A 56,952-nucleotide genomic window follows, 5' to 3' on the forward strand; every position below is an offset into this window, starting at 1 on the left:
TCAGAAAGACCAAAGCGGCGATCACCCAATTGAACTGTGTTCCGAAGGAGAGCGGATAGTGGTTCGACAGCATGAAGAAGATGACGGGCAGCGTCAGGTAGTTGTTGTGCAGCGAACGCTGCTTGGCGATCTGGCCGTATTTGGGATCGGGTGTGCGGCCGGCGATGAGATCGGCAACGACGATCTTCTGGTTGGGGATGATGATCATGAAGACGTTGGCCGACATGATCGTCGCGGTGAAGGCGCCGAGATGCAGGAAGGCGGCGCGGCCGGTGAAAAGTTGCGTATAGCCCCAAGCCATCAAGACGAGCACGGCATAGAGCACCGCCATCAGCCCCCAGGTGTTGCGCCCAAGCGGGGACTTGCAGAGCAGGTCATAGACCAGCCAGCCGAAAGCCAGGGACGCCAGCGAGATCGCGATGGCGACCGGCGGCGTGATGTCGAGCACATGCCGGTCAATGAGGAAGAGGTCGGCACCGCCGTAATAGACGATGCAGAGCATGAGAAAGCCGGAGATCCAGGTGAAATAGCTTTCGTATTTGAACCAGGTCAGGTGCTCCGGCATTTGCGCGGGCGCCACCAGATATTTCTGGATATGATAGAAGCCGCCGCCATGGACCTGCCATTCCTCGCCATAGGCGCCGGGCGGCAGGTGCGGCCGTTTCACCAGGCCGAGATCGAGCGCGATGAAATAAAAGGACGATCCGATCCAGGCGATCGCGGTGATGACATGGAACCAGCGTGCCGCGAAGGCCAGCCATTCCCATGCTATGGCATATTCATACATCGAATTCCCCTAACTTCCTCCGACTCGCGACATTGCGGAAATTTTGACGGGGAGGGAAGAGGAGATTGAAGAACCGCACAGGACGCCAATTTGGGCAACGGTGGTGAACCCGGGGAGGAATGGCATAATTACCGCGCTTTACAGCGATCAACTCATCGCCGAAAACGCGCCGATGGACCGGCGGCTTGCCGCGCTCATTCTGTCGCGCGGCATCCGCATCGGCTATATCGCCTCCGCTCCGGAGCCGCAGCGCGAGTTCTTCGATGAAAAACGGCAGTATTATCTCAACTATGGGCTTTCTCTCGATCCCTTCGTCGATCTCGACGCGCTTGCCGGCGACGACCAGATCGGCCGGCTGTTTTCCTGTAACGCCATTCATCTGACCGGCGGCCACACCGGCGATTTCCTGAGACGGCTGCGCCAGAGCGGCATGCTGGAGAGGCTGCGCGCATGGGCGCTGGATGACGGCATTCTCGTCGGTACCAGCGCCGGGGCGATTTTGATGACGCCGACGATCGCAGCCGACGCGCTGTTTTCCGGCGGTTCGCCGGAGGCTGTGCGGGATGGCGCGGCTCTCGATCTGGTGCCTTTCGAGTTCTTTCCGCATCTGAACGATGATCCCGGCTATCTCCCCGCGCTGCTGCGCTACAGTGAGACTATGGCAAATCCCATTGTCGCGTGCCGGGACGGCGAAGGACTGATCGTCGGCAACGGGCTCGTCGAAGTCTTCGGCGCGCCGCTGATGATTTCCGGAGGTTTTGTCGAAGCTGCCGATCGTCGCCGCATCGTCGATATGCTGTCCCGTGCCTAAAAGCTGCCGAGAAGGCTGTGCATTATCTCCGGCTTATACTCGGCCTGCTATTACAGCAGGTCTTGAAACCATGACGATTCGGTTACAGTTATGTTTAAGGCCGCCGGAATGAAATAAGAACAGTGGATCAGCGGCGGCGCATTCATCGACGGAGAAGATGCCATGCGCAGCATTCTGACGTGTGTGATGATTGCATTTGCGTCGGTGGCGACGGCTCACGACGCACCCTCGGGGTGGAGTTATGACCCCTATTGTTGCAACGGCGACAGCCATAATGGCGACTGCCAGATGATCCCTTCGAAGAGCGTGGCGGTGACGCCGGGCGGATATCGTGTGACGCTAATGCCGGGCGACCACCGGCTGGTCACGCATGCACATGTCTTCCTGCTGCCGATGACGAAGGCGATGCAATCCGGCGACAACGACTATCATCTCTGTCTGTTTCCGAACGAGGATACGCCGCGCTGTTTTTATGCGCCGGAGATGGGGTTTTGACACGCATATCACAATAGTGGACCCGGCTGATGAACCGGGTCCAATCCATGATGAACTAATGACCGGCCGCCTGCATCTCTTCGAGGATCCAGTTGCGGAAGGCTTTGATCTTCGGCACGTTGCGACGGTTTTCCGGATAGACGAGCCAGTAAGCCTTACCGTCGCTGCGGGTCAGTTCGAAAGGCTGATAGAGCCGGCCGAGAGCGATCTCGGCCGCATAGAAGGCCGGATGGAGAATCGCTACGCCGTGGCCGGCGATTGCCGCATCGGCTTCGACAGCCTGTGAGCCAAGTTGGTTGCGCGGGCGCCGGTCGAGATCCGTCGCGGTGACGCCGGCGGCTTCGAACCATTGTTTCCACCAAACGTCGCCGGCATCGAAGAGATCGAACTTCAAGAGATCGCGCGGTTCCTTGATGCCGCCTGCCGACTCCGCCAATTTCGGGCTCAGCATCGGGGTGAACTCCAGCCCCATCAGCCGGTGCAGCGCCAGCCCCGGCCAGTTGCCGTCGCCCCAGCGAATGCCGACATCGATCTGTTCGCGGGCGAAATCGATGATATCGGAACTCGCCTGAAAGCGCACCGCGATCGCCGGATGCTTCAAATGGAAGGAGCCGAGGCGTGGCGCAAGCCATTTCGAGGCAAACGTATGGGTGGAACTGATGGCCAGGGTACCGTCGACGCTATCGCGGGCCGTCGCCATCGCGTCATGCAGCATGGCGAAGGCTTCAGTCACCTTCGGCGCCAGCCGTTCGCCGGTCTCGGTCAAGGCGATCTGGCGGGGACGGCGCAGGAAGAGCGGCTCGCCGACATTCTCTTCCAAGAGCTTGATCTGGTAGCTGACCGCCGTCTGCGTCATGCCGAGTTCGTCACCCGCCTTGGTGAAGCTCCCCAGCCGAGCCGCGGCCTCGAAGACGCGCAACGCATTCAGTGGAAACTGTTTCGAGAGTTTCATGGATAAGTTCTCTTGATGCAGGCAGACGGTCGTTCGATTGGAATTGCAGCATTTTTACCGGCAAACTGCAACTCATACCATTAATCTGACGAGGTGATGTCATGGATTGCTTTGCTATCGACGAGAAGCGCTCGCAGCCGAGCATTGGTGTGTTCAAGCGTCTTGCCGCACTGCTGGTCGGCCGCTTCTGCCGGCTGCCCCGCCTCGATCTCGACGCTGCGCCTGATCGCGTCAAGCGCGATCTTGGTTTTCTCGATGGACGCGATCCGTTTTACGAGGACGCCTGCAAGCGATAGGCCGCCAGCGCCGTCAGGATTTCGGCGGCGGTCATTGCGGCGATCACTTCGGGGCGTTTGTCCCTGACCGCCGAGCCGCCGATCGGCAGCGTCAATCGCTCCATCGAGCCCCGTTCGCCGCCTTCGCGGGAAAGCCAGCTTGCCAAGGTGGCTCGTTTGGTCGCCGAACCGATCATGCCGATATAGGCGAGATCTTCTCTTGCCAGTGCTTCACGGGCGATGAGGAAGTCCAGCGCGTGGTCGTGCGTCAGGATGACGGCTGCGCCGCCAGCGGGAATATCCTTCACCAGGGCCTCCGGCATCGGCACCAGCCGGGTCTTCGTCGGCGCCGGCAGGTTGGCAAGCTCTTCCTGCCTGGTTTCGACGACGGTGACCGACAGCGGCAGCGGCGCAAGAGCCACCGCCAGCGCGCGGCCGACATGGCCGGCGCCGAAGAGAAGCACCTCGGGCAGGCGCTCGATCTCGCCGGCAAGTCTGGCTTCGAGCTGGTCTTTCAACGTCGGCGTCAGTTGGCGGAACCGTAACTGTGTACGCCCACCGCAGCACTGTCCGATCTCAGGGCCGAGCGGGATGTCCATAGTGGGTGCGCCGCCGGTTCCCGCCAGCATTTGCCGGGCATTCGCGATTGCCATGAATTCGAACTGGCCGCCGCCGATCGTGCCCCAGAGCGCGGTCGGCGAGACGAGCATGAAGGTGCCGGTTTCACGCGGGGTGGAGCCCTGGGTGCCTGTTATGTCGACAAGGATGTTGTAGGGGTGGGCGGTGAGGAAGGTGGGGAGGTCGGTCATGGGATAGCCCCGTGACCTATGGAGTATGTCGCGAAGGCCCCCTCATCCGACCCTTCGGGCCACCTTCTCCCCGCTGGGGAGAAGAGGGAGAATGCCGCGCTCATGTTGATCCCATCTAGGCTTTTACATGTAGTTTCTGCAGGTTCAGCGGTTTGCTTGAGCGGGGCGCGAACGTCTTGTTCCCTCTTCTCCCCAGCGGGGAGAAGGTGGCCCGAAGGGTCGGATGAGGGGGCTTGGTTCAAGCGCATTACGTTCTCAAATTCTCCGTACGAATGATCGCAGGATAGAAGCGAAGGATATCATCGCGCCGGAATATTCGCCTTTCAAGTGCGGCTAGGATCGTCTCGAGGACTGCTCTTCGCTCCCGGGTTATTTCATGATTCCAAAATCGGAGGATTGAATATCCAGCCTGGTTTAGCCACAAAGTCCGAGTAATGTCGGACATATTGTCGGCGTGTTGAAATCCATCGATTTCGATTATCAGTCGCTCTTCGCGGCATAGAAAGTCGGCAATGTAGGTCCCCAGTGGGGCTTGTCGCGTAAACTTATAGCCATTTAGCTGTCGATTTCGCAGGTCGCCCCAAAGCCGATATTCCTCTTCAGTTTCGGTTTGGCGTAATTTGCGAGCTTGCCGAGTTTTACCGGGACGTCTTTTCCTGATGTCTTCGGGATCTGACATTTTTCGCCGCCATCCTACACCCGCTTCATCCGCTCCACTGCCATCAGCACCCGTTCCGGCGTCGCAGGCGCATCGAGCCTCGGGCAGACCTTGTAATCCGCCACGCTGGCGACGGCCATCGACAGCGCTTCCAACACCGAGATCGCCAGCATGAAGGGCGGTTCGCCGACGGCCTTGGAGCGGCCGATGGTGGCTTCCGCGTTCTCCGACCATTCGGCAAGGCGGACGTTGAAAATTTTCGGGCGGTCGGAGGCGAGCGGGATCTTGTAGGTCGAGGGCGCATGGGTGCGCAGGCGTCCCTTGTCGTCCCACCAGAGCTCCTCCGTCGTCAGCCAGCCCATGCCCTGCACGAAGGCGCCCTCGACTTGGCCGAGGTCGATTGCCGGGTTCAGCGAGCGGCCGACATCGTGCAGGATGTCGGTGCGATCGATCAGATATTCGCCGGTCAGCGTGTCGATCGAAACCTCGGTGCAGGCGGCGCCGTAGGCGAAATAATAGAAGGGCGTGCCGCGGCCGGCCTTGCGGTCCCAGTGGATCTTCGGCGTCTTGTAGAAGCCGGCGGCGGAAAGCTGGACGCGGGCAAAATAGGCCTGCTTGATGAAATCGGGGAAGGGGATTTCGCTGTCACCGACGCGCACGCGGTTGGGCAGAAAGACGACGTCGGAGGGCGCCACATCCCATTTCTCGGCGGCAAAAGCCACCAGACGTTCCTTGATCTGGCGGGCGGCATCGAAGGCGGCCATGCCGTTCAGATCCGAGCCGGACGAGGCAGCTGTGGCCGAGGTGTTCGGCACCTTGGCTGTCGTCGTCGCGGTGATCTTCACCCTTGAGATATCGACCTGGAAGCTGTCGGCCAGCACCTGCGCGACCTTGGTATAAAGACCTTGGCCCATTTCGGTGCCGCCATGGTTCAGGTGGATCGAGCCGTCCTGATAGACGTGGACGAGCGCGCCGGCTTGGTTGAAGGCGGTCATGGTGAAGGAGATGCCGAACTTCACCGGCGTCAGGGCAATGCCCTTCCTGATATAGCGGCTGTCGCGGTTGAAGCCGATGATGGCGTTGCGCCGCGCCCGGTAATCTGACGTATCCTCCAGCTCGTCGACGACGCGGGCGATGATATTGTCCTCGACCTCCTGATGGTAGGGGGTCAGCGTGCGCCCGGAGCCCGGCTGGCCGTAGAAATTCAGCTTGCGGATGTCGAGCGGATCCTTGCCGACTGCGTAAGCGATCTCCTCGATGATCCGCTCGGCGCCGAGCATGCCCTGCGGCCCGCCGAAGCCGCGGAAGGCGGTGTTCGAGACCGTGTGGGTTTTCAGCGGCTTCGACTGGAGGTGCACATGCGGATAGAAATAGCTGGAATCGGCATGGAAGAGGGCGCGATCGGTCACCGGTCCCGACAGATCCGAGGAGAAGCCGCAGCGCGCCGCATAAGTGGCGTCGACCGCATGGATGCGGCCTTCGGCATCGAAACCCACTTCGTAATCGACCAGGAAATCATGACGCTTGCCGGTGGCGCTCATATCCTCGTCGCGGTCCGGACGGAATTTAATCGTACGCCCGAGCTTCTTGGCGGCGATCGCCGCAAGGGCTGCGAACTGGTTACCCTGCGTTTCCTTGCCGCCGAAGCCGCCGCCCATGCGGCGCACGTTGACGGTGACTGCGTTCGACGGGATATCGAGCACATGGCCGACAATATGCTGGATCTCGCTCGGATGCTGCGTCGACGACCAGACGGTGACCTCATCGTCCTCGCCGGGAATGGCCACGGCGATATGGCCTTCGAGATAGAAATGCTCCTGGCCGCCGATGCGCATCTGCCCCTTCAGCCGCATGCCGGCATTCGGCATTTCCGTTTCCGGCTCGCCGCGCTGCAGCGTCATCGGGGTGATCACCAGCGGGCCGCCATTGGCAAGCGCGCCGTCGATATCGTGCCAGTGCGTCAGGTCGCGATAGTCGATCTTCGCCAGCCGCGCGGCGCGCCGCGCCGCGTCGCGCGTTTCGGCGATGACGGCAAAGATCGGCTGGCCGTGGAATTGAACCAAGGTTTCGGCAAGCAGCGGCTCGTCATGGCTGCCATTGGAACTGGTGTCGTTGACGCCGGGCACGTCCTTGCCGGTGAAAACCCAAACGACGCCGGGATAGGCGGCGACAGCGGAAAGATCGATACTGATGATTTCGGCATGCGCCCGGTCGGAAAGGCCGAGCGCGCCGTGCAGGAGGCCGGCGGGTTCGGGAATATCGTCGATATAATCGGCGCTTCCGGTGACATGTTTGTGTGCTGAGTCATGGCGCAGGGAGCCGTGCATCGGGCCGGAGATGACGACTTTTCGGTCTTCGAAGGTGGACTTGTCCATTAGCGGTGTCCTCCATGGGAAGCCCTGATTTGACGGCGGCCCCTCATCCGGCTGCCGCCACCTTCTCCCCGCTTGCGGGGAGAAGGGACATGCCGCGCCGTCTCCGTTGCTCGCCACCTCTCGCAGGGCACGTCCCCTCTCCCCGCAGGCGGGGAGAGGGTTAGGGTGAGGGGCAAAGTGGTGCCTGCGGGAGGCCGGCTTGCGAAACAATCCATCACGCCACCTCCTCGAACCGCTTCAGCTCCGCCGGCGCGCCAACAGTCTCAAGATAGAAGCGCGTCAGCAGGTTCTTCGCCGTCAGCTGCCGGTATTCCGCTGTGGCGCGCCAGTCGGTCAGCGGCTGGAAGTCGGCGTCGAAGGCGGGGCGGGCGGCGTCGATCGTCGCTTCCATCCATGATTTGCCGATCAGCGCGGCTTCGACAGCTTGAGCGCGTTTGGGTGTTGCCGCCATGCCGCCGAAGGCAATGCGAATGTCGGTGACCACGTCGGTTGCATCGAGCGTCAGCAGGAAGGCGCCGAGCACGGCGGTGATGTCTTCGTCGCGCCGCTTGGTGATCTTGTAGGCGGCAAAACGGCTGGTGGGCTTGGGATAGGGCACGAACACGCTCTCGACGAATTCGCCGCGCCTGCGATCCTGCTTGCCATAGGCGATGAAGAAGTCTTCGAGCGGCATCTTGCGCCGGCCTTCCAGGGAGCGCAGCGTCAGCATCGCGCTGAGCGCGATCAGCGGCGGCGGGCTGTCGCCGATCGGCGAGCCGTTGGCGATGTTGCCGCCGATCGTGCCCATGTTGCGAACCTGTTCGCCGCCAATGCGGTCGATCAGGCGTCCGAGCGCCGGAATTTTCCGGGCAATCGCTTCGAAAGCCTTGGTATAGCTGACGCCGGCGCCAATGGTGACGCCGTCTTCGCTTTCCGTGACCGATTGCAATTCGCTCAGATGATTGATGAAAACGACCGGGCTCAATCGGCGCATCTGCTTCGTCACCCAGAGGCCGACATCGGTCGCGCCGGCAACGATAGTCGCGTCGGGTTCCTGCGAGAGGACTTCCGCCAGAGCCTGAACAGACCCCGGGACGATCAGCTGGTCTTCGCCATCGGCGATCCGGATGGTGCCGCTCGCCTGCAGGGCCCAGAGCCGCGCGACGATTTCTGAGCGCGTCCGTTGCAGCGGATCGAAGAGCGCGCTCGGCCGCGTCAGGCTCACCTGCTCGGCGGCCTTGACGATCGGCTCATAGCCGGTGCAGCGACAGAGATTGCCCTGCAGCGCCTTTTCGATCTCGCGGCGGCCGGGATTTTCCTTGGTCAGCCAGAGGCCATAGAGCGACATGACGAAGCCCGGGGTGCAGAAACCGCATTGCGAGCCATGGCAATCGACCAGCGCCTGCTGCACCGGATGCAGCACGGCGTCGCGCCCGGCAAGGTGCTCGACCGTCACCACATGGGTGGCATGCAGCGAACCGATGAAACGGATGCAGGCGTTGACGGATTCATAGGCAAGCTTGCCGTCGGCCAGCCGTCCGACGAGCACGGTACAGGCGCCGCAATCGCCTTCGGCGCATCCTTCCTTGGTGCCTGTCAGGCGCCGCTTCAACCGGAGAAAGTCGAGAAGCGTCTCGGTCGGCCCGACATCGGTGAGCGCGATGTCCTCGCCGTTCAGGATGAAGCGGATGCTGTCGTTCATGATATTCCCGGTTGTTTTTTCCAAATGGTTAAGCCGCCGTCCAGCCACCGTCAATCGAGATGTGCGTTCCGGTCACCTGGCGGGCAGCGTCGCTGGCGAGGTAGAGCGACAATGCGCCGATCTCTTCGGCCTTGACGAATTCCCGCGTCGGCTGCGCCTTGAGGATGACCTCGCTCTTTACCTGTTCCTCGGTCATGCCGCGTGCCTTGGCAGTATCGGGTATCTGTTTTTCGACCAGCGGCGTCAGCACGTAGCCGGGGCAGATGGCGTTGACCGTCACGCCGAATTCGGCAAGTTCCAGCGCCGCTGTCTTCGTCAGACCTAATATACCATGTTTGGCGGCCACATAGGCGGATTTGAAGGGGGAGGCGACGAGCCCGTGCGCGGAGGCAATATTGATGATGCGGCCGTGCTTCTTGGCCTTCATCAGCGGGATCGCCGCGCGCATGGTATGAAAGGAGCTCGACAGATTGATCGCGATGATCTGATCCCATTTTTCGATCGGAAAATCCTCGATCTTCTCGACATGCTGGATGCCGGCATTGTTGACCAGAACATCGACGGTGCCGAAGTTCTTTGCCGCCGTTTCGATCAGGTCGGCGACCTCGGCGGGCTTCGTCATGTCGGCCGGATGGTAGATCGCCCGGCCTTTCGACACCGATTCAAGCCGTTCGACGATCGCCTTGATTTCATCGGCATTTCCGAAACCGTTGATGACGATGTTGTCGCCCGCTTCGGCGAAGGCGGTGGCGATCGCAAGACCGATGCCGCTGGTGGAACCGGTGACGACGACTGATCTGCTCATGTTTTTCTCCCTGGAAGCGGATGCTGCGTTGCAGCGTCGGCGGCGAGGTTATGCCCAAAGCCGGCGGGCTGGCAATTCCGCTTTATTCGCTTTTCTCATCCGTATCCGTGTCCTATTGATTTGCAACGATAATGATGTGTTTGAGGAGGGATTTGATGAGTGGATATGTTCTGGCGATCGATCAGGGAACGACGTCGACGCGGGCGATCGTCTTCGATCGCGATATGCATGTCGCCGGCAAGGGCCAGAAGGAATTCACCCAGATCTATCCGCGTTCTGGCTGGGTGGAGCACGATCCCGAGGAGATCTGGGATTCGGTTGTGTCCACGGTCAACATGGCGTTGCGCGATGCCGGGATTACGGCGAGGGATGTTGCGGCACTCGGCATCACCAATCAGCGCGAGACGGTGGTCGTCTGGGAGCGCGAGACGGGCCGGCCGATCCAGAATGCCATCGTCTGGCAGGACCGGCGCACCGCGAGCTATTGCGATAATCTGAAGCGGCAGGATCTCGAGCGGCTGTTCACCAAGAAGACCGGCCTGCTCCTCGATCCCTATTTTTCCGGAACGAAGCTTTCCTGGATGCTGGCCAACGTGAAGGGTGCGCGGGCGCGTGCCGCCAGGGGCGATCTCTGCTTCGGGACGATCGACACCTTCCTGATCTGGCGGCTGACAGGCGGCAAGAGCTTCGTCACCGACGCCACCAATGCCTCGCGCACGCTGATGTACAATATCGCCGAAAATAGCTGGGACGAGGACCTGCTCGATATTCTGAGGGTGCCGGCCGCCATGCTGCCGGAAGTCAAGGATTGCGCCGCCGATTTCGGGACGGTCGACGCCAGTATCTTTGGCGCTGCGATCCCGATTCTCGGGGTCGCCGGCGACCAGCAGGCGGCGACCATCGGTCAGGCCTGCTTTGCGCCGGGCATGCTGAAATCGACCTATGGCACTGGCTGTTTCGCGCTGCTCAACACGGGCGCCGATATGGTCCGCTCGAAAAATCGGCTGTTGACCACCATCGCCTATCGCCTGAACGGGGAGACGACCTACGCGCTCGAGGGATCGATCTTCATCGCCGGTGCAGCGGTGCAATGGCTGCGGGACGGACTCGGGATCATCGGCAGCGCCGCCGAGAGCAACATGCTTGCCGAAAAGGCTGATCCCACGCAGGAGGTCTATCTCGTGCCCGCCTTTACCGGGCTGGGCGCGCCGCATTGGGACGCCAAGGCGCGCGGTGCCATCTTCGGGCTGACACGCAATACCGGCCCGGCGGAATTTTCCCGCGCCGCGCTCGAGGCCGTCTGCTACCAGACTCGTGACCTGCTCGACGCCATGCAGAAGGATTGGAAGAACAGCGGCGATGACACGGTGCTGCGAGTCGATGGCGGCATGGTCGCCTCCGACTGGACGATGCAGCGCCTCGCCGACCTGCTTGATGCTCCGGTCGACCGCCCGGTCATTCTCGAGACGACGGCGCTCGGTGCCGCCTGGCTCGCCGGCAGCCGGGCTGGGGTCTGGCCGGACAGGGACGGCTTTTCGGCGATGTGGAAACGCGACCGGCGGTTCGAGCCCCATATGGACGAGAAGGTGCGGACGACCAAGCTCAAGGGCTGGAAGAGTGCGGTCCGGCGGACGCTGAGCGAGGGGTGAGGCGCGATCAGAACCGCATCATAACGCCTGGTGTCCCCACGGGCTGCTTGGCTGTTCGGGCGCCTTTCTTTTGATAATTTTTTAATGCGACCTGTCGGCTAAGCGGTTACTCCTTCGTCATTCGGAAAGAGGAGTGACCCGATGCTTTATGCAATCCTTTGTTACGCCCATGAGGAAACCGTCTTCGCCTGGAGCCAGGAGGAGGAGGCTGCCGTCATGGAGAAACTTTACGCCGTGCAGGAGCCGCTGGCGAAAGCCGGCAAGCTCGGTCCCGTCGGCCGGCTGATGCCGACGACGGCTGCGACTACGGTGCGCAAAGGCAAGGACGAGCCCTTGGTCATCGACGGGCCTTTTGCGGAAACGAAGGAGGCGCTTCTCGGCTTCTATGTGGTTGACTTGGAAACCCTCGACGAGGCCGTCGCCTTCTCGAAGCAGCTTTCATCCGTCAATCCCGGTTCCACCTCATATGAAATTCGGCCTTTCTACGTCTTCAGGCCGGGAGATGCTGCATCATGACCGATATTGCCTGGATCGACCTCGCTCTTGCCTCGGCCCGTCCGAAGGCGCTTGGCGCGCTGCTGCGCTATTTCCGTGATCTCGATACCGCGGAAGAGGCGTTCCAGGAGGCATGCCTGAGGGCGATCCGGACATGGCCGGAGAAGGGACCGCCGCGCGATCCGACGGCCTGGCTCATCTTCGTCGGCCGCAACAGCGGCATCGACGCGGTGCGCAAGCGATCGAAGCTCCAGGCGCTGCCGGATGAGGACGTCATTTCCGATACCGAGGATGCCGAAAGCGATATCGCCGAGCGGCTGGACGATTCCAATTATCGCGACGATATCCTGCGGCTTCTTTTTATCTGCTGCCATCCGGATCTGCCGGCCACCCAGCAGATCGCGCTGGCGCTGCGCATCGTGTCCGGCCTTTCCGTGCAGCAGATCGCGCGCGCTTTCCTGGTCTCCGAAAGCGCCATGGAGCAGCGCATCACCCGGGCAAAGGCGCGTGTCGCAAAAGCCGGCGTGCCGTTCGAAACGCCGAGCCCTGATGAGAGGGGCCAGCGACTTTCGATCGTCAGTACGATGATTTACCTGATCTTCAACGAGGGTTACAGCCAGGCCGACCCGAGACATGAAGCGGCCGCCTTCAGCGACGAGGCGATCCGGCTGGCACGGCTGATGCTGCACATTTTCCCCGCCGAACCGGAGCTGATGGGGCTGCTTGCGCTCATGCTCCTGCAGATTTCGCGCCGGCCGGCGCGCTTCAGCGCCGAGGGCGAAATCGTGCTGCTCGAAGATCAGAACCGCTTGCTTTGGAACCAGCCCTTCATTAACGAGGCGCTCGCGCTGCTCGACAAGGCGTTGCGGCACCGCCGGCCGGGGCCCTTCCAGCTTCAGGCGGCCATCGCCGCGATCCATTCGCGGGCAAAACGCGCCGAAGATACCGACTGGGTGGAGATCGATCTGCTCTATCGCGCGCTGGAGCGTATTCAGCCGTCCCCCGTCGTAACGCTCAATCGCGCGGTCGTTGTTTCCAAGCTGCAGGGGCCGCAGGACGCGCTCGATCTCATTGATCCCCTAGGCGAGAAGCTCGGCGGCTATTTCTACTATCACGGCCTGCGGGGCGGGCTACTGAAGCAGCTCGGCTTGACCTGCCAGGCGCGCGAAGCCTTCGATCGCGCCATCGCGCTTGCTCATTCGGCGGCCGAGGCCGCCCATATCCGCCGGCAGATCGACAAGATGCAGGAAGAGGCTGCGCAACCGATCGCAGAATGATCAAAGAAAAATCGCCACGCTGTCGGAATGGCGAAGTTTGACACGTCCTTGTAACAGCCTGAGACGAACCAGGTTTAATCGAATGGAGAGATGTTGAGATGACCGCCAGCACCCAACATGAGCTTGTCCTTATCCGCGAATTCGAAGCCCCGCGTGATAAGATCTACAAGGCGTGGACCGATTCCGAGCTGCTGAAGCAGTGGTTCGTACCGCGCCCCTGGGGCGTGGCGGAAGCGACGCTTGATGTCCGCCCCGGCGGCTCCAACGTCATTGTCATGCAGGATCCCGAGGGCAATCGGTATCCGAACCGCGGCGTCTATCTCGAACTCGTCGAGAATGAGAAGATCGTCTTTACCGACGCCTATAGCAGCGCCTGGGTGCCTGCCGAAAAACCTTTCTTCACCGGCGTCATCCTGCTCGAAGATCTCGGCAATGGCCGCACGAAGTATACGGCCAAGGCGCTGCACTGGCGCGCCGAGGACAAGGAAGCGCACGAGAAGATGGGCTTCCACGACGGATGGGGAAAGGCCGCGGACCAGCTGGCGGAATTGCTGGCGAAGATGTGAGCGGCGAGGGGGCGTGGCGGAGGCCGCGCCGTCCTCATGCTTCACGTGCCATGTGAGGCAGCTTGGAGGATGATTCCGTTGAGGCTTGGAAGTCGTTGAATTCAGATTCGAATTGGGGTTCTGGCGGACCGGTGTTGCTGTCAAGACGGACGCCGCATCACTATCGAAACTCTCGAACATTCCGTTCCAGACTTTGTATTTGCGTTGCCGCTCGCCGGTCCTTATCTCCAGGTTGAATTTAATGGGATGCGGACAATGGAACTCGGCCTTTATACATTCGCAGACGTCAATCCTAATCCCTCGCGCAGCAAGGGAGCGGAAGGAGCCGAGCGGCTGAAGCATCTGATCGAGGAGATCGAGCTTGCCGATCAGGTCGGCCTCGACGTCTTTGGGCTCGGCGAGCATCACCGGCCGGATTATGCGGCCTCCGCTCCTGCGGTGGCGTTGGCGGCGGCTGCCGTCAAGACCAGGAACATCCGGCTGACGAGCGCCGTCACCGTGCTTTCCTCCGACGACCCGGTGCGGGTCTTCCAGCAGTTTGCGACGCTCGACCTGATTTCGGGCGGCCGGGCCGAGATCATGGCGGGGCGGGGCTCTTTCATCGAGTCCTTCCCGCTGTTTGGCTACAATCTCGAGGATTACGACCAGCTTTTCGAAGAGAAGCTCGATCTGCTGCTGGCGCTGCGCGACAGCGAGACGGTGGAATGGGAGGGCGAGCTTCGCGCGCCGATCCGTGGTCGCGGCGTCTATCCCAGGCCATTGCAGGATCCGCTGCAACTGTGGGTCGCGGTCGGCGGCACGCCGCAGTCCGTGGCGCGCGCCGGTGCGCTCGGCCTGCCGGTGGCGCTGGCGATCATCGGCGGCGAACCGCGCCGTTTCGCGCCGCTTTTCGATCTCTACCGTGAGGCGGCGCGCCGGGCAGGGCAGGACCAAACGAAGCTGAAGACCAGCATCAACGTCCACGGCTTTATCGCCGATACGACCGAGGCGGCGGCCGACCAGTTTTACGGGCCGCAGGCCGAGGTGATGAACCGCATCGGCCGCGAGCGCGGCTGGGGGCCGACAAGCCGGGCGCAATTCGACCTGTCGCGCGGGCCGAACGGCGCGCTCTTCGTCGGCGATCCGGAGGCAGTTGCCGAAAAGATTATCGCCCAACATGCGCTGTTCAGGAACGACCGCTTCCTGCTGCAGATGGCAATTGGCCTGATGCCGCATGCTGAGATCATGCGCGGCATCGAGCTCTATGGGACGAAAGTCGCGCCGACCGTCAGAAAGGCATTGACTGAAAGGAACGAAGGGGCGAAAGCCACCGCTTGAGGCGGCCGCGCCGCGCCCGCAAGGCCGGAAGAGACGAATGGTTATCGCAAACGACGATGAGCTGACAAAGCTCAAGGAGATCGGCCGGATCTGCGCCAACGCCATCCAGGTGATGGCGGCAGCGATGGAACCGGGCATGACGACGCTGGAGCTCGACCGGATCGGACGCAAGGTGCTTGAGGATTCCGGGGCGCGCTCGGCGCCGGAGTTCTGCTACCAGTTTCCCGGTGCCACCTGCATCAGCGTCAACGAGGAAATCGCCCACGGCATTCCCGGGCCACGTGTCATCCAGGCCGGCGACCTGATCAATATCGACGTCTCCGCTGAAAAGGACGGCTTCTTCGCCGATACCGGTGCTTCCTTCGCAGTGCCGCCGGTCAAGCCGAAGATCGAACGGCTCTGCCGCGACGGCCGGCGGGCGCTCTGGGTCGGGCTCAACCAGGTCAAATCGGGTGAGCCGCTGGCCAAGATCGGTACCGCCGTCGGCGCTTTCGCCCAGAAGAACCGCTATACGCTGGTTGCCAATCTGGCGAGCCACGGCGTCGGCCGTTCGTTGCACGAGGAGCCGGCCGAGCTCTCGACCTGGCCGGACCCTTCGGAAAAGCGCGTCATGACGGACGGTCTCGTCTTTACCGTCGAGCCGTTCCTTTCGCTCGGCGCCACATGGGCCGATGGCGGCGACGATGCATGGACGCTTTATGCCGATCCCAAGGCGCCGACCGTGCAATATGAACACACGGTGGTTGCGACGCGGAACGGACCGGTGATTTTGACCTTGCCGGATGGGCGGGCGTAGGGTTTCATCGTCAGCGCACCGGCCTCGTCCTTCGAGGCCCCTACGGGGCGCCTCAGATGAGGCTCTCTTGGATGCTGTTCGAATACTCCTGCGTCCGCGGTTATAAGCGCGACATCCTCCAAAGCCCCTCATGCTGAGGTGCGCAGCCCACAGGTCGAAGCCTCGAAGCACGCCGCAACGCCGCTCCCCTTGCATCATCGAACTCGGAGCGCTCGCCTCATCCGCCGACTTTCGCAGAATTGATCGATCGATCAGAAATACTCGTTTGTGGCGATCGTGCTGCGGCGCGATAAGCGGTGCATGCTTTCCCGTCCCCCTCGCTCCCCGCCGGATCTCGTCTCTACCGCCGCTGCCGGCGCCGTCGCCATGGCGGCGGCAATGGGCTTCGGGCGTTTCTCTTACACTCCGATCCTGCCTGGCATGATGAGCGGTGTGCCGCTTTCTGCGGCGGATGCCGGATTTATCGCTTCGGCCAATTTCGTCGGCTATCTCGTCGGCGCCGTGCTGGCGGCCTATGGTTGGGCGGCGGGGCGCGAACGGCTGGTGGCGCTCTTGGCACTGCTTGCCAACGCGATCCTGCTCGCCGCCATGGCGGCCACCGATTCCGTCGCGATCTTTGGGGTCATCCGGTTCCTGGCCGGCCTTGCCAGCGCCTTCGCAATGGTTTTCACCTCGTCGATCGTGCTCAGCCACGGGACTGCTGCCGGCAATGACCATGTGCAGGCGGCGCATTTCGGCGGGCCGGGCGCGGGCATCGCGCTTTCGTCGGTCATGGTGCTGCTGATCGGTCTTGGCTTTCACGACGAGCCGGGCGGCTGGCGCGCCGATTGGATCGGCGGGGCGCTCTATTGTACGGCAAGTCTCGCCATTGTCTGGTGGCTCTTGCCCATGGCGACGGCGCAATCGCTGCGGACGGGCAAGGAACCGGCGCTCAACTGGAGCCGGCCGATGGTGCTTGTCACGCTCTCCTACGGCCTGTTCGGCTTCGGCTACGTGATCACGGCGACCTTCCTCGTCACCATCGCACGCATGGCGGCGACGGGGGCTTTCGTCGAATTTCTCTGCTGGTTCATTGCCGGTGTGACGGCGGCGGTGGCGCTGTTTGCCTGGAAGCCGTTGGTCAGGCCGCTCGGCCTCGGCGGCGTCTATGTCGCGGCGCTCCTCATCGAGGCGGTCGGTGTGCTCGCCACCGTAGCGCTGCCGCCCTCGGTTGCGCCGCTGATCGGCGGGGCGTTATTCGGGGCGACGTTCCTTGCGATCACAGCCTACGGACTGCAGATCGGCCGGAAGCTTTCGCCCAAGAGCCCGCGGAGGATCCTGGCGATGATGACGGCGGCCTTCGGCCTCGGCCAGATCGTCGGGCCAATCGTTGCGGGCTGGATCGCCGAACGCTCAGGCAGTTTCACCGTGCCGACGGTGATCGCTGCCGGCGCCCTTCTGGTCTGCGCCGCGCTCGTCATGCCGGTGATGAAGGAAATCCCTTAAGTGGTTACAAGTGCGTAACAATGGCTTGAGTCCATTGCCGCTTTCTTCGAACTGCCTTAATTTCCGGGCAATCAGCATCTGCTGATGCTCCCGAGATTCCCGTTCAGGAAAGTACCGCAGTGTTCCTATCATTTTTCCCGAAGCCAAAAGCTTTCTTTATATCGGCCGCACTCTGGTGTTTGGCCGCAGTTCTTCTCTGGTACTTTGGTGGCGAGCAAGCTGGTGCAGCGATCGGACTGCCGCCTCTTCCCGAAGGACAGGAGGCACCTATCGGTGTGTCTGTCTTTTGGACGGCGCCTTTCCTCTGGTTCTATATCTACTATTTAATTGTCGTTGGTTTGTTCACGGCCTTCTGGTTCTGGTATAGTCCGCATCCTTGGCAGTCTTGGTCAGTTCTCGGTGCCTCGCTGATCATTTTCACCACCTACTTTGGTGTACAGGTCAGTGTTGCTGTAAACGCTTGGTATGGGCCTTTCTATAATTTGGTCCAGCAAGCGCTAGAGAAGGTAGGTTCAGTTCCCGCTTCACGATTTTATGCGGAACTGCTGATATTCGCCAGTATAGCGTTCGTTGCGGTTGCGATTCGAGTTTTTACCTCGTTCTTCGTAAGCCATTGGGTATTTCGTTGGCGGACAGCGATGAACGACTACTATGTCGCTAACTGGCCCAAGCTGCGGCATGTGGAAGGTGCGTCTCAGCGCGTGCAGGACGATACGATGCGATTTGCACAAACGATTGAGGGTTTGGGCGTCAGCTTTGTCGACTCCATCATGACGTTGATCGCCTTTTTGCCGGTACTTTTTCGGCTGGGCGCAAATATTACGGAATTGCCGCTGATCGGCCCCATCCCGCATGCGCTTGTCTGGGCCGCAATCTTCTGGTCGTTGTTCGGAACAGTCTTTCTGGCGATTGTCGGTATCAAGCTGCCTGGGCTGCAATTCCTCAATCAGCGCGTGGAAGCCCACTACCGCAAGGAACTGGTCTATGGCGAGGATCATGCAGATCGCGCGGATCCGTTAACGTTGGCTGAATTATTTACGAATGTCCGACGGAATTATTTCCGTATCTATTTCCACTATACATACTTCAATGTCGCGCGTCTTTTCTATTCTCAGGCTGATAATATATTCAGTTTTATCGTTCTCATTCCATCGATTGTGGCAGGTAAGCTGACGCTGGGATTGATGACGCAGATCACGAATGTCTTCGATCAGGTTCGCGGATCTTTTCAATATCTCGTGAGTTCCTGGACGACTATTATCGAGCTGTTGTCCATCTACAAACGTCTTAGGACTTTCGAGGCGGCGATCGACGATGAACCGCTACCTGCGATCGATCGGCACTATCTGGAGAGGGAAGCCGGCGTCGTACATGTCGATGGTTGACTGGTGAGGTTGGGCGGATGAGGCGGACTGCGCAGCACCATCCTCATTGTCAAAAGGCCCGTCAGAGCCCCGACGTCTGCTGCAGCTTGCCGCGCGCCTCGATCATCGGGATCGCTTCGGAATAGCTGACGCAGGCGACATCGGCCCGGTGGCAGACGTCGCTAACCAGGCGGTCGAGCGCGCGCCAGTAGGCGCCGCCGTTCATTTCCACGAAATGGAAGCCGAGCTGGAGGGGGATGCGGTTGCCGTTGTACTGGCGGTCGAAGGCCTGGGAGAAGGCGGCATAGGAGCGATCCTCGAATTCCTTCGAATCGGCCCTGTCTTCCTCGCCCTTGGAGTGCCGCACGAACAGATTGTAGTCCATGCCGATGATCGGCTTTTCGCTAGGGCCCTCGGGGATCAGCGGCAGGCCGAAGCGGATGATGCCGTCTTCTTCGACCGGCATGGCCGGGCCTTTGGTGACGAGGCTTGCATCATAGGAGAAGCCGGCCTTCTTTTCGGCGGCGATCATGTCGGCGCCCGCCGTTGCCGCGAGATAGGGGGCGCGAAAGCCCTTGATGCCGTGATCGACAAGGTCCGGCCAGCCGGCAGGTTCCTCGAGGCCGACGCTCTTCCAGGCATTATTCAGCGTCGCGTGGAAAGTGGCATATTCAGCCGACCAATCGGCCTCGCTCCAGAGGCGGCCGTCGAAATGGCCGCAGGCGTGGCTCGATATGTCGTGGCCTTCGAGATGGGCATGCCAGATGTTGCCGAGCCGTTCGCGGATCTCGTCGTCGCTCTGGGCGAAGCCGACATTCGATTTTCCGCGTTTCTGGTGCGGCGCCTGATAGGCCTTCTTCGCCGTCTCGTTCATCAGGAAGGTGCAGGAGAGGAAATAGGTGAAGTGGGCCCCGTTCCTGGCGGCCATCTCCCGGCTTTTCAGCCAGAGCGCATTGTCGTGGGCGCCGTCGAAGGAGATGAGGACGAGCTGTTTCGGCCGGTCAGCCGCCTCGGCGATTGCCGGGAGGAGGAACGAAGCAGTCAGGCAGGTGGAGAGGAGAAGACGGGACATGGACACCGCGACAATTTGATCGCGGTTTCCCTCCTATAGAATTGCGGCGAAGCTGCGGTCTCAACTGGTATTTTTTCCCGTCAGCCGCTAAGCCATGACAAACTGCACGGAAGGGACCGCAATGGCACTGCTTATCATCGGCATCATACTTTTTCTCGGCGTGCATCTGGTGCGGGTCGTGGCTCCCGGCTTTCGCCAGTCGATGATCGCAAGCCTCGGCGAGAAAGGGTGGCGGGCCGCCTATTCGATCGCCAGTCTCGCCACGCTGATCCTGTTGATCTACGGGTTCGGACAGGCGCGCGCGGTGACCGGCATGCTTTACAACCCGCCGGTCTGGATGGCGCATATCACGATCACGCTGATGCTGGTCGCGATGATCTGTCTGGTCGCCTCGCTGCTGCCGGCCGGGCATATTGCCACCAAGACGAAACATCCGATGGTTCTGTCGGTAAAGATCTGGGCGCTGGCGCATCTGCTCGCCAATGGCGACACGTCTTCGGTGCTGCTGTTTGCCGCTTTTCTCGCCTGGGGCGTCATCCTGCGCATCTCGCTGAAGCGGCGCGAGCGGGCGGGCGAGATCACGCTGCGCCCCTTCGTCTCGGCGAAATACGATCTCTATGCCGTCGTCATCGGTATCGTTGCCTGGGGGCTGATCATCTGGAAGCTGCACGAATGGTTGATCGGCGTTTCGCCGCTGGTGATGTAACGAATCTTTCATATCCCCCTTACAACCGCGGCAAAATGGGGTAGAAGGCCCGGCAATGTGCGCAGCGCACAGCCTATGGGTATTTCCGCGGCCGGAGACGAGAATGGCATTCAACGACGACAGCTTCATCCGTGAAGTCAATGAGGAATTGCGGTCCGACCAGATGAAGGGCGCCTGGCGCCGGTTCGGCCGCTATATCATCGTCGCCGCCATCCTGATCGTCGTCGGCACCGCCGGCAAGGTTCTCTACGACTACTGGGATGATACCCGCTCCTCGGGCGCCGGCGACCAGTTCCTGGCGGCGATGAAGCTGGCCGACGAGAACAAGAACGATGAAGCGCTGGCCGCGCTCGACAAGCTGGAGAAGGAAGGCCATGGCGCCTATCCGGTGCTGGCGCGCATGCGGGCCGCGACCGTCCAGGCCCAAAAGGGCGACGTCGCCGCGGCGATCGCCGCCTTCAACGAAATCGGCAAAGACAACGGCGTTCCCGCTGCCGTGCGCGATGCCGCCAGAATGCGTGCGGGCTGGCTGCTGATCGAGAACGGCTCCTATGAGCAGGTTTCGGCCGCGATCGAGGAAATGGCCGTGCCGGGCAACGCCTTCCGCCATTCGGCGCGCGAGGCACTCGGTCTGGCCGCCTACAAGGCCGGCAACATGGCGCAGGCGCGGCAGTGGTTCCAGTCGATTATCGATGACGCCGAAAGCCCGCGTCCTGTTGCCAATCGCGCCCAGATGATGCTTGATCTCATTACCGCATCCGGCAAGGCGCCCGCCGCGCAGGGCTGAGTTTTAAGGAAAAAGAATGAGTTTCACGGTCGCCATCGTCGGTCGTCCGAATGTCGGCAAGTCGACGCTTTTCAACCGCCTGGTGGGCAAGAAGCTTGCGCTCGTCGACGATACACCCGGCGTGACCCGCGACCGCCGGCCGGGTGATGCGCGGCTGATGGGTCTGACCTTTACGATTATCGATACGGCCGGTCTGGAAGAAGCCGACGAGGAAAGTCTGCAGGGCCGGATGCGCGCCCAGACGGAAGCGGCGATCGATGAGGCCGATCTTTCCCTTTTCGTCGTCGATGCCAAGAACGGGCTGACGCCTGTCGATACCGCTCTTGCCGAAATGCTGCGCCGGCGCGGCAAGCCGGTGGTGCTCGTCGCCAACAAATCCGAAGCGCGCGGCTCCGACAGCGGCTTCTACGACGCCTATACGCTGGGGCTTGGCGAGCCGACGCCGATTTCGGCCGAACACGGGCAGGGAATGATCGACCTGCGCGACGCGATCGTCGCCGCGATCGGAAAGGATCGCGCCTATGCCAAGGAGGATGTCGCGGTTACCGATGTCGACATTCCGCCGAGCGAAAACGAGGCCGACGGCGAGGACGAAGAGCCGATCTATGACGACACCAAGCCGCTCAGGGTGGCGATCGTCGGCCGGCCGAATGCAGGCAAGTCGACGCTGATCAACCGTTTTCTCGGCGAGGACCGGCTGTTGACCGGGCCCGAGGCCGGCATCACCCGCGACTCCATCTCGGTCGAATGGGATTGGCGCGGCCGCACCATCAAGATGTTCGACACCGCAGGCATGCGCCGCAAGGCACGGGTAACCGAAAAGCTGGAGAAACTTTCGGTCGCCGATGCTCTGCGCGCCATCCGTTTCGCCGAGACCGTGGTCATCGTCTTCGATGCGACGATCCCCTTCGAGAAGCAGGACCTGCAGATCGTCGACCTCGTGTTGCGCGAGGGGCGCGCCGCCGTCCTCGCCTTCAACAAATGGGACATGATCGAGGACCGGCAGGCGGTGCTTGCCGACCTGCGTGAAAAGACCGACCGGCTGCTGCCGCAGGCGCGCGGCATTCGCGCCGTGCCGATCTCCGGCCAGACCGGCTGGGGGCTCGACAAGCTGATGCAGTCGATCATCGATACCGACAGGGTCTGGAACAAACGCATCTCGACGGCACGGCTTAACCGCTGGCTGGAAACGCAGCAGATCCAGCATCCGCCACCGGCCGTGTCCGGCCGGCGCATCAAGCTGAAATACATGACCCAGGTCAAGGCCCGCCCGCCGGCCTTCATGATCTCCTGCACTCGTTCCGACGCGCTGCCGGAATCCTATACGCGCTATCTGATCAACGGGCTGCGCGCCGATTTCGACATGCCGAGTGTGCCGATCCGGATTCATTTCCGTTCGGCTGAGAATCCGTTCGAGTCGAAGAAGAAGCGGACGTAAGGGGCGGGGCGCTGGGTTGGCGCCTTCATATTCGCTTGTGTCGTGCTTCGGGGTGCCCCGGAACGAGGTGGTGCGGTTAGCCGTGAGTCCCGCTCTTATTCAACGCCTCGCGCAGCGCCACGATCTCAGCCTGCAGCCGAGTGAGATTCGCCGCATCGCGGCCGCTCGCTTCCACGATACAGCCCGGAATGCCGATCGCTTTTTCCTTCAGGCGACTGCCTTCCTCGCTCAAGCGAATGACGACGACGCGTTCGTCCTCGCTGCTGCGTTCGCGCCTGATATAACCGGCGCTTTCCAGGCGTTTGAGCAGCGGCGTCAGCGTGCTCGATTCCAGGAAGAGCTTTTCGCCCAGGCCTCCGACCGTTTGGCCGTCCTGTTCCCATAGTGCGACCATGGCCAGATATTGCGGATAGGTGAGGCCGAGCGTGTCGAGAAGCGGCTTGTAGACGCGGTTCAGCGCGTGGCTCGCCGTATAGACGGCAAAGCAGATCAAATCGTCGAGCTTCATCGGATCCTGCATGGGGCAATCTCCAAAACCGGTCGACATATATCGCGCGATAAATAATCGGAAGCGATTTTTATGCATGGCTGGCATGCCGAGATTTAAATCGGGCGATAAATAATCGTGTGCGATATAAGGCGTGTTCAGAACGAACATCGAAGAACCGAGAGGACAGGACAATGTCGACCATCAAGACCGCAGTTTCCGCAGCAGCACTCCTGGCAGCTTCCGCCGTCGGCGCGCTTGCCGATCCGGTGCTCGAGCCGACAACGCAGAAGTTCATCGATAGCCTGGCGGGCGGCAAGCCGATCTACACGCTGTCGCCTGCCGATGCCCGCAATGTGCTGGCGGGTGCGCAAAAGGGCGATGTCAAGAAGCTGGCCGCCAAGGAAGAAGACAAGGTCATCAAATCAGGCCCGACCGGCAGCATCAAGCTGCGGATTGTCCGCCCCGAGAATGCCAAGGGCACGCTGCCGGTCATTCTCTACTTCCATGGCGGTGGCTGGGTACTCGGCGATGCGGATACGCATGACCGGCTGGTGCGCGAGATCGCCAATGGCGCCAATGCCGCCGTCGTCTTCGTCGACTACGACCGCTCGCCGGAGGCGCGCTATCCGGTGGCCATCGAGCAGGCCTATGCCGCGAGCAAATATGTCGCCGAGCATGCCAAAGAGTTCAACGTCGACGCCAACAGGCTGGCGGTCGCAGGCGACAGCGTCGGCGGCAACATGGCGGCCGTGGTGACGCTGCTTGCCAAGGAGCGTGGCGGTCCTGCCATTGACCAGCAGGTGCTGTTCTACCCCGTCACCGACGCCAATTTCGACAACGGTTCCTATAATGAGTTCGCTAATGGCCCGTGGCTGACGAAGGAAGCGATGAAGTGGTTCTGGAACGCCTACCTGCCCGATGAGGCCAAGCGCAAGGAGCCGACGGCTTCGCCGCTGCAGGCATCGCTCGAACAGCTCAACGGCCTGCCGCCGGCTCTCATCATCACCGATGAAAACGACGTGCTGCGCGACGAAGGCGAAGCCTATGGCCGCAAGCTCAGCCAAGCCGGCGTCAAAGTCACCTCGATCCGCTATAACGGTACGATCCACGACTTCGTGCTGCTGAATGCGATTACCGAAACGCCGGCGGTCCGCAGTGCGATCAAGGTCGCGAACGACACGCTTCGCAGCGCTTTGCATAAGTAAGGGCGATTAGAACTCTTTCACGCAATTCCCTAGGAAAGTCGCTTCGCGCATTTTCCCGGCAAAACCGCTTCACACTTTTGCTGGAATTGCTTTAGTCCGAGGACGGCAAAGGCCCGGCGGCTTCGCCGGGCTTTCTGCTTCTCGGAAGCGACTTGGCGAATTGCCAGGCCTTCTTCCATTTCGGCGTGATGACGCCGTTGGCGGCGCGGATATTGTTGATGAATTGCAACGTTGCTGCCTCCCAGGAGTATTGCATGGCCAGGGCACGCGCCTTCTCGCGCGAGGCCGAGAGGGCGGCGAGACAGGCGACGCGCAGATCCGCATCGAGCGCCCCAACCTCACTATCCTCGCCGATAATATCCAGCGGGCCGGTGACCGGGTAGGCCGCAACAGGCACTCCCGACGCCAGCGCTTCGAGGATCGTGTTGCCGAAGGTGTCGGTGAGCGACGGGAAGACGAAGACGTCGGCCTGGGCATAGATTTTCGCCAGATCCTCGCCGAATTTCACGCCGGTAAAGTGCACATCCGGATAGCGCTGCTCCAGTTCGACGCGCGCCGGGCCATCGCCAACGACAACCTTCGAGCCGGGCAAGTCGAGATCGAGAAAGGCCGGCAAGTTCTTTTCCAGCGCCACACGGCCAACCGTCATGAAGATCGGACGCGGCAGGCCGAAAGGCTCCGCTTCGAGCGGCATGGGATGAAATTGCGTCGCGTCGATACCGCGGGTCCAGGGCATCAAGTTCTTGATGCCGCGGGCCGACAGATCGCGGGCAAGGCTCGGCGTCGCGACCATGCAGCCGGCGCCGCCATTGTGGAACCAACGCACGAAGGCATAGAGCCAGCTCTGCGGGATCGGCAGCCGGGCGGAAACATATTCGGGAAAGCGGGTGTGATAGCTGGTGGAGAATGGCATGCGCTTGCGCAGGCACCAGCGGCGGGCTGTCAGCCCCAGCGGACCTTCGGTGGCGATGTGCACATAGGTGGGATTATGCTTTTCGATCTCGCGCGCGACACGGCGGTAACCGGTGATCGACAGGCGGATCTCGGGATAGGTCGGGCAGGGGATGCTGTTGAAGCGCTCGGGCGTCACCATCGAAACCTCAACGCCCATCTTCGCCAATTCGCGATTGGTGTTCTCGATCGAACGCACGACGCCATTGACCTGCGGATGCCAGGCGTCGGTGACGATCACCAGCCGTTCCGGCAGATTACCGGCGGAAGCAGCTTTGGCCCAGCTCTCGCCGCTATAAGTGTTTGCCGGACGTTGCAGCATGTCGTGATTTCCATCCGCGTTGCGATGATCTGGCAACGCTCTACCCCTTAGCGGGGTTCCGGAATGGCGATTCCCGCCTCTTTATTTTGAGGCATGAGCATGATGGAAATATTACAGCGCTGTATGAACAGTTACAGCGGCTTAACGCCGTGAAGCCGGCAATTATGTCGGGAGGAAGAGAGCCTCGGAGGCACAAAAGGAGACGGCGCCGGCGGGGAGGCCGGCGCCGCTTGGGAGGTTAGGCTGCAGCGGAAGCCGAACCGGAGAGCGGAACTTCCGAGATCGTCTTCAGTACCTGGGAAGCGATCTGGTAGGGGCAGCCCTGCGAGTTCGGGCGGCGATCTTCCAGATAGCCCTTGTAGTCGTTCTTGATGAAGGAGTGCGGTACGCGGATCGAGGCGCCACGGTCTGCAACGCCGTAGGAGAACTTGTTCCACGGAGCCGTTTCGTGCTTGCCGGTCAGGCGCTTGTCGTTGTCAGGGCCGTAGACGTTGATGTGGTCCATCAGGTTCTTTTCGAACTGGGCCATCAGCGCCTCGAAATAGGCCTTGCCGCCGACTTCGCGCATGTACTTGGTCGAGAAGTTGCAATGCATGCCCGAACCGTTCCAGTCGGTGTCGCCGAGCGGCTTGCAATGATACTCGATGTCGATGCCGTATTTTTCGGTCAGGCGCTGCAGGAGGTAGCGCGCCATCCAGATCTGGTCGGCTGCCTTCTTGGAGCCCTTGCCGAAGATCTGGAATTCCCACTGGCCCTTGGCCACTTCGGCATTGATGCCTTCGTGGTTGATGCCGGCCGCCAGGCAAAGGTCGAGATGCTCTTCGACGATTTCGCGGGCGACCGAGCCGACGTTCGAATAGCCGACGCCGGTGTAGTAGGGGCCCTGCGGAGCCGGATAACCGGACTCGGGGAAGCCAAGCGGACGGCCGTTTTCGTAGAAGAAGTATTCCTGCTCGAAGCCGAACCAGGCATCTTCATCGTCGAGGATGGTCGCGCGAGCATTGCTCGGATGCGGCGTGACGCCGTCGGGCATCATGACTTCGCACATGACCAGAACGCCGTTCGTACGGGCCGGGTCGGGATAGATGGCGACGGGCTTCAGCACGCAATCGGAGCTGCGGCCTTCGGCCTGCATGGTCGACGAACCGTCGAAGCCCCAGAGCGGAAGCTGTTCCAGCGTCGGGAATGCGTCGAATTCCTTGATCTGCGTCTTGCCACGCAGGTTCGGTACCGGAGTGTACCCATCGAGCCAAATATACTCGAGCTTATATTTTGTCATCGTGACTCTCTCAATGCTACGTAGGTGCGCAAATCCGGAGGCGATCTCGGCGCGTGAGCGCATCCGACCGCCAGGGGATGAAGCTCTTGAAGCATGTGGCGTGCCAGTTTGATTGCCGGCGAAAGAAAAATCGAGAATCAGCCGGCCGGCACGTGTTTTTCTCCATCGAGCAACCACCCTGACCGGGTACGCGAACACCGTATCCTGCTGAGAAAGCATATTTTCCGCTTCGGAACCCGATGAAAATTTCAGCGTTAGTGTGAAGTGATGAAGTGTTGAACAAATAGGCGGACGCTTTCGGCGTAGACAGCATAACGATCAGCCATAGTCGCAGTTGTGCTTATATTTTATGCAATTTGCATAAACTATGTGCAGCGTGCTATGGTGACGGTCGTCAATGTCGATGCGCCGAACTGAATGGAGGCGATCTCATGCCCACCGGTTTCCATCGTGAATCCGCAACGATCTACCAGTTTCCCGTCAAGCCGACGCGGGCCGCCAGCCGGTTCGAACGCACCCGGCGGATGGAGCGCGAAGCAGCCGACGTCTGCGACGCGGCGCTCGACAGCTGCTGGTATCATGACGAGGCGGTTCGCGACTCCGATCGGCCGACGAAATCCTGATTGCTTAATTCCACGCGGGGTTAACGCCGATACGGCGGGGAGCGCGCCCGCGCATGGCGTTCGCATGTTTGTCGTCATGCGCGGGCTTAACGCCCGCTTAATCCAAGCTTTTCCTTGGCGACCAAGGCGCCATGCTCACTGACGACGCGGGCTGCGACGCCTGCGGCGAAGCGCGCGGCGACAGCCGCATCCTGCGTTTCCAGATAGCGTGCAAGGAAGGCGCCGTTAAAGCTGTCGCCGGCGCTGGTGGTATCGACCACTGTCTCCACCTTTTCGGCCGGAACAAAGCTCTGGTTGCCGGCGAAATTCAAATGGATGCCGTCCGCACCGTTCTTGACGACGACATCGGTGGCGCCCAGGGCGCGATAGCGTTGAATCGTCGCCTCGATGGAATCGTCGCCGAAATGCGCAGCTTCGTCGTCGAAGCTCGGCATGACGAGCACCGAAGAGCGGGCGCCTTCGCTGATCGTGGCATGCATGACATCGTAGCTCGACCAGAGTCGGGGACGGATGTTCGGGTCGAAGACCACGAGCTTGCCGGCCGCCTTGGCGCGGCGGATTTCGGCGAGCAGTGTCGTGGCATCCTCTTGCGGAAGAATGGCAAGGGTGATGCCGGAGAAATAGACGAGGTCGGCGCTTTCCACCGCTTCGCGCAGGCGATCGGGATCGGCAGCGAGGCTGCGGGCGGCCGAGCTGTCGCGCCAGTAACTGAAGGAGCGCTCGCCGTTCTTCAGGCTGATCATATAGAGGCCGGGCGTCCTGCCCTTGATGCGCCGGATCAGGCTTGTGCCGATACCTGCCTTGTCGATGAAGGCGACCATCTCGTCCGACATGGTGTCGTCACCGAGCGCGGTGAAATAATCGACCGACCAGTCGGGGCCAAGGCAGGCGCGGGCATACCAGGCGGTGTTGAAGGTATCGCCGGCAAAGCCCTTGCGCAGCAGTCCGTCACCGGCCTGCGAGAGCTCCACCATGCATTCACCTATCGATAGAAACCGTCTTCCGCTCACCTTGTCCTCCCGGCATGAGCGTCGCTGATCCAACAGGCCGCTCTGTCGCTTTGAATTGACGCTTCATCCGCTGATACGCGGAGCCGGGCGGAGTGACAAGCATTGATGTTGCGGGCGCCGGTATTGCTCGAAATGAAAAGCCCGCCTTCGCGGACAAGGCGAAGGCGGGCTTCGGCGAAGGTTGATTATTCGTGGATGGTGTAGCTGCCGAGCTCGCAAAGGTCCTGCGTGTCTTCGGTCGTGTCGAGGTTCGAATTTTCGTCGAACTCGAAGCGCATGTCGTATTTGCAGACGGTGCGGCCATCGGCGATGGTGATGTTCACGGTCTCGCCCGGATTGAGGACGTCCTCGCCGAAGACGTCTTCTTCCCAGCTATTGACGCCGGTCGGCGAGCTGTAGAAGCGTGTCAGGACGGAATTCGTTCCATTGGTGAGCTGGAACTTCAGATCTTCGGCACGCGACGGCGCGGCTGAGGCGGCGATGATCGCGGCGGCAAGCGCGATCAATCCAGAGACTTTCGATTTCATGTATGCGTTCCCCTCGCCCATGATTGGGCGGAGAAAGGGATAGCAGATCCGCATCTAAATCTTTGTTATCGGAGACTATAGATTCCAAAATAAGTCTGTTTTCGGAACACTTCACCCCAAAGATGGAGGGCGCAATATTCTGAAATCAGTGGAGGCCGAATGCGGCTTTGGGGGGGCTTAAAGCTCACCGGCCCTCCTTCGTCATGCTCGGCCTTGTGCTGCCTTGTGCCGAGCATCTGCCTCCGTCGATAGGGCAGCAGATCCTCGGCACAAGGCCGAGGATGACCTATTTGGGAGCGAGATCTGTCATCAAGCCGAAGGCCGCCTCACGCAGCCATCGTGTCATTCACGGCCTGTCCATGTGATAGCAGGCCGCCCTCTGGCCGGGGCGAACCTCCTCGATCGGCGGCATTTCGGTGCGGCAGATGTCGGTCGCCTTCCAGCAGCGCGGCGAGAAGACGCAGCCTTTCGGCGGGTTGAGCGGCGAGGGCGGATCGCCCTGCAAGCGGATGCGGGTGCGCAGGCGCGCGAGCTTCGGATCGGGGATCGGCGCGGCCGAAAAGAGCGCCTGCGTATAGGGATGGGCCGGATGGTCGAAAACGGTGGCGCAGTCGCCTGCCTCCACAACCCGGCCGAGATAGAGCACCAGCACATCGTCGGAGATCAGCCGCACAACCGAGAGGTCGTGGCTGATGAAGATCAGCGTCAGGCCGAACTCCTTGCGCAGCTTGCGCAGAAGCGTGATCACCTGGCCCTGGATCGAGACGTCGAGAGCCGAAACCGGCTCGTCGCAGACGATGAGCTTCGGCTTGGTGACGACGGCGCGCGCAATGCCGATGCGCTGCGCCTGGCCGCCGGAAAATTCATGCGGATAGCGATTGATCATTTCCGGAACAAGACCAACGGCACCCATGATCTCGCGGACCCGCTCGGTGCGCTCGGTCTTCGAAAGCTTCGGCTCGAAGACGGTAAGCGGCTCGGCGATGATGTCGCCGACAGTCATGCGCGGGTCGAGCGAGGCGATCGGATCCTGGAAGATGATCTGCATGTCGCGGCGCGCGGCGCGCATTTCCTCTTCACTGAGGTCGAGGAGATTGCGGCCCTGCCAGAGGATGCGACCCTTCTGCGATTTCAACAACCGCAGGATCGAGCGGCCGAGGGTCGACTTGCCGCAGCCGGATTCGCCGACGATACCGAGGGTGCGGCCTTCGGCGAGATCGAAGCTGACATTGTTGACGGCGGTGAGGAAGACCGGCGGCTTGAACAAGCCTTTTGCCGGCAGTTCGAATTGGGTCGTCAGATTTTCGACCCTCAGCAGCGATCGCTCAGCCATGGTTCAGCAACTCCTCACGACGCGGGAACGGATGGTAACAGGCGGCGCAGTGGCGCGGCGCCAGTGTTTCGAGCGGCGGCGGACGGTCGATGCAATCGTTCTGGACCTGCGAACAGCGCGGCGAGAAATTGCAGCCTTTCGGCAGGTGCTGCAGGTTCGGCGGCCGGCCGGGAATGACGACGAGGTCATCGACATCCTGGTCCGGCCGCGGGATCGAGGCATGCAACGCCGCCGTATAGGGATGGGCCGGATTGTCGAAGAGTTCGTCGACGGGGGCCTCTTCGACGATGCGGCCGGCGTACATGACGGCGACGCGGTCGGCGAGGCCCGCAACCACGCCGAGATCGTGGGTGATCATCACCAGTGCCGTGTTCATCTCGGCCGTCAGGTCGTTGAAGAGATCGAGGATCTGCGCCTGAATGGTGACGTCGAGCGCCGTCGTCGGTTCGTCGGCGATCAGAAGCTTCGGCTTGGTCAGCAGCGCCATGGCAATGACGATGCGCTGGCGCATGCCGCCGGAAAGTTCGTGCGGATAGAGGTGGAACCGCCGGGTCGGATCCGGAATACCGACACGTTTCAGCATGTCGAGGGCAGCGTCCGATGCCGCGCGAGCCGTCAGGCCGCGATGAACCTCGAGCTGCTCGGTCAGCTGCCGGGAAATCCTCAGCGACGGGTTCAAGGCGGTCATCGGATCCTGGAAGACCATGGCCATGTCCTTGCCGCGAATCTGATCGAGCTCGCGCGGTTTTAGCGACAGCACGTCCTTGCCTTCGAGCAGCGCCTGGCCAGTCGTGGCGCCGTTCTTGGCCAGCAGACCCATGATGCCGAGGAAAGTCTGACTCTTGCCCGAGCCGGACTCGCCGACGATCGCGACGCGCTCGCCGCGCCGGACGGTAAGGTTCATATTCGAGACCGCCTTCACCTCGCCGTCAGGCGTTGCGAAGGTGATCGAGTAGTCGTTGAGTTCGAGCAGGATGTCTTTTTGCGTTTCTAGGGGCATTCTTAACGATCCTTCGGGTCGAACGCATCGCGCAGGCCGTCGCCGATGAAGAGCAGGCTGAGCAGCAGGGCCACAAGGAAGCTGGCCGGGAAGATCAGCAGCCAGGGCATGCTTTCCATGGCGTCGGTTCCCTCGGCGATCAGCGTGCCGAGCGACGTCAGTGGTTCCTGCACGCCGAAGCCGAGATAGGACAGGAAGCTCTCGGTGGCGATGATTTCAGGCACGGTCAGCGCCGCGAAAATGACCACCGGACCGACGAGGTTCGGAATGATGTGCTTGACGATGATCTTGAACGGCCGCTGCCCGGAGGCGCGGGCCGCCTCGATGAATTCGCGATGCTTGATCGACAGTGTCTGGCCGCGCACGATGCGGGCCATAGTCAGCCATTCCAGCGCGCCGATCGCGGCAAAGAGCAGGTAGACGTTGCGGCCGAAGATCACCATCAGCAGGATGACGAAGAGGATATAGGGAAGCGCGTACATGATATCGACGAAGCGCATCATGATCGCATCCAGCCTGCCGCCGATATAGCCCGAGATCGCGCCGTAAAGCACGCCGATGACGACCGAGACGACGGTTGCCGTCAGTGCGACGGCAAGCGAGACGCGGGTGCCGTAGAGGACGCGGGCAAGAAGGTCGCGGCCGTTCGGGTCGGTGCCGAAATAATGGCCGGTCTCGATCGACGGCGGGATGCGAAAGGCGGCCCAGTCCGGATCCTCATAATTGAAGGGTATGAACCAGGGACCGAGGAAGGCGGCGAGGATCAGCAGCGCCAGGACGGCGATCGACAGGACGGCCGCCTTGTTGCGTCCTAGCCGGCGCAGTGCATCCTTGGTGAGCGAGCGGCCTTCGGGCGCCAGGCCCTCTGCCTGCAATAGCTCCTCGGCGAGCAGCTCGCGTTTCGCGGGGTTGAGGATCATCGGTTTCTCACTTTCGGATCGAGCCAGGCATAGGCGATGTCGACGAGAAGGTTCAGGAACACGATCAGCACCATGTAGAAGATAACGGTGCCGAGAACCATGCCGTAGTCGCGGTTCAAGGCTGCGTTGACGAAATAGCGGCCGATGCCGGGCAATCCGAAGATGCTTTCGACAACCAGCGAGCCGGTGAGAAGGTAGCTCGCGGCCGGACCCAGATAGGAAACGACGGGCATCATTGCCGGTTTCAGCGCATGACGCATTACGGTCAGGCGCGGGCCGATGCCCTTGGCCTTGGCGGTGCGGATGAAGTTCTGATTCATCACCTCGATCATCGAGCCACGGGTGATGCGCGAGATGCGGCCGGCATGCGGCAAGGCCAGGACGACGATCGGCAGGATCAGGTATTTGATCGAGCCGTCACCCCAGCCGCCGACCGGAAACCAGGCGAGGTGGATGCCGAAAATCAATTGCAGGATCGGCGCGATCAGGAAGTTCGGCAGCACGACGCCGACCAGGATGAGGGCGCCGAGAATGTAGTCCGGCGCCTTGTTCTGGTAGAGTGCTCCAAGACAGCCGACGGCCACGCCGAGGATGATGGCGATCAGGAAGGCGGCCGTACCGATTGTGAAGGTGTAGGGCAGACCGATCATGATCTGCTGGGCGACGGTGAAATCCTCGCTGGCGAAGGAGGGGCCGAGATCGCCCCGCAGCAAGTCTCCGACATAGAGCAGATACTGTTGGATCAGCGGCTTATCCAGGTTGTAGTGGGCCGCAAGGTTCTTGAGGATCACCGGCGGCAATGGCCTTTCGCCATCGAACGGACCGCCGGGGGCAAGGCGCAAAACAAAAAACGAGGCTGTCACGGCGATCCACATGACGGGGATCGTCGACAGCAGGCGGCGGAGAGCGTATTTGATCATGGTCGTGGGCCGGTCCTTCCCGCGAGCGGCGGGAAGGACCGTTTTCCCTTACTCTTTCATGGACAGCCAGCGCGTGCGGTGGATGTCCTGGATGTTGTCGACGAAGCCTTCGATCTTCGGTGAGACGACATTCTTCGAGACATAATAATAGATCGGCAGGGCGGCGGATTCATCAAGCGCCAGCTGCTCGGCCTTCTTGAAGATTTCGGCGCGCTTCTTCAGATCGGTTTCGGCGTTGCCGTCCTTGATCATCTTGTCATAATCGGGATTGGACCAGCGGCCGTAATTCATCTGCACGCCTGTTACCAGCAGGTTCAGGAAATTGTCCGGATCGTTGTAATCAGCAAGCCAGCCGGCACGGCCGATTTCGACCTGACCGCGCTGCATCTGGTCGTAGTGGACCTTCGTTTCGGCATTGACGAGCTCGACATCGACGCCAAGCGGCTTCCACATGGATGCGATCGCAACGGCGATGCGCTTGTGGTTGTCGTTGGTGTTGTAGCTCAGGACGGCGTGAAGCGGCTTGTCCGGACCGAAGCCCGCCTCAGTGAGCAGCTTCTTGGCCTCGGCGACCTTGTCCTTATAGGGCAGGTCCTTCCAGCTGACATAGGCCGGCTCGCCATAGTTCGCAGTGCCCGGCGGTACCCAGGAATAGGCCGGCAGTTCGCCGGTGCCGAGGATCTGTGGTCCGATCACTTCGCGGTTGATCGCCATCGATAGTGCCTGGCGGACGCGCTTGTCGCTGAAGGGCGGCTTCTGCGAGTTGACGACATAATAATAGAGGCCGGAGAAGGGGGCGACATGCGCCTGGCCCGGCAGGTTCTTCTTCATCCACTCGTACTGATCGGTCGGGAAATCGGTGAGGATATCGAATTCGCCGGCGCGGTAACGCTTCAGCGCGGCTTCCTGATCCTCGAGCACGAAGAACTTGGCGCCGTCGATCTTCAGGTCCTTGGTGCCGTACCACTGATCGTTCTTGACTGTCGTCACGTGCGAGCCGGGAACCCACTCGACCGGCTTATAGGGGCCGTTGGTGACGATGTTGCCGATCTTGACCCAGTCCTGACCCTTGGCCTCGACGACGTGTTTGGGCAGCGGATAGGCGGTGTAATGCATCAGCGCATTGAGGAAATAGGGGGTGGGGTTTTCGAGGGTGATTTCAAGCGTCTTGTCGTCGATCGCCTTGACGCCGAGCTGGTTGAGGTCGGTGATTTCACCCTTGTTGATCTTTTCGGCGTTCTTGATGGTGAACTGCAGATAGGCATAATCGGCGGCGTTCTTCGGGTCGAGGAGGCGCTGGAAGGCGAAGACGAAGTCTCCTGCCGTGACCGGCTGGCCATCGGACCACTTGATGCCATCGCGAAGCTTGAAGGTGTAGACCTTGCCATCGGGCGAAATCGTCCAGCTTTCGGCTTGGCCGGGGACGGGATTGTCCTTGGCATCCTCGGTGACGAGGCCTTCGAAGATGTCGCCGGCGATGCGATTCTCCCAGTCGCCTGAAAGTTTCTGCGGATCGAGTGACTGCGGGTCGCCGCCATTGTGAATGTTGAGCGTCGCCGCTTGAGCCGAAAACGCCAGCAATGTGCCAAGCATTGCGGAGGCGAGAAATTTTTTCGCGAAATGGTTCATCGTGGGTCCACCTTCCTAGGCTTTGCGCCTTTATTAGACATTTGTTCCCGGGTTTGACCTCTTACGTGCAGGTCAGTGCGCACCTTATCGCAAAGGCTTTGCGTTGCAACCCCAAATCCGGAGGCTGGAAAAGGGTTGTGGACAAGCCTATATACGTCTCCCCCTTGTCGGATCGCGACGACACATCGCGACAGTTCCATCACCTCCAGAACGGCCCCACATGTTGTCTTTTGTTTCGTCCGCTTTAGTGTTGCGGGCGCAAACGAAGCAGGAGATGTGGCCGATGGCATTGCAGGCAGGCGGGAATGCGGATTGGTGGCGTGGCGCGGTGATCTATCAGGTCTATCCGCGCTCGTTTCAAGACACCAACAGCGATGGCCTCGGCGACCTCAAGGGAATCACCCGCCGGCTGCCGCATATCGCCAGTCTCGGTGTCGATGCGATCTGGCTCTCGCCCTTCTTCAAGTCGCCGATGGCCGATATGGGCTATGACGTCTCCGATTATTGCGATGTCGACCCGATCTTCGGGACGCTCGCCGACTTCGACGAGATGATGGCCGAGGCGCACCGGCTCGGCATCAAGGTCGTCATCGACCAGGTGATCTCGCACACATCCGACCGGCATCCCTGGTTCGTCGAGAGCCGGTCGAGCCGGACCAATCCCAAGGCGGATTGGTATGTCTGGGCCGATCCGAAGCCGGATGGGACGGCGCCGAACAACTGGTTGTCGATCTTCGGCGGGCCCGGCTGGGAGTGGGACGGCGTGCGCCGGCAATATTACCAGCACAATTTCCTCACCTCGCAGCCGGACCTCAACTTCCATAGCGAGGCCGTGCAGGATGCGGTACTGGAAACAGTGAAATTCTGGCTCGACCGCGGTGTCGACGGCTTTCGTCTGGATACAGTCAACTATTATTTCTGCGACAAACAGCTCAGAAGCAATCCGCCGCACGAGCCCGATGAGGATGACGCCGGTCTCGATGCGCCCGACACCAACCCCTACGGCATGCAGAACCACCTCTACGACAAGACGCAGCCGGAGAATATCGAATTCCTCAAGCGCTTCCGGTCGCTGCTCGACCGCTACGAGGATCGCACCACCGTCGGCGAAGTCGGCGACGGCGCGCGATCGCTGAAGACGGTGGCCGCCTATACGAGCGGCGACGACAAGCTGCATATGTGCTACACGTTCGACTTGCTGGGGCCGGACTTCACCGCCGACCATATCCGCGGCTGCGTCGATGCTTTCCAGAAGTCGGTGACCGATGGCTGGGTCTGCTGGGCCTTTTCCAACCATGACGTCATGCGCCATGTCAGCCGTTTTGCGCTGACGGAGGAAGAGCGGCCTGTCATCGCCAAGCTGGCGATTTCCGTGCTTTCGGCGCTGCGCGGCTCGATCTGCCTCTATCAGGGTGAGGAGCTCGGCCTGCCGGAGGCGGAGCTTGCATTCGAGGATCTGCGCGACCCCTACGGCATCCGCTTCTGGCCGGCCTTCAAAGGCCGCGACGGATGCCGCACGCCAATGCCCTGGGAAGCCGGCAAGGCGCATGCCGGCTTCACCTCTGCCGAAAAGAGTTGGCTGCCGGTGCCTTATGAGCAGGCGGCCCTTTCCGTCGATACGCAGGAGGGAAGCGACGGCTCGGTGCTCAATCACTATCGCAGGACGCTCGCCTTCCGAAAAAGCCATCCCGCGCTGATCGACGGCGAGATGACCTTCATCGGCACCCATCAGGAGCTGCTCGCCTTCACTCGCAAGAAGGGTGGAGAAAGGTTACTCTTCGTTTTCAACCTGACGCGCGAACCGGCGGAATTCCGCTTGCCTGAGGGCATTGTGCTGGGCGAGTCGCTCGAGATGCCGGGCTTTGAAGCGGTGTCAGCTTCGGGGCTGGTGAAGCTTGCCGCGCTGGACGGGTTCTGTGCGCGGATTTGAGGATTATTTCAGCAACGTGTCGTAACTCGCATGGGAGCCGATCCAAAGCCAGATGACGTCGTCGCCTGGCGCGGAATTTGCCAAAGATTCCATCACCCGATCAAAGCGAACTTATCCACGTCGACCATGCCCCGGTCGGATATCTTCAGGTGGGGGATGACGGGCAACGGCAGGAAGGCGAGCTGGAGGAAGGGTTCTTCCAGCGTCGCGCCGAGCGCGAAGGCGGCCTTGCGCAGATGGTGCAGCGTATCGCGGACCGTCTCGTAAGGTTCGAGGCTCATCAGGCCGGCGATGGGCAGGGCGATTTCGCCGGTGACCTTGCCGTCCTCCACGACGACGAAGCCGCCCTGGATCTCGCCGAGGCGGTTTGCGGCGCGCGCCATGTCGTCCTCGTCGACGCCGACGACGCAGATATTGTGGCTGTCATGGCCGACGGTGGAGGCGATCGCGCCCTTCTTCAGACCGAAGCCCTGGACGAACCCGTTGGCGTGATTGCCGTTCTTACCGTGGCGTTCGATGACGGCGACCTTGATGATGTCGTTGGCAAGATCGACCGCCGTCTCGTTGCCTTTCACGGGCAGCCGGTAGCGGCGATGTTCGGTGATGATCTTGCCCGGCATGACGCCGATGACCGATGTCTCGCCCTCCCTGGCCGGCACGCCGAAATGGGCCGCGTTGACCGGTCGGGCCTTGACGCTGTCGAGGCCGATCGGAGCGATCGGCTTGCGCGTGGAAAAGAGCGCGTCGGTGACGCGGCGACCAGCGGAGAAGACCATTTCGGCGCGGCAACCTTCCAGACTGTCGAGAACCACGAGATCGGCGCGCCAGCCCGGCGCCACCAGGCCGCGGTCCCGCAGGCCGAAGGCGCGGGCGGCCGAGATCGAGGCGGCGCGGTAGATCGCCAGGGGCTCGACGCCGTTGGCGATCGCCGTGCGGATCATGTGGTCGAGATGACCCTGTTCGGCGATATCGAGCGGATTGCGGTCGTCGGTGCAGAGCGCGAGATAGGGTGAAAGCCGCTCGCTGATGATGGGGATCAGCGCGGCGAGATCCTTCGACACCGACCCTTCGCGAACGAGGATATGCATGCCCTTGCGGATCTTTTCCATCGCTTCTGCCGCACTCGTGCATTCGTGCTCGGTGCGGATGCCGGCTGCGAGGTAACCGTTGAGGGCGTTGCCGGAAAGAAGCGGCGCGTGGCCGTCGATATGGCCGCCCTGGAAGGCGTCGAGCTTGGCTATGCAGACCGGATCCTTGTGGATCACGCCGGGGAAATTCATAAATTCGGCGAGGCCGATGACTTTCGGGTGGTGGCGGAAAGGCAGGAGGCGTTCGATCGGCAGGTCGGCGCCTGCGGTTTCGAGATGGGTCGCCGGCACGCAGGAGGAGAGCTGGACACGGATGTCCATAATCGTCTCCAGCGCGGATTCGAGAAAAAATTCGATGCCGGCGGTTCCGAGCACATTGGCAATCTCGTGCGGATCGCAGATCGCCGTGGTGACGCCATAGGGCAGGACGCAGCGGTCGAATTCATGCGGCGTGACGAGTGAGGATTCGATGTGCAGATGTGTGTCGATGAAGCCGGGAACGACTGTTTGGCCCGATATGTCGATCTCGGTCTCACCCTTGTAATTGCCTGAAGTCCCGACGATGCGGTCGGCGCCAATGGCAATATCGGAGCGGACGATTTCGCCGGTGACGAGATCGAAGAAGCTGCCGCCCTTCAATACGATATCGGCGGGCACGCGGCCCACACCCTGGTCGATGAGACGTTCGAGTCTGCTGGTCATGGCACCGCTCACATTGCAACCGATTCTAAAACTTATAACCGATCTGCCGCGACATGCGATGCCCACAAACGAAACCGGGCGCCGAATGGCGCCCGATCGCAGTCTTTCCTGTCGTGGATTATTCGGCCGCGACGATCTTGCCGCCTTCCCACTTGTAGAGCGAGAAGCTCTGCGAGGTCAGGTCGCCGGTTTCACCGTAAGTGACCTTGCCGATGGCGGTCGGGATTTCCTTGCCGTCCTTCAGCGCTGCGGCGACGGCTTCGGCATCCTCGGCGCTCCCGGCCTTCTCGATGCCGGCCTTCAGCACTTCGACGGCGGCATAGGCGTTCAGCGTGAAGGCCTCGGCCGGAATGTTCTTGGCGGCAAGCGCGTCGGCGGCCGTCTTGGAGTCGGGGTTCTTGGTCGCGTCGGAGGCGTTGGTGAACAGCGTGCCTCCCGCCGCATCCGTGCCGATCGCCCAGAATTCGGTGTTGGAGAGGCCGTCGCCGCCGATGATCGTCGCGTTGGCGGAGAGGTCATGCAGTTGGCGGGCGAGCAGGCCGCCTTCCGGGTGATAGCCGCCGAAATAGACGATATCGACCTTCTCGGACTTGATCCGGGTGGTGAGCGCACTGAAATCCTTGTCGCCGGGCGTGATCGCGTCATTGACGACTTCGGTAACGCCGCCGGCGTTCAGTGTCGCCTTGAAGGCGTCGGCGAGACCCTTGCCGTAAGCGCCCTTGTCGTTGACGATGGCGATGCGCTTGTCCTTGAAGTTCTGCAGCACGTATTTGGCGGCGACTTCCGCCTGCTGGTCGTCGCGACCGCAGGTGCGCAGCACATTGGTGAGGCCGCGCTTGGTGAGGTCGGGGGCGGTTGCCGTCGGGGTGACCATCAGGACGCCATTTTCAGCCAGAACGTCCGACACCGGGATTGCGACGCCTGAAGTTACCGGCCCGACGACGAAGCGGATGCCGTCGCCGACGACTTTGTTGGCGGCGGAAACGCCCTGCTTCGGTTCGCCGGCATCGTCGGCGAGTTCGAGCACGACCTTCTCGCCGAGAATCCCGCCCTTCTTGTTGATCTCGTCGACGGCGGTCTGAGCGCCGTTCTTTACCTGGTCGCCATAGGCGGCGACCGGACCGGTCAGCGGCGCGATCAGCCCGATGGTGATATCGGCATGGGCAAGCGGTGCAAAGGCGAGTGACGCGACGAGGGTCGCCGTCAATGTCTTGAGGGTCATTGTCTGTCTCCTTGGATGGGGTCTTCGACCCGCGATGAGGCGCCGCGCCGGCTTACCCGATCATTCAACGGCCCTCCGGGGCCGTGCCAAGGACGATCGGTAGCGGCGCGATCAGCGAGCCCGCCGGCCATGTTTGACTCGGGGAGGCTCATGGCCAGATTTCTAGGAATTTTGATGAGATTGCGCAAGTTCATAACAAATTGAACGGGAGAATACGGTCGATCCGACCGAAGACGCGCCCGATGGGGTCATGTTCTATGTTTTCGAGGATTTTTCGAAAGCGAAGCCGCGAAAAATCCGCGGTCCTTGTGTCGGACAAAACCATCTCCATAGGGTTGTCTTTAGCTTTCCTATTAACGGTTAGTTTGGCCAATGGCAGTAGGATCCCACGATACTCAAATACGGCAGCATTGAAAAAGAGACTGCATAAATTACATAGACATATCGGGAAATAGAGATCTGGATGCTCAAGCGTATCGATGCCGGTCAGGTGCGTATCGGAATGTTTGTGGAGGCTGTCGAGGGCCTGTGGCAGGATCCGCTTTTGTCCAAGCGCAGATTTCCCCTGCGGCGCGAAGTCGATGCCGCAAAAATTCGGAAATGCGGTACCGCCAGCGTCGTCATCAACACGAGCAAGGGGCTCGACACCAACGGGCTGCCGGGCCGCGACATCGAGATCGACATCCAGGCGGCGCGCGAGGCCGTTCAGAAATCCGTGCAGTTGCTGGAAGAGGCCTTCGGGCGGCTGCGCAATGGCGACGGAATCAGCGTCGATCACCTGACGCCGGTGATATCTTCCGTCTCCAAGTCGATGGATGAGAACCCTTCGGTTTTCCTTAGCGTCACACGCCTGAAATCAAAAGACGAAGTGACCTTCCTGCATTCCATTTCGGTGAGCGCGCTGATGATCCTTTTCAGCCGCCATCTCGCACTCGACGAACATACGATCCAGATGCTCGGCACCGCGGGTTTGCTGCACGATGTCGGCAAACTTGAAATTCCGCTTGAAGTCCTCAACAAGGCAGGACCGCTGGAAAGGGATGAGATCAGCTTGCTCCGGGGCCATCCGGAGAAGGGGCATGCGATCCTTTCGCGGCAGGAGGGCATGTCGGAGATCGTTCTCGACGTTTGCCTCAATCATCACGAGCGCATCGATGGCAAAGGCTATCCGCGCAGCTTGTCCGGCAGCGAGGTGAGCCTTCATTCGCGGATTGCCACGATCTGCGATGTCTATGACGCCATCACTTCGGTGCGGCCGTATAAGGCGCCATGGAGCGCCAGCGAGGCACTGAAATGGATGCTCGGCACTGAAGGGCATTTCGATCGCCAGCTGCTGAAAAAATTCGCTCTCTGCCTTTCCGTCGCCTCTGTAAGCTGAGCTTCCTGTCTCTTCAGATGAGAAGACCCGCGAGAGCATTGTCCGTCGCGGGTCTTGAGCGGATCTCGGATGCGTCGTCAGATGTTGTTCTGAAGAATGGTCCTGAGCTTGCCGAAAAGTTCGTCGATATGGTGCTTTTCGATGATCAGCGGCGGGGAGAGCGCGATGATGTCGCCGGTGGTGCGGATCAGAAGTCCGCTCTCATAGGCCTTCAGGAATACCGTGAAGGCGCGCTTGGTGGGCTCGCCGGCAATCGGATCGAGCTCAATTGCGCCGATCAGGCCTGTATTTCTGATATCGATGACGTTGGGGCAGTCCTTGAGCGAATGCAGCGCGTCGGCCCAATAGTCGGACAGTTCGGCAGCGCGAGTGAGCAGCCCCTCTTCCTTGTAGGTGTCGAGCGTGGCGAGGGCTGCGGCGGACGCGATCGGGTTGCCGGAATAGGTGTAGCCGTGGAAGAACTCGATCATGTGCTCGGGGCCGGTCATGAAGGCGTCATGAATCTCGGAGGTGACAAACACGGCGCCCATCGGGATGACGCCGTTGGTCAGTCCCTTGGCGGTGGTGATCATGTCGGGCTTGACGTCGTAATATTGCGCAGCGAAGGGGGCGCCGAGGCGGCCAAAACCAGTAATGACCTCGTCGAAGATCAGCAGAATGCCGTGTTTGGTGCAAATCTCTCGCAGCTTCTGCAGATAACCTTTCGGCGGGATGAGGACGCCGGTTGAACCGGCGACCGGCTCGACGATGACAGCGGCGATGGTCGAGGCGTCATGCAGCGTGACGATGCGCTCGAGTTCGCTGGCGATGTCGCCGCCATGCTCAGGCTCGCCGCGGCTGAAGTTATTCTTGCCGGGCTGGTGGGTGTGCGGCATGTGATCGACTCCTGCCAGGAGCGTGCCGAACATCTTGCGGTTGGCGACGATGCCGCCGACGGAAATGCCGCCGAAATTGACACCGTGATAGCCGCGCTCGCGGCCGATCAGGCGGAAGCGCGAACCGTTGCCCTTCACGCGGTGATAGGCAAGCGCCACCTTGAGCGCGGTCTCGACGGATTCGGAGCCGGAATTGGTGTAGAGGACGTGGTTCATGCCTTCCGGGGCGATGTCGACCAGACGGTTCGCCAGTTCGAAGGCCTTGGGATGACCGAGCTGGAAAGCCGGGGCGTAATCGAGTTCGCCCGCCTGCTCGCGGATTGCCTCGGTGATCTTCGGACGGCAGTGGCCGGCGTTGACGCACCAAAGGCCGGCCGTGCCGTCCAATACCTGACGGCCGTCATGGGTGGTGTAATACATGTCCTTGGCGCCGACGAACAACCGCGGCTCCTTCTTGAACTGGCGATTTGCCGTAAACGGCATCCAGAAGGCGCGAAGATCGTTCGGCGTATTGAGGCGATTGGACATGCTGTTCTCCTGGCCGTCGGCGGCCCGTTACCGAAGGGCTTGTCGCCCGAATTTTTACTGCCCGGTCAAATTATCAGTGCATCTCAACGCGTCAACACCTCACATGCTTCAGCGCCGAAAGAACGCGCCAAAAGACACGACCGGCAAATCGCGAGATTTGCCGGTCGTGCCGTTTAAGGTTCAGGTGCTGAAATTTCGTTGCCGAGCCTTCCGAGAGGATTCCCGTGCGGCACCGGCATGGCTGACGATCATGTCAGCGCTATCATCAGGCCGCGGATCTGCTTCTGGCCGGAACGAGGTAGATGTCCTCGAGCGTCGCCAGGATCTTCATGACCGGCTCGGATGTGCTTGAGTAATAGATGGTCTGGGCGTCGCGGCGGGTCTTGACCAGCTTCTGCGCGCGCAATTTCGAAAGGTGCTGTGAAAGAGCCGACTGGCTGAGGCCGACTTGCGTGGCAAGGACGCCGACGGCGACCTCGCCTTTCACCAGGCTGCACAGGATCAGCAATCTCTTGGGATTGGCCATGGCTGACAATAGTGCTGCCGCCACATTCGTGTGGTCAGCCAAATCAGGGGTTTCCATATTGTTATCTTCCTAATGCGAAACGTACATCATCTGTATGGGACAGGCCGTCTGCCGGAGCGGGCCGCCAAAACTAGCAACTAGGCTCGAAGATTGTATATACCTAAATTTAAGGTATCGAGTATGCTATTTTAGATATGTTTGAACAAATGTGATCGGAATCCGCAGCGAGAGTTTCGAATTCGTATCGAACCAAAAAATCCCCGGAAATGATCTCAAAACCCGCCGGATCGACGCCGCTGATGCGCCAAGAAGCCGATTCCGGAGCATTTAGGCGCACTGCAAGCACCGACGCCACATCGGGATGGCGCTCTACTAAATCTCGCACTGCTTCGGCCGCTTTGGCGGCGATCTCCTCGTTTGCCGGCGATTGGATGACAAGGTCTCTTCCGCCGAGATGATAGGCGCGGCCGAAGCCGCCATTGAGGCTCGCCCGCTCAGGTTTGAGACGGAAGAAGAGGAAATCGGGAAAATCGATATACAGTTTTGCCTTGGGATGGCGATCGAGAAAACGCGTGCGAATGCGTTCGTGGAAGTGATGACCATGCTCGACCGGCTCCGCCGTACATTGGGTCGTCAGCCGAGCATAGGCGAGGGGATCGCCCTTGCCCGGTTCGCCGGTGAGCAGCGAAGCGCGCGCGTCCCTTGCCAGCGCCTTCGTGTGGGCCGAAAGCTTCGAAACGAGAATGACGGGCGCGCCATCGATATCGGTGGCGAGGAGGACGCGGCTGGCGAAGGGAAAACCGGTCTCGGGATCGAGAACGGCGATCGCCGCGTGCCGTGCGGAGCGCAACAGCACGCGGGCGAGCTTGCGGGCTTCATCGTCGGTTTCGCGTAGGGGCGAGGGCTGATCTTTCATAACCGCTTTGTGGCAAAGCGGATCGAAAACATCAAGCGTCCTGCTTGCGGCGATGGCGGGTGAGGCCGGCGACGATATCCTGGGCCGAGATGGTACCGACGATGGCGCCGTTCTCGACGATGCCGATACTGCCCGGTTGGCGGGCAAGCGCATCGAGAACATCGATGAGCGGGGTAGCGGCGCGGGCCGTGGCGCTGACGCTCATGCCGGCGGCTGTCTGGCCGAGGCCGGACTGCATGACGTCGGCCGCCGTCAGCATGTTGATCGGATTGAGATGCTGCACGAAATCGGCGACATACTGGTCCGCGGGGTTTTTGACGATGTCGTGCGGCGTTCCGCACTGGATGATGCGGCCGCCCTCCATGATGGCGATGCGGTTGCCGATGCGGAAGGCCTCGTCGAGATCGTGGCTGACGAACAGGATTGTCTTCTTCAGCCGCCGCTGGAACTCCAGGAGCTCGTCCTGCAGTCGGGTGCGGATCAATGGGTCGAGCGCCGAGAAAGGCTCGTCCATGAGGAGGATCGGAGCGCCGGTAGCAAAGGCACGGGCAAGGCCGACACGCTGCTGCATGCCGCCCGAGAGTTCGTTGACCTTGCGGTCGGCCCATTTCGTCAGGTTGACGAGTTCGAGCTGCTCGCCGACGCGCACCTTGCGCTCGGCCTCCGGCATGCCGGCAAGCTCTAGGCCGAAGCCGACATTTTCGGCGACGGTGCGCCAAGGCAGAAGGGCAAACTGCTGGAACACCATGGAGACGGTGTGGGTGCGCAGGTCGCGTAGAGCCTTGGCATTGCATTTGTAAGGGTTGACCGAGCCGGTGGTCGTAGAGACCGCGACATCGCCGCGTACGACGGGGGCGAGGCCGTTGACGGCGCGCAGCAGCGTCGATTTGCCGGAACCGGAGAGACCCATCAACACCAGGATCTCGCCTTCCTCGATCGTCAACGAGGCATTGGCGACGCCGAGCACGAGGCCGGTGGCCGCGCCGATCTCGTCGCGCGTCTTGCCCTGGTCGACCATGGCCAGCGCGGTTTCCGGCCTATCGCCGAAGATGATGCTGACATCCTTGAAGCTTACCGCGGTCATGCGCCGTCTCCTTCACCCGCCGTGCGGAACATGCGGTCGAGAATGATCGCCAGGATGACGATGCAGAGACCGGCTTCGAAGCCTTTTGCGACATTGACGGTGTTCAGCGCGCGCACGACTGGTACGCCCAGACCATCGGCACCGACAAGAGCGGCGATGACCACCATCGACAGCGACAGCATGATGGTCTGGGTGAGGCCCGCCATGATCTGCGGCGTAGCGAAGGGAAGCTCGACCTTGCGCAGCACCTGCACCGGCCTTGCGCCGAAGGCGACGGCGGCTTCGACAAGGGAAGGCGGCGTCGAGATGATGCCGAGGCGTGTCAGCCGGATCGGGGCGGGGATCGCGAAGATGACGGTGGCGATCAGGCCCGGGACCATACCGAGGCCGAAGAGGATCAGGGCCGGGATCAGGTAGACGAAGGTGGGAATAGTCTGCATCAGATCGAGCACGGGCCGCATGGCAGCATAGATCCAGGCGCGGCGGGCCGCCGCGATGCCGAGCGGAATGCCGATCACCATGCTGACGAAGGTGGAGGCGAGCACGAGGGCGAGCGTCTCCGTCGTTTCCTTCCAATAGCCCTGGTTCATGATGAGCAGCAGCCCAAGACAGGTGAAGAGCGTGATGCCGATCGATCGGCGCAGCCAGAAGGCCAGCGCGGAGATGACGGCGATTACGATCAGCGGGTGAGGTTTCTGCAGCACGAAGAGCAGGCCATCGATGACGTGCGACAGCAGGAAGGCGAGCTGGTTGAAGAACCACTCGCCGTTCGAGGTCAGCCAGTCCACGAAGGCTTTGGCCCATGAGCCGATGGGAATCTTAGAGTCGGTGATCCAATTCAAGGGGCGCGCCTATCCAAAAAAAATCAACAATCGGACAAAATGAAACGGGGCGGCGAGCCGCCCCGATCATAGCATCAAAGGCCGAGGCCGGTCTTGGCGGCCGCCAGCGCGTCGCCCTTGCCGTCGCGGGTCTTGACGCCAGCAAGCCAGGGCTCGAGCGCGGCGGGATTGGCCTTCAGCCATTCGGTCGCCGCCGCTTCCGGCTCCTTGCCGTCGTCGAGGATTTTGCCCATGATCTGGTTCTCCATGTCGAGGGAGAACGTCAGATTCTTCAGCATCGCGCCGACGTTCGGGCATTCGCCGAGGTAGCCGGCGCGGACATTGGTGTAGACCTTGGCGCCGCCGAAATCAGGTCCGAAGACGTCGTCGCCGCCGGTGAGGTAGGTCAGCTTGAAGTTGGTGTTCATCGGATGGGGTTCCCAGCCGAGGAAGACGACGGGCTTGCCCGCTTTCTCGGCACGGGCGACCTGGGCGAGCATGCCCTGTTCGGAGGATTCGACGACTTCCATGTCCTTCATGCCGAAGGTGTTCTTTTCGATCAGGTCCATGACGAGGCGGTTGCCGTCATTGCCGGGCTCGATGCCGTAGATCTTGCCGTCGAGATCGTCCTTGTGGGCAGCGATGTCCTTGAAGTCCTTGATGCCGAGTTCCGCGCCCTTGGCGTTGGTGGCAAGCGTGTACTTGGCGCCGACGAGGTTGGGGCCGAAGGATTCGACCGACTTGTCGTCGATATAAGGGCGGACGTCCTTTTCCTGCGTCGGCATCCAATTGCCGAGGAAGATGTCGATGTCCTTATTCTTCAGCGAGGTGTAGGTGACCGGCACCGAGAGAACCTTGACGTCGGTCTGATAGCCGATGCTCTTCAGAACGACTGATGCGGTGGCGGTGGTGGCGGTAATGTCAGTCCAGCCGACATCCGAGAAGTGGACGGTCGAGCAGCTGTCGGGATCGGCGGCGAAGGCAGCGGTCGCAATCGACAGGGCGGCGACGGCGGTTGCGGTGACAAGTTTGAATGTGCTTGTTGTTTTCATTTTAGACTCCCAGTCTTTAGGTCCCCAAGCCAATCACCAATAGCCCAGTTTGACAAGCGACCTCAGTGTGTTTGCGTCGTATCGACCTATGCGAATGCGACGTCGGCGATTTTTCCGCAGTGTCTCGTTTTGGCGGCTTTCGCCGGGTTTAGAGGTCGATTCCTGTGATTATCGCGGGGGCGGGGCTTTTCTTTGCCGTTGTGAGCTTTCAATAAGCCGAGCAAGGAGACATCGGATGGCAAAACTCTATTTCAACTATTCGACAATGAACGCCGGCAAGTCGACGCTGCTGCTGCAGGCCTCCTATAATTATCAGGAGCGCGGCATGCGTACGGTGCAGTTGATCGCCGCCTTCGACGAGCGCGCCGGCCGGGGCGTGATCGGCTCGAGGATCGGGCTGGAAGCGAGCGCTATTCCCTTCGAGCCGCATGAAGATCTGTTCAAACTCATCGCCGGTCTGTGCGGCGACGGGGCGCCGATTTCCTGCGTCTTCGTTGATGAGGCGCATTTCATGACGGCCGTCCATGTCTGGCAGCTCGCCCGTGTCGTCGATCGGCTCGGCATCCCTGTTATGGTCTATGGGCTCCGGACCGACTTCCAGGGCAAACTGTTTCCGGCCTCGCAGGAGCTGCTGGCGATCGCAGACGAGATGCGCGAAGTGCGCACAATCTGCCATTGCGGCCGTAAGGCGACGATGGTGGTGCGGCTCGACGCCCAAGGCAAGGTGCTGCACGAGGGGGCGCAGATCGATGTCGGCGGCAACGAGAAATATGTTTCGCTCTGCCGCAGGCACTGGGACGACGAAATGAACGGGGCCTGGATCGCCGAGCCGGTCTGAAGGGGGAGCCTGTTTTCTTTGTCGCCATAAGCGACTAGCCTGCGGGCAGGAGATTCCCCGGAGAAATCAGGTGCGCAAAGCCCCGTCGTTCGACAGCCGTTATGAAGCCGCAAGCGGCTTCGCCGAAAAGATCGCGGCCGATGGAGCCTATTGCACAGCCTGCATCCGTGCCTTTGACAGCGATGAAAAACATTCGGCCGATGAGGTTTTCCTCGAGCAGAATGGGCGCTTTCACGACCATATTGCAGATGGCGCCGCGCTGGACGCTCTGCTGGCCGAGCTCGTCTTCTCCCTCGACCGGCTGACGGCGGAAGTGTCGGCAGATCTCGACAGTTTCCGGGGATTGACGATGCGCGAAAAAATGGCCGGCTGGACGTCGCGCCAGCGGATGTGGCGGATGTATACCGAGCGTGTGCGCGAGGCGCCCGTCATCGAGCGGCTGCTCGACCTTTTGGTGAAATCGGACGCGCTTGCGAGGCTGATCACCAAACAGCGCGCTGCGCTCATCGAACGCCACAAGTCGGCCGAACACAATCTTGTCAGCATCGTCGAGCACCGCCGCCGGCTGGTGGATTCTATCGATATCGCCCGTCTCAGGATGAAGGAGCTCAACGCCAAGGCGCTGACGACGCAGGGTCGCATCGGCGTCTACGGCAACAGGGCGCATTGGGAGCAGATGGAGGCGGAGCGGCGGGCGCTGAAGGCGGAGGCCGAGCGCATCTCCGCCGAGGAGCTCGAGATGCGCGACGACAGCCAGCGGCGGGAGCGCTTCATCAGCCTGTTTCAGGCCTTCGTCGATGCGACGAACAGCCAGATCGCCGCCCGCAACGTGCTTTTGTACAAGCTGATGATCGATGTCGAGGAGCGGCTGATCATCTATCAGGCGCAGGTCGATACCGATCGGCCGGGCATGAAAGCCAGGATCAAGCCGGAGTTCTTTCCCGATATTGCCGCGCCGATCAGCCTGTTCGAGAAGGGCATGCTCGTCGCCCAGGATCTGGAGCGGCGCAAGGGCCGCGCCGCTCTCGAAGTCGCCAGACGGCTTCCCGCCTATGCCGAACCGTCGCCCGAAGCACCAGGGGCGCCGTTGATCGATACGGCCCGCCGGCCCTTCCGCATCAGCCTGCCTTTTCTGCGTTCCTGAGCCCGAGGCGCGTCTGCGCTGCTTTCATTCGGAAAAATCGAGGGGCTTGTGTTGTGCTCGGCCCATCGAGCGCATATGTGGATGCAATGGGGCGGCAATCTTCCGATGCTCGCCTTGCCTGACAGGAGACGACGATGCTTGACCGGATCGCCGGTTTTTTCAGGCTGATCGGCCGGACGATCGGTCGCTGGGCCCGCCTGTTTTTCGCCTGGGCCTTCTGGCCCTTCCTTGCTGCGCATGGCTGGTATCAGCGCCGGAGTTGGATGATCCGGCTGCCTATTATCGCGCTCGTGGCGCTCTTCGTCGTGCTCTACGGCTATTTCTTCTGGCAGACGCAGGTCTGGACGAATTTCAACACCGCCTTCGTCGACCAGTATCGACTTTCCGAACGCAAGGTTCCCGCCGGGCAGGAACTGCCCGTTGCCGAGGGGGTAAGTGCTGGGACTGCCAAGACCTGCCAGCGCTCGGCCATCGTCGACGTCACGGCGGATCTCACCGATTTCAACGTCAATCAGAATGCATGGATCTCCTCCATGCTGCTCTACAAGATGGGCTTCTTCGGCATCGACTGGGATCACACGCCCTTCCTCGACAACAAGGCGTCGTTCCAGCGCGGCATCAACCAGGCAGTCCGTCGAACCTCGGCGGAGCTCGTCGATACGCTCGGGCGCGTGCGTGGCACGTCGGGCATCAACAATGATCTGCAGAGCGCGCGCGGCAATCTGCAGTTCGACGAACATAGCTGGTATTTCGGGCTCAACCCTTTCGGGCCAAAGACGCCGACGCCCTCTTATTATCGCTCGGCGATCGGCAGCCTGCGCAAGTTCAACACCGATCTTTCCGCCTGCAATGTCATTTTCGATGGCCGCGCCGACAATCTCATGCAGTTCATCGACCGCGTCGCCAACGATCTCGGCGGCACCTCCGACATGCTTGCCGAGCGCTCGGAAAACCACAATCGCGGCTGGTTCGATACGCGCGCCGACGACCGGTTCTGGTTCGCTTACGGTCAGCTCTACGCCTATTACGCTATTCTTGCCGCTGCACAGTCGGATTTCTCGCAGGTGGTGCAGGAGCGCAATCTCGGCGCAGTCTGGGGCGGCACGATGCGGCAATTCCAGGCGGCACTGCGCATCCAGCCGGCGATCATCTCGAACGGGCGCGAGGATGGCTGGATCATGCCGAGCCATCTCGCCACCATGGGCTTCTATATTTTGAGGGTGCGCTCGAACCTCGTCGAGATCCGTTCGGTGCTCGATCGTTAGGCGGACAGAAGCCTGAGACGGCGATAGGCGCCGAGCATCTGGACGATTTCCGCATCGGTGAGGCCAATATGGGCGCAGGACTGCACGATCCTGTCGACGACGGGCTGACTCGCGTCTGATCGGTCAGTTGATCAACTTCAATCGAATTGCTTTGGCGACCAATTGGGTACGGTTGACGCAATCGAGCTTTTTGATCGCGTTCGTCATGTAGGCATTCACCGTATGGTCCGACAGCGTCAGGATCTGACCGATTTCGATCGAGGTTTTGCCCTGTGCGGTCCAGCGCACGACTTCGAGTTCACGCGCCGACAGCGCATTATGGGCGCTTTCTTCGTTCCGTCTGACGGTATTATATGCGTCGAGGGCGTGGAGGATGATGATCGCCAACTCGTTGACCTCGCTCTGGCCGAGTGCGGCGCGCTCGCCGCAGAACCAGAAAACCAGGCGGCGGCCGTCGACTGCAATGGTCGGCATGGCGACGCCCGCCGGTATCGCATGGTGCAGCATCAGGGCGCGCAGTTCGGCGGGAAAAGCCTGACCATTGACGACATCGTTAAGGTGCCAGGAGAGCGGCACTGCCGACTCCCTCAGCCGCAAGCCGAAAGGGCAGCCGCGCATCATATTGGCGCGGTCGAAGTCGCGGACATAGGCCGCGGGAAGCGAGCTTTCGATCAGCAGCGGTTTCAGCAGGAGGTCTTCCGGGGACGGCGCGTGCATCAGCGTCGCATGCGCCAGTCCGAAGGCCGTGGCCACCCTGCCGAGCGCCTGGGCAAAAAGGCCACGCGTCCCTGCAACGGCAAGCTCCGCCGAAAGCAACGACTGTCTTTCAGAGGTGGTCATGTAAGACATTTGTACGCCTCCGGCAGCCCCAATGTTAACGCTATCAAATACAGAAATGCCGGCGGATGCTAGTCCGAATTGACTGAACGCAACCCGATTGGTTCGAATTGTGAAAAAATAGTCACAACTGCGCGCGTCTCGGTTGAGCAGAGGCCTAAGCAAGTAGCGCTGTGGTATTTTTGACTTCTCCTGATACGGGGCAGCTGTGGATATCTTCGACGCAAGATAGGAAGAGAATCATGGGGAAAGAGCCTGGGCGGCGAGGGACGCCGAAATCCGCCTTGCTGCCGTTTAACGCAGTTGCTAAGTCTATTATGATATATAACCGGGGCGGTTTGATCGTGCGCTTTGCGAATAGCTTTCGTCTGAAGTCTCTGTTTTTTCTGCCGTTACTTGCTTTTCTTCTTTTGAATTTGCCGATTGGAACCGCAACTTCGCAGGCCGCCGAGCAACCGAAGCAGGCTGCGCAGCCGCCCATGCGCTTCGTCATCGTCCGCAGCTTTCTCTGCCAGGAAAACTGTCCGGAATGGATATCGGCGGAGGGACGAATAACCTCCGACACGCCGGCTCGGCTGAAGAAAATTCTCAAGGCGGCGGGCGGACGAAAACTGCCGGTCGTCTTCCGTTCGGAGGGCGGCGATGTCGATGCCGCCTATGCCATCGGCCGGATGATTCGCAAGGCTGGATTGGAAACGGCGGTCGGCGGCACGCGGCTCAAGGGTTGCCCAACGGCTGATCCGCGCTGCGACGCTGCTATCGCCAAGGACGGCAGCTCGATCGGTTACACCTATTCGGCCGGTGCATACTGCTTTTCCGCCTGTCCGCTGGCCTTTGCCGGCGGCACTTCGCGCGTCGCATCGCAATGGGCGTTCATCGGCGTGCATCAGATCACGACGATCTATAACAGGATGCGCATTTCCTACCGCATCGAATACAAGATCGTGAACGGCAAGAAGAAGGAAATCTCTCGCAAAGAGGTCGGGCGCAAGGTGGCGGGGCAGACCAGTTCCACGAAGCTCGGAAAGAAGAGCATCGCTGCCTTGACGACCTATTTGAAGGAAATGGGCGTTGACGACGACGTGATCGATCACATGATGAGCGCCACACCCGATAGCATCAAGATCGTACCACCCGCGGAAGCACTGCGTATCAGACTGATGACGGATATGCTGGCTTACAACGAATGGCCCGGCATGCCGCATTGCGCGCCGGATGCGCCGGCCGAGGCTGTCTGCCATGGCCATCCGCCAGCCGAGGCGCCGGCGGCCGCCCCCTCGGGCGGCTAAGCCTTGTCCTTCAGGTCATTCTTCGACGTCACGCTCATCAGCTTCTCCAGGAAACCGAGCATGACGGCGGAGGCGACGAAGGCGAGATGCATGAGCGTCAGCCACATGATCTTGCCATCGGCATATTTGTCGGCGTTGAGGAAGACCTGCAGCAGGTGGATCGAGGAGATGGCGACGATCGAGGAGGCGACCTTGATCTTCAGGCTGCCGGAATCGAGCTTGCCGAGAAAGGAGACCTCGTTGTCGGCCTCGCCTGCTTCATCGAAGCGGCTGACGAAATTCTCGTAGCCGGAGATCATCACCATGACGATCAGGCTGGCGACGAGAGCTGCGTCGATCAGTCCGAGCATGGCAAGAATCATCTCCGCCTCATCGAGGTCGAAGACGCCGGAGGCGATCTTCAGGAATTTATAGCCGAAGGAAACCGCATAGACGGCAAGCGCCAGCACCAAACCGATATAGAAGACGACGAGCAGCCAACGGCTCGACAGGATGACGCGCTCGATGATGAGTTCCAGAGACTTCATATTTTCACCCTGTGGACGGCAACGTTGACCGCCACATAAACGCCCAGCGTGGCAGCCGCAAGGCGCGGCGCTATTCACACCCTGCCGATATTTCGTTATCCCGATGAAGAGGAAATGTCGGCTCCGCCAGCGCGGAGCTCGGGAGGGGAGCATCCATGCCGTCGATCAAATCCGATATCGAAATCGCGCGCGCGGCGGCCAAGAAGCCGATCTTCGAGATCGGGGCGAAACTCGGCATACCGGTCGAGCAACTCGCGCCTTACGGTCACGACAAGGCCAAGGTCAGCGCCGAGTTCATCGCGGCACAGGCGGGCAGGAAAGATGGTAAGCTGATCCTCGTCACGGCGATCAACCCGACGCCGGCGGGCGAGGGCAAGACGACCACGACGGTTGGGCTCGGCGACGGTCTGAACCGGATCGGCAAGAAGGCCATCATCTGCATACGCGAGGCTTCTCTCGGTCCCTGCTTCGGCGTCAAGGGCGGAGCGGCCGGCGGCGGTTATGCGCAGGTCGTGCCGATGGAAGACATCAACCTGCATTTCACCGGCGATTTCCATGCCATCACCTCGGCGCACAATCTCTTGGCGGCGATGATCGACAACCACATCTATTGGGGCAACGAAGAGAACATCGACATTCGCCGCATTGCCTGGCGGCGGGTCATGGACATGAACGACCGGGCGCTGAGGAGCATGGTCTCCTCGCTCGGCGGCGTCGCCAACGGCTTCCCGCGCCAAGGCGGATTCGACATCACCGTCGCCTCCGAGGTGATGGCGATCCTCTGCCTCGCCACCGATCTCAAGGATCTCGAGCGGCGGCTCGGCGACATCATCGTCGGCTATCGCTTCGACAAGACGCCGGTGCATGCGCGCGATCTGAAGGCCGATGGCGCCATGGCGGTGCTGCTCAAGGATGCGATGCAGCCGAACCTCGTGCAGACGCTGGAGAACAATCCCGCCTTCGTGCATGGCGGTCCCTTCGCCAATATTGCCCATGGCTGCAATTCGGTGACGGCGACGAAGACGGCGCTGAAGCTCGGTGATTATGTCGTAACAGAAGCAGGTTTCGGGGCGGATCTCGGCGCCGAGAAATTTTTCGACATCAAATGCCGCAAGGCCGGGCTGAGACCGGATGCGGCGGTCATCGTCGCGACCGTCAGGGCGCTGAAGATGAATGGCGGGGTGAAGAAGGAGGATCTCGGCACGGAGGATGTCGCGGCACTGAAGAAGGGCTGCGCCAATCTTGGTCGGCACGTCGCCAATGTGCGCCGTTTCGGCGTGCCCGTGGTCGTCGCGATCAACCATTTCGTCTCCGATACCGAAGCCGAGATCGCGGCGGTGAAGGAATTTGTTTCCCGGCTCGGCGCCGAAGCGATCCTCTGCCAGCACTGGGCGAAAGGTTCGGCCGGCATCGAGGAATTGGCGCACAAGGTGGTGGAACTGGCCGAATCCGGCCAGGCGAAATTCCACCCGCTCTATGGCGACGATCTTTCGCTGTTCGAGAAGATCGAAATCATTGCCTCGAAGATCTACCATGCCGGCGAGGTGACGGCCGACAAGGCGGTGCGCGACCAGTTGCAGAGCTGGGAGGAGCAGGGCTACGGCAAGCTGCCGGTCTGCATGGCGAAGACGCAATATTCCTTCTCCACCGATCCGAACCTGCGCGGTGCGCCCGAAGGCCATATCGTCTCGGTGCGGGAGGTGCGGCTTTCGGCCGGCGCCGGCTTCGTCGTCGCCATTACCGGCGAGATCATGACGATGCCCGGCCTGCCGAAATCACCCTCGGCGGAGCGGATTTTTCTGAACGACCAGGGCTATATCGAGGGGTTGTTCTGATCTGGTGAGTGTTTTCCAAAACGCTCGACCAGACGCCGCTCCCGGCGCTTTTCAAAGTCTGGGTCGATAAACAGCCAGATGAAAAGGCTTTGCAGCATGCCGAGGAACAGAATTCCGATGGCAAAGCCCCAATGGAGTTCACCGGTAAAGATAAAGCCGACAGCGACGATCAGGAGAACCGCGATAATGTTCGCTACGATTTTCATTTGCTGCCGATCCGCTTCACCCTGTTGTAGCTTCGATTTGGGTATTTCCCTGCACGATTCAAGCGAGGAACGCAGCCACAGAATGATCAATGGCAGTAACGATAGCCGCCCTTCCTCTCGATCACGTCGAGATGGAAATGGGTTTCGTGGGCGGCGTCGCTTTCCGGGTCGAGCACGGTGGTGAAATAGAGGCAGCCGGCGGCGCTGACGGTGCGTTGGAAGGCGCCGGTCAGCGTCGAGTCCTCGCGACGGGAGCGGACTGCGACGTCTTCGCCTTTCTCGAAATGGAAGCTTGCGATGTCGATGGCATTGCCGCGCGCATGTTCGGAGATTTTGCCGGTTTCGGCGCCGTTGCGCAGGCGGCACATATAGGACGTTGCCTGGTTGACGGTGATGATGCGGCCCTGTTCCGACAGGGCGGCGGAGGCGGCCGGGACGACGCTTTCCTTCATCCAGCGGGCCAAGGCGAGTGCGGTCGGGCAGCGGATCGTCGCTTCCGGCTTCAGCTTGATTCCGGGAAGCGCTTCGGAAACGATGATCGGCTTGTCGATGCCGCAGCCGTTGCCGTCGTCGATGCGTGGCGTTTCCTTGAAGAGGACGCCGAGCGCCTGCAGTGCTGCCGTGCATTCGGCGTGTTCGGCATCGCTTTCTGGTTCGATCGTCAGATGCTGCTCTTCAAGCGTCTGCTCGGCGGGCGGCTTTTCTTCTTCAGGTGTCTGCGGGCTTTTTAACCCGGCCGGCGGCAGCGGCGGGCCTTGCATCGGCTCAGTCGGCGCGGGCTTTGAAGGTTCGGACTTTCCTGGTTCGCTTTGGGGCGCCGGCGGCCGGTCCTGTGCCGGTGCTTCCGGCTCCTTCGCATCGGGCTTCGGCTGGGGCGCGGGTACATCTTCCGGTGCAGGCGGTTCGGCCTTATCAGGCAGCGGTGCAGGGCTGGTTGTCTCTGCGGGCTCCGGCTTAGCCCGAGGCAATGGGCCGTGCAGCGGCAGACGAGCGCCGGCAAGAATGGCGGTTGCGGCGAGAAGGATCGCCAGTATCGAAAGTTTTCTCAACGCATCCGGTTCCGTCATGTCGATAGCGGAGGGAATAACGCATCATGGCGGTTTTCGTTGCATTTTCGCAACGCTTCGAGGGATCGCTAAAACTCGATTGATCTATTCAAGATAAATCGTCGCTTTATGTTGACAATTATAGTCATGTTTTTTATGCGGCGAATAGGAGGCGGAATTCTGCTTCGCCTTCATCCGCAAAAGCCCAGCCAGCCCCTCGAGCGTTCGACGCCACGACCAGCCAGCCCGGTAATCATCATGAGAGGGTAGGTTATGATCGTCCGGCATTGGCGCTCGGTTCTATTGGTCTGCACGGCAGTTGCAGCTGTTCTTCCTATTTCGCAGTCTTTGGCGCAAAGCGCTCCGGCGGCCACGCCGCAGGCGACCGCCGACGACAGCACCGTCCTGCAGAAGATCGTCGTGAAGGGCAAACGCGTGGCGCCGGGCAGCGTCGCCGACACGCCGCTGGCGAGCGAGGTCACCGCCAAGCAGTTGCAAGAGAAGCAGGTGACCAATTATAGCGACATCGGCCGCAGGGTCGATGCAGGCGTGAACTACTCGCGCGCCGATGCGGGCTTCAACCTGCGCGGCCTTTCCGGCGCACGCATCCTGACCACCATCGACGGCATTCCGATTCCTTATATTTCCAACAGCTCGCGTCAGGGTGCTTTTGCGCCGGCCAACGCCAATGGCGGCGGCGACACTTCCGATTTCGACTCACTCTCCTCGCTCGACATCGTGCGCGGCGCGGATTCGAGCAAGGGCGGTTCGGGCATGCTCGGCGGCGCCATCGTTCTCAATACGCTGGAGCCGGAAGATCTGGTCCCTGAGGGTCGTGACTGGGGCGCGATCGTCAAGTCGACCTATGACAGCGAAGACCGCAGCCTCTCCGGCTCGGCCGCCGCTGCCAAGCAGATCGGCGGCACCTCGATCCTGTTCCAGGGCGGCTACCGCAAGGGTCACGAACGCGACAATATGGGCGATAACGACAGCTACGGTGCTCTTCGCACCGAAGCGAATCCGGCTGATTTCGA

53 protein-coding genes and 1 pseudogene (2 of these 54 only partly in view) are annotated in these 56,952 nt (G+C 61.1%); 25 read left to right on the forward strand and 29 right to left on the reverse strand.

Annotated elements, in window-relative coordinates; translation table 11 throughout:
• A protein-coding gene (gene puuD / locus EFD56_RS16770) for a urate hydroxylase PuuD (protein ID WP_126905860.1) crosses the window boundary here: on the reverse strand, positions 1-787 show its 5' portion. The gene continues 452 nt to the left of window position 1, outside the view; the window shows 787 of its 1,239 coding nt (coding positions 1-787); it begins with the start codon at positions 785-787; its stop codon lies beyond the left edge, outside the window.
• 124 nt (positions 788-911) lie between these two features.
• Between puuD and EFD56_RS16775 the strand changes: the two genes are divergently transcribed.
• Both EFD56_RS16775 and EFD56_RS16780 read left to right on the forward strand, forming a co-directional pair.
• Complete coding sequence (locus EFD56_RS16775) at positions 912-1,598, forward strand: Type 1 glutamine amidotransferase-like domain-containing protein (RefSeq protein ID WP_126905896.1); 687 nt, start codon at positions 912-914, stop codon at positions 1,596-1,598.
• A gap of 162 nt (positions 1,599-1,760) precedes the next feature.
• Positions 1,761-2,093, forward strand: a complete 333-nt coding sequence (locus tag EFD56_RS16780) for a hypothetical protein (protein ID WP_004668678.1) — start codon at positions 1,761-1,763, stop codon at positions 2,091-2,093.
• A 55-nt stretch (positions 2,094-2,148) separates the two neighbouring features.
• Here the strand turns inward: EFD56_RS16780 and gcvA are convergent, their stop codons facing one another.
• Complete coding sequence (gene gcvA / locus EFD56_RS16785; RefSeq protein WP_037140689.1) at positions 2,149-3,045, reverse strand: transcriptional regulator GcvA; 897 nt, start codon at positions 3,043-3,045, stop codon at positions 2,149-2,151.
• A 101-nt stretch (positions 3,046-3,146) separates the two neighbouring features.
• On the opposite strand from gcvA, the gene EFD56_RS16790 reads away from it, so the two are divergent.
• The gene (locus EFD56_RS16790; RefSeq protein ID WP_012484733.1) at positions 3,147-3,341 is read left to right on the forward strand and encodes a hypothetical protein; all 195 of its coding nucleotides are present in this window, start codon (positions 3,147-3,149) and stop codon (positions 3,339-3,341) included.
• On the opposite strand, the gene xdhC is transcribed toward EFD56_RS16790, so the two are convergent.
• The 5 genes from xdhC to EFD56_RS16820 all read right to left on the reverse strand — a co-directional run bounded on the left by xdhC (position 3,317) and on the right by EFD56_RS16820 (position 9,648).
• Entirely contained in the window at positions 3,317-4,129 is an 813-nt protein-coding gene (xdhC, locus tag EFD56_RS16795; protein WP_126905861.1) for a xanthine dehydrogenase accessory protein XdhC, read from the reverse strand. The two genes, EFD56_RS16790 and xdhC, sit on opposite strands and share 25 nt — an antisense overlap.
• A gap of 247 nt (positions 4,130-4,376) precedes the next feature.
• Positions 4,377-4,808 carry an endonuclease domain-containing protein gene (locus EFD56_RS16805; protein WP_064818773.1) on the reverse strand — a complete coding sequence of 144 codons (432 nt, stop codon included), beginning with the start codon at positions 4,806-4,808 and terminating at the stop codon, positions 4,377-4,379.
• Positions 4,809-4,822: 14 nt separating this feature from the next.
• Positions 4,823-7,162, reverse strand: a complete 2,340-nt coding sequence (gene xdhB / locus EFD56_RS16810; protein ID WP_126905863.1) for a xanthine dehydrogenase molybdopterin binding subunit — start codon at positions 7,160-7,162, stop codon at positions 4,823-4,825.
• 214 nt (positions 7,163-7,376) lie between these two features.
• Entirely contained in the window at positions 7,377-8,843 is a 1,467-nt protein-coding gene (gene xdhA / locus EFD56_RS16815) for a xanthine dehydrogenase small subunit (protein ID WP_126905864.1), read from the reverse strand.
• A 28-nt stretch (positions 8,844-8,871) separates the two neighbouring features.
• Positions 8,872-9,648: a 3-hydroxybutyrate dehydrogenase gene (locus EFD56_RS16820; RefSeq protein WP_085743004.1), complete on the reverse strand. Its 777-nt coding sequence runs from the start codon at positions 9,646-9,648 to the stop codon at positions 8,872-8,874.
• A gap of 155 nt (positions 9,649-9,803) precedes the next feature.
• Here EFD56_RS16820 and glpK point away from each other — a divergent pair, with 155 nt between their 5' ends.
• The 8 genes from glpK (at position 9,804) to sbmA (ending at position 18,618) form a co-directional block, all read left to right on the forward strand.
• The gene (gene glpK, locus EFD56_RS16825) at positions 9,804-11,297 is read left to right on the forward strand and encodes a glycerol kinase GlpK (protein ID WP_126905865.1); all 1,494 of its coding nucleotides are present in this window, start codon (positions 9,804-9,806) and stop codon (positions 11,295-11,297) included.
• 141 nt (positions 11,298-11,438) lie between these two features.
• Positions 11,439-11,813: a YciI family protein gene (locus tag EFD56_RS16830; RefSeq protein WP_004672689.1), complete on the forward strand. Its 375-nt coding sequence runs from the start codon at positions 11,439-11,441 to the stop codon at positions 11,811-11,813.
• Positions 11,810-13,069 carry an RNA polymerase sigma factor gene (locus EFD56_RS16835; protein ID WP_085743001.1) on the forward strand — a complete coding sequence of 420 codons (1,260 nt, stop codon included), beginning with the start codon at positions 11,810-11,812 and terminating at the stop codon, positions 13,067-13,069. Before EFD56_RS16830 ends, EFD56_RS16835 begins: the two co-directional genes overlap by 4 nt.
• Positions 13,070-13,167: 98 nt before the next feature.
• Positions 13,168-13,635, forward strand: coding sequence for an SRPBCC family protein (locus EFD56_RS16840; RefSeq protein WP_126905866.1), 468 nt, complete (start codon positions 13,168-13,170; stop codon positions 13,633-13,635).
• Positions 13,636-13,890: 255 nt separating this feature from the next.
• The gene (locus tag EFD56_RS16845; RefSeq protein ID WP_126905867.1) at positions 13,891-14,952 is read left to right on the forward strand and encodes an LLM class flavin-dependent oxidoreductase; all 1,062 of its coding nucleotides are present in this window, start codon (positions 13,891-13,893) and stop codon (positions 14,950-14,952) included.
• A 37-nt stretch (positions 14,953-14,989) separates the two neighbouring features.
• On the forward strand, positions 14,990-15,748 hold the full coding sequence (gene map / locus EFD56_RS16850; RefSeq protein WP_126905868.1) for a type I methionyl aminopeptidase: 759 nt from the start codon (positions 14,990-14,992) through the stop codon (positions 15,746-15,748).
• Positions 15,749-16,048: 300 nt separating this feature from the next.
• Positions 16,049-17,233, forward strand: a complete 1,185-nt coding sequence (locus tag EFD56_RS16855; protein ID WP_183820254.1) for a YbfB/YjiJ family MFS transporter — start codon at positions 16,049-16,051, stop codon at positions 17,231-17,233.
• A 119-nt stretch (positions 17,234-17,352) separates the two neighbouring features.
• Positions 17,353-18,618 carry a peptide antibiotic transporter SbmA gene (gene sbmA, locus EFD56_RS16860; RefSeq protein WP_064811022.1) on the forward strand — a complete coding sequence of 422 codons (1,266 nt, stop codon included), beginning with the start codon at positions 17,353-17,355 and terminating at the stop codon, positions 18,616-18,618.
• Positions 18,619-18,679: 61 nt separating this feature from the next.
• Here the strand turns inward: sbmA and EFD56_RS16865 are convergent, their stop codons facing one another.
• Positions 18,680-19,669, reverse strand: coding sequence for a polysaccharide deacetylase family protein (locus EFD56_RS16865; RefSeq protein ID WP_126905869.1), 990 nt, complete (start codon positions 19,667-19,669; stop codon positions 18,680-18,682).
• A 121-nt stretch (positions 19,670-19,790) separates the two neighbouring features.
• On the opposite strand from EFD56_RS16865, the gene EFD56_RS16870 reads away from it, so the two are divergent.
• From EFD56_RS16870 to der, 3 genes are all read left to right on the forward strand, one after another.
• Entirely contained in the window at positions 19,791-20,375 is a 585-nt protein-coding gene (locus EFD56_RS16870) for an NnrU family protein (protein ID WP_126905870.1), read from the forward strand.
• Positions 20,376-20,478: 103 nt separating this feature from the next.
• Positions 20,479-21,162, forward strand: coding sequence for a tetratricopeptide repeat protein (locus EFD56_RS16875; protein ID WP_126905871.1), 684 nt, complete (start codon positions 20,479-20,481; stop codon positions 21,160-21,162).
• Between the two features lie 16 nt (positions 21,163-21,178).
• The gene (gene der / locus EFD56_RS16880; protein WP_126905872.1) at positions 21,179-22,600 is read left to right on the forward strand and encodes a ribosome biogenesis GTPase Der; all 1,422 of its coding nucleotides are present in this window, start codon (positions 21,179-21,181) and stop codon (positions 22,598-22,600) included.
• A 76-nt stretch (positions 22,601-22,676) separates the two neighbouring features.
• Here der and EFD56_RS16885 read toward each other — a convergent pair whose 3' ends face one another.
• Positions 22,677-23,120 carry a MarR family winged helix-turn-helix transcriptional regulator gene (locus tag EFD56_RS16885; protein ID WP_126905873.1) on the reverse strand — a complete coding sequence of 148 codons (444 nt, stop codon included), beginning with the start codon at positions 23,118-23,120 and terminating at the stop codon, positions 22,677-22,679.
• Positions 23,121-23,281: 161 nt separating this feature from the next.
• On the opposite strand from EFD56_RS16885, the gene EFD56_RS16895 reads away from it, so the two are divergent.
• Positions 23,282-24,295 carry an alpha/beta hydrolase gene (locus tag EFD56_RS16895; RefSeq protein WP_037140632.1) on the forward strand — a complete coding sequence of 338 codons (1,014 nt, stop codon included), beginning with the start codon at positions 23,282-23,284 and terminating at the stop codon, positions 24,293-24,295.
• A 91-nt stretch (positions 24,296-24,386) separates the two neighbouring features.
• Here the strand turns inward: EFD56_RS16895 and EFD56_RS16900 are convergent, their stop codons facing one another.
• Both EFD56_RS16900 and EFD56_RS16905 read right to left on the reverse strand, forming a co-directional pair.
• A complete protein-coding gene (locus tag EFD56_RS16900; RefSeq protein ID WP_126905874.1) occupies positions 24,387-25,568 on the reverse strand; it encodes a glycosyltransferase family 4 protein in 1,182 nt (393 codons plus the stop codon).
• 238 nt (positions 25,569-25,806) lie between these two features.
• Entirely contained in the window at positions 25,807-26,847 is a 1,041-nt protein-coding gene (locus EFD56_RS16905; RefSeq protein WP_004678134.1) for a glutamine synthetase beta-grasp domain-containing protein, read from the reverse strand.
• Between the two features lie 431 nt (positions 26,848-27,278).
• Here EFD56_RS16905 and gstI point away from each other — a divergent pair, with 431 nt between their 5' ends.
• Positions 27,279-27,470: a glutamine synthetase translation inhibitor GstI gene (gstI, locus tag EFD56_RS16910; protein WP_004678133.1), complete on the forward strand. Its 192-nt coding sequence runs from the start codon at positions 27,279-27,281 to the stop codon at positions 27,468-27,470.
• 86 nt (positions 27,471-27,556) lie between these two features.
• On the opposite strand, the gene EFD56_RS16915 is transcribed toward gstI, so the two are convergent.
• The 7 genes from EFD56_RS16915 to EFD56_RS16945 all read right to left on the reverse strand — a co-directional run bounded on the left by EFD56_RS16915 (position 27,557) and on the right by EFD56_RS16945 (position 34,809).
• Positions 27,557-28,480: a sugar kinase gene (locus EFD56_RS16915; RefSeq protein ID WP_085742989.1), complete on the reverse strand. Its 924-nt coding sequence runs from the start codon at positions 28,478-28,480 to the stop codon at positions 27,557-27,559.
• A gap of 185 nt (positions 28,481-28,665) precedes the next feature.
• Positions 28,666-29,007 carry a hypothetical protein gene (locus EFD56_RS16920; RefSeq protein WP_004678131.1) on the reverse strand — a complete coding sequence of 114 codons (342 nt, stop codon included), beginning with the start codon at positions 29,005-29,007 and terminating at the stop codon, positions 28,666-28,668.
• Between the two features lie 346 nt (positions 29,008-29,353).
• Entirely contained in the window at positions 29,354-30,340 is a 987-nt protein-coding gene (locus tag EFD56_RS16925) for an ABC transporter ATP-binding protein (RefSeq protein ID WP_004678130.1), read from the reverse strand.
• Complete coding sequence (locus EFD56_RS16930; RefSeq protein ID WP_004678129.1) at positions 30,333-31,340, reverse strand: ABC transporter ATP-binding protein; 1,008 nt, start codon at positions 31,338-31,340, stop codon at positions 30,333-30,335. The genes EFD56_RS16925 and EFD56_RS16930 overlap by 8 nt, the downstream gene beginning before the upstream one ends.
• A gap of 2 nt (positions 31,341-31,342) precedes the next feature.
• Positions 31,343-32,260, reverse strand: coding sequence for an ABC transporter permease (locus tag EFD56_RS16935; protein ID WP_004678127.1), 918 nt, complete (start codon positions 32,258-32,260; stop codon positions 31,343-31,345).
• A complete protein-coding gene (locus tag EFD56_RS16940; RefSeq protein ID WP_085742988.1) occupies positions 32,257-33,180 on the reverse strand; it encodes an ABC transporter permease subunit in 924 nt (307 codons plus the stop codon). Before EFD56_RS16940 ends, EFD56_RS16935 begins: the two co-directional genes overlap by 4 nt.
• 48 nt (positions 33,181-33,228) lie before the next feature.
• Positions 33,229-34,809 carry a peptide ABC transporter substrate-binding protein gene (locus tag EFD56_RS16945; RefSeq protein ID WP_126905875.1) on the reverse strand — a complete coding sequence of 527 codons (1,581 nt, stop codon included), beginning with the start codon at positions 34,807-34,809 and terminating at the stop codon, positions 33,229-33,231.
• A gap of 283 nt (positions 34,810-35,092) precedes the next feature.
• On the opposite strand from EFD56_RS16945, the gene bglA reads away from it, so the two are divergent.
• Complete coding sequence (gene bglA, locus EFD56_RS16950; protein ID WP_085742987.1) at positions 35,093-36,739, forward strand: beta-galactosidase BglA; 1,647 nt, start codon at positions 35,093-35,095, stop codon at positions 36,737-36,739.
• 92 nt (positions 36,740-36,831) lie between these two features.
• Here the strand turns inward: bglA and ade are convergent, their stop codons facing one another.
• Positions 36,832-38,529 (reverse strand): adenine deaminase, encoded by a 1,698-nt coding sequence (gene ade / locus EFD56_RS16955; protein WP_126905876.1) that lies wholly within the window; start codon positions 38,527-38,529, stop codon positions 36,832-36,834.
• Positions 38,530-38,647: 118 nt separating this feature from the next.
• Positions 38,648-39,751, reverse strand: coding sequence for a branched-chain amino acid ABC transporter substrate-binding protein (locus tag EFD56_RS16960; protein ID WP_037140606.1), 1,104 nt, complete (start codon positions 39,749-39,751; stop codon positions 38,648-38,650).
• Between the two features lie 463 nt (positions 39,752-40,214).
• On the opposite strand from EFD56_RS16960, the gene EFD56_RS16965 reads away from it, so the two are divergent.
• A complete protein-coding gene (locus EFD56_RS16965) occupies positions 40,215-41,129 on the forward strand; it encodes an HD-GYP domain-containing protein (RefSeq protein WP_004678116.1) in 915 nt (304 codons plus the stop codon).
• Between the two features lie 77 nt (positions 41,130-41,206).
• Here EFD56_RS16965 and aptA read toward each other — a convergent pair whose 3' ends face one another.
• The 6 genes from aptA to EFD56_RS16995 form a co-directional block, all read right to left on the reverse strand.
• Positions 41,207-42,532 carry an omega-aminotransferase AptA gene (gene aptA / locus EFD56_RS16970; RefSeq protein ID WP_126905877.1) on the reverse strand — a complete coding sequence of 442 codons (1,326 nt, stop codon included), beginning with the start codon at positions 42,530-42,532 and terminating at the stop codon, positions 41,207-41,209.
• A 265-nt stretch (positions 42,533-42,797) separates the two neighbouring features.
• Entirely contained in the window at positions 42,798-43,115 is a 318-nt protein-coding gene (locus EFD56_RS16975; protein ID WP_004678111.1) for an ArsR/SmtB family transcription factor, read from the reverse strand.
• Between the two features lie 109 nt (positions 43,116-43,224).
• Positions 43,225-43,974, reverse strand: a complete 750-nt coding sequence (locus EFD56_RS16980; RefSeq protein ID WP_012484703.1) for a HugZ family pyridoxamine 5'-phosphate oxidase — start codon at positions 43,972-43,974, stop codon at positions 43,225-43,227.
• A 31-nt stretch (positions 43,975-44,005) separates the two neighbouring features.
• Entirely contained in the window at positions 44,006-45,058 is a 1,053-nt protein-coding gene (choV, locus tag EFD56_RS16985) for a choline ABC transporter ATP-binding protein (protein WP_012484702.1), read from the reverse strand.
• Positions 45,055-45,900 (reverse strand): choline ABC transporter permease subunit, encoded by an 846-nt coding sequence (choW, locus tag EFD56_RS16990; RefSeq protein WP_004678106.1) that lies wholly within the window; start codon positions 45,898-45,900, stop codon positions 45,055-45,057. The genes choV and choW overlap by 4 nt, the downstream gene beginning before the upstream one ends.
• Before the next feature lie 74 nt (positions 45,901-45,974).
• Entirely contained in the window at positions 45,975-46,931 is a 957-nt protein-coding gene (locus tag EFD56_RS16995; protein ID WP_037140600.1) for a choline ABC transporter substrate-binding protein, read from the reverse strand.
• A gap of 235 nt (positions 46,932-47,166) precedes the next feature.
• Between EFD56_RS16995 and EFD56_RS17000 the strand changes: the two genes are divergently transcribed.
• From EFD56_RS17000 to EFD56_RS17010, 3 genes are all read left to right on the forward strand, one after another.
• The gene (locus tag EFD56_RS17000; RefSeq protein ID WP_085742985.1) at positions 47,167-47,769 is read left to right on the forward strand and encodes a thymidine kinase; all 603 of its coding nucleotides are present in this window, start codon (positions 47,167-47,169) and stop codon (positions 47,767-47,769) included.
• Positions 47,770-47,839: 70 nt separating this feature from the next.
• On the forward strand, positions 47,840-48,913 hold the full coding sequence (locus EFD56_RS17005) for a hypothetical protein (protein ID WP_037140594.1): 1,074 nt from the start codon (positions 47,840-47,842) through the stop codon (positions 48,911-48,913).
• Between the two features lie 134 nt (positions 48,914-49,047).
• Positions 49,048-50,178, forward strand: coding sequence for a DUF2333 family protein (locus EFD56_RS17010; RefSeq protein WP_037140592.1), 1,131 nt, complete (start codon positions 49,048-49,050; stop codon positions 50,176-50,178).
• Between the two features lie 123 nt (positions 50,179-50,301).
• On the opposite strand, the gene EFD56_RS17020 is transcribed toward EFD56_RS17010, so the two are convergent.
• Positions 50,302-51,027, reverse strand: a complete 726-nt coding sequence (locus tag EFD56_RS17020; RefSeq protein ID WP_126905878.1) for a helix-turn-helix transcriptional regulator — start codon at positions 51,025-51,027, stop codon at positions 50,302-50,304.
• Positions 51,028-51,359: 332 nt separating this feature from the next.
• Here EFD56_RS17020 and EFD56_RS17025 point away from each other — a divergent pair.
• Positions 51,360-52,289, forward strand: a pseudogene (locus EFD56_RS17025) (COG3904 family protein); the annotation flags it as partial.
• A gap of 11 nt (positions 52,290-52,300) precedes the next feature.
• Here EFD56_RS17025 and EFD56_RS17030 read toward each other — a convergent pair.
• Complete coding sequence (locus EFD56_RS17030) at positions 52,301-52,831, reverse strand: TIGR00645 family protein (RefSeq protein ID WP_004671586.1); 531 nt, start codon at positions 52,829-52,831, stop codon at positions 52,301-52,303.
• Positions 52,832-52,986: 155 nt separating this feature from the next.
• Here EFD56_RS17030 and EFD56_RS17035 point away from each other — a divergent pair, with 155 nt between their 5' ends.
• The gene (locus EFD56_RS17035; RefSeq protein WP_085742982.1) at positions 52,987-54,666 is read left to right on the forward strand and encodes a formate--tetrahydrofolate ligase; all 1,680 of its coding nucleotides are present in this window, start codon (positions 52,987-52,989) and stop codon (positions 54,664-54,666) included.
• Between the two features lie 8 nt (positions 54,667-54,674).
• Positions 54,675-54,902: a hypothetical protein gene (locus EFD56_RS32940; RefSeq protein ID WP_184332579.1), complete on the forward strand. Its 228-nt coding sequence runs from the start codon at positions 54,675-54,677 to the stop codon at positions 54,900-54,902.
• A gap of 56 nt (positions 54,903-54,958) precedes the next feature.
• On the opposite strand, the gene EFD56_RS17045 is transcribed toward EFD56_RS32940, so the two are convergent.
• A complete protein-coding gene (locus tag EFD56_RS17045) occupies positions 54,959-55,633 on the reverse strand; it encodes an extensin-like domain-containing protein (protein ID WP_225881594.1) in 675 nt (224 codons plus the stop codon).
• 558 nt (positions 55,634-56,191) lie between these two features.
• Here EFD56_RS17045 and EFD56_RS17050 point away from each other — a divergent pair.
• On the forward strand, positions 56,192-56,952 hold the 5' portion of the coding sequence (locus EFD56_RS17050; RefSeq protein ID WP_085742980.1) for a TonB-dependent hemoglobin/transferrin/lactoferrin family receptor. It continues 1,498 nt past the right edge of the window; 761 of the gene's 2,259 nt are visible here — the first part of the coding sequence; it begins with the start codon at positions 56,192-56,194; the stop codon falls past the right edge of the window.

The organism is Rhizobium phaseoli (assembly GCF_003985125.1).
In the GTDB taxonomy this organism is placed as follows: Bacteria; Pseudomonadota; Alphaproteobacteria; order Rhizobiales; family Rhizobiaceae; genus Rhizobium; species Rhizobium phaseoli.

Coding starts and splice junctions, on each gene's coding strand:
- EFD56_RS16960 (WP_037140606.1), bottom strand. CDS start 39,751: ATGACCCTCAAGACATTGACGGCGACCCTCGTCGCGTCACTCGCCTTT.
- EFD56_RS16945 (WP_126905875.1), bottom strand. CDS start 34,809: ATGAACCATTTCGCGAAAAAATTTCTCGCCTCCGCAATGCTTGGCACA.
- EFD56_RS16930 (WP_004678129.1), bottom strand. CDS start 31,340: ATGCCCCTAGAAACGCAAAAAGACATCCTGCTCGAACTCAACGACTAC.
- EFD56_RS17045 (WP_225881594.1), bottom strand. CDS start 55,633: ATGCAAGGCCCGCCGCTGCCGCCGGCCGGGTTAAAAAGCCCGCAGACA.
- EFD56_RS17000 (WP_085742985.1), top strand. CDS start 47,167: ATGGCAAAACTCTATTTCAACTATTCGACAATGAACGCCGGCAAGTCG.
- glpK (WP_126905865.1), top strand. CDS start 9,804: ATGAGTGGATATGTTCTGGCGATCGATCAGGGAACGACGTCGACGCGG.
- EFD56_RS16895 (WP_037140632.1), top strand. CDS start 23,282: ATGTCGACCATCAAGACCGCAGTTTCCGCAGCAGCACTCCTGGCAGCT.
- EFD56_RS16780 (WP_004668678.1), top strand. CDS start 1,761: ATGCGCAGCATTCTGACGTGTGTGATGATTGCATTTGCGTCGGTGGCG.
- gcvA (WP_037140689.1), bottom strand. CDS start 3,045: ATGAAACTCTCGAAACAGTTTCCACTGAATGCGTTGCGCGTCTTCGAG.
- EFD56_RS17035 (WP_085742982.1), top strand. CDS start 52,987: ATGCCGTCGATCAAATCCGATATCGAAATCGCGCGCGCGGCGGCCAAG.
- EFD56_RS16920 (WP_004678131.1), bottom strand. CDS start 29,007: ATGAAATCGAAAGTCTCTGGATTGATCGCGCTTGCCGCCGCGATCATC.
- EFD56_RS16865 (WP_126905869.1), bottom strand. CDS start 19,669: ATGTCCCGTCTTCTCCTCTCCACCTGCCTGACTGCTTCGTTCCTCCTC.
- bglA (WP_085742987.1), top strand. CDS start 35,093: ATGGCATTGCAGGCAGGCGGGAATGCGGATTGGTGGCGTGGCGCGGTG.
- EFD56_RS16870 (WP_126905870.1), top strand. CDS start 19,791: ATGGCACTGCTTATCATCGGCATCATACTTTTTCTCGGCGTGCATCTG.
- aptA (WP_126905877.1), bottom strand. CDS start 42,532: ATGTCCAATCGCCTCAATACGCCGAACGATCTTCGCGCCTTCTGGATG.
- EFD56_RS16900 (WP_126905874.1), bottom strand. CDS start 25,568: ATGCTGCAACGTCCGGCAAACACTTATAGCGGCGAGAGCTGGGCCAAA.
- EFD56_RS16925 (WP_004678130.1), bottom strand. CDS start 30,340: ATGGCTGAGCGATCGCTGCTGAGGGTCGAAAATCTGACGACCCAATTC.
- EFD56_RS17020 (WP_126905878.1), bottom strand. CDS start 51,027: ATGTCTTACATGACCACCTCTGAAAGACAGTCGTTGCTTTCGGCGGAG.
- EFD56_RS16855 (WP_183820254.1), top strand. CDS start 16,049: ATGCTTTCCCGTCCCCCTCGCTCCCCGCCGGATCTCGTCTCTACCGCC.
- EFD56_RS16835 (WP_085743001.1), top strand. CDS start 11,810: ATGACCGATATTGCCTGGATCGACCTCGCTCTTGCCTCGGCCCGTCCG.
- EFD56_RS16790 (WP_012484733.1), top strand. CDS start 3,147: ATGGATTGCTTTGCTATCGACGAGAAGCGCTCGCAGCCGAGCATTGGT.
- EFD56_RS16885 (WP_126905873.1), bottom strand. CDS start 23,120: ATGCAGGATCCGATGAAGCTCGACGATTTGATCTGCTTTGCCGTCTAT.
- xdhB (WP_126905863.1), bottom strand. CDS start 7,162: ATGGACAAGTCCACCTTCGAAGACCGAAAAGTCGTCATCTCCGGCCCG.
- EFD56_RS16935 (WP_004678127.1), bottom strand. CDS start 32,260: ATGATCCTCAACCCCGCGAAACGCGAGCTGCTCGCCGAGGAGCTATTG.
- EFD56_RS16905 (WP_004678134.1), bottom strand. CDS start 26,847: ATGACAAAATATAAGCTCGAGTATATTTGGCTCGATGGGTACACTCCG.
- ade (WP_126905876.1), bottom strand. CDS start 38,529: ATGACCAGCAGACTCGAACGTCTCATCGACCAGGGTGTGGGCCGCGTG.
- der (WP_126905872.1), top strand. CDS start 21,179: ATGAGTTTCACGGTCGCCATCGTCGGTCGTCCGAATGTCGGCAAGTCG.
- EFD56_RS16820 (WP_085743004.1), bottom strand. CDS start 9,648: ATGAGCAGATCAGTCGTCGTCACCGGTTCCACCAGCGGCATCGGTCTT.
- EFD56_RS16975 (WP_004678111.1), bottom strand. CDS start 43,115: ATGGAAACCCCTGATTTGGCTGACCACACGAATGTGGCGGCAGCACTA.
- EFD56_RS16805 (WP_064818773.1), bottom strand. CDS start 4,808: ATGTCAGATCCCGAAGACATCAGGAAAAGACGTCCCGGTAAAACTCGG.
- EFD56_RS16840 (WP_126905866.1), top strand. CDS start 13,168: ATGACCGCCAGCACCCAACATGAGCTTGTCCTTATCCGCGAATTCGAA.
- EFD56_RS16965 (WP_004678116.1), top strand. CDS start 40,215: ATGCTCAAGCGTATCGATGCCGGTCAGGTGCGTATCGGAATGTTTGTG.
- EFD56_RS17010 (WP_037140592.1), top strand. CDS start 49,048: ATGCTTGACCGGATCGCCGGTTTTTTCAGGCTGATCGGCCGGACGATC.
- EFD56_RS17030 (WP_004671586.1), bottom strand. CDS start 52,831: ATGAAGTCTCTGGAACTCATCATCGAGCGCGTCATCCTGTCGAGCCGT.
- EFD56_RS16845 (WP_126905867.1), top strand. CDS start 13,891: ATGGAACTCGGCCTTTATACATTCGCAGACGTCAATCCTAATCCCTCG.
- xdhA (WP_126905864.1), bottom strand. CDS start 8,843: ATGAACGACAGCATCCGCTTCATCCTGAACGGCGAGGACATCGCGCTC.
- map (WP_126905868.1), top strand. CDS start 14,990: ATGGTTATCGCAAACGACGATGAGCTGACAAAGCTCAAGGAGATCGGC.
- EFD56_RS16940 (WP_085742988.1), bottom strand. CDS start 33,180: ATGATCAAATACGCTCTCCGCCGCCTGCTGTCGACGATCCCCGTCATG.
- EFD56_RS16995 (WP_037140600.1), bottom strand. CDS start 46,931: ATGAAAACAACAAGCACATTCAAACTTGTCACCGCAACCGCCGTCGCC.
- gstI (WP_004678133.1), top strand. CDS start 27,279: ATGCCCACCGGTTTCCATCGTGAATCCGCAACGATCTACCAGTTTCCC.
- xdhC (WP_126905861.1), bottom strand. CDS start 4,129: ATGACCGACCTCCCCACCTTCCTCACCGCCCACCCCTACAACATCCTT.
- choV (WP_012484702.1), bottom strand. CDS start 45,058: ATGACCGCGGTAAGCTTCAAGGATGTCAGCATCATCTTCGGCGATAGG.
- EFD56_RS16980 (WP_012484703.1), bottom strand. CDS start 43,974: ATGAAAGATCAGCCCTCGCCCCTACGCGAAACCGACGATGAAGCCCGC.
- EFD56_RS16830 (WP_004672689.1), top strand. CDS start 11,439: ATGCTTTATGCAATCCTTTGTTACGCCCATGAGGAAACCGTCTTCGCC.
- EFD56_RS16875 (WP_126905871.1), top strand. CDS start 20,479: ATGGCATTCAACGACGACAGCTTCATCCGTGAAGTCAATGAGGAATTG.